The sequence below is a fragment of the Nostocoides japonicum T1-X7 genome (assembly GCF_001046855.1).
GTDB lineage: Bacteria > Actinomycetota > Actinomycetes > Actinomycetales > Dermatophilaceae > Nostocoides > Nostocoides japonicum.
On sequence record NZ_HF570958.1, the window covers coordinates 1,645,861 to 1,690,839 of the forward strand.

The following is a 44,979-nucleotide window of genomic DNA, read 5'->3' on the forward strand; positions in this document are numbered from 1 at the left end:
GTGGGGTGGTGCACAGGCCCCGATCGGGTGCCAGATGGCCAGGGGGGTGGAGTCAGGCGCGGGAGCGCACCTCGCGGACCCACGCCTCGACGTCGGCGGAGGCGCGCGGCATACCGGCCGACAGGTTGCGGAACCCGTCCTCGGTGACGAGGACGTCGTCCTCGATCCGCACGCCGATGCCGCGGAACCGCTCGGGAGCCTTGAGGTCGTCGGCCTTGAAGTAGAGCCCGGGCTCGACGGTCAGCACCATGCCGGGCGTGAGCTCGGCGTCCATGTACTCCTCGCGGGTCGCGAGCGCGCAGTCGTGGACGTCGAGACCGAGGTGGTGGGAGGTGCCGTGGACCATCCAGCGCCGGTGGTACTGGCCGTGATCGGTGTCGAGGGTGTCCTCGACGGAGACCCCCTCGGGCAGCAGCCCCCACGCATGGAGCCGCTCGGCGATGACCCGGATCGCCGCGGCGTGGACGTCGGAGAACCTGTTGCCGGGCTTGACGGCCGCCATGCCGGCCTCCTGCGCGGCATACACGGCGTCGTAGATCTCGCGCTGGGCGTCGGTGAACTCGCCGTCGACGGGGAGGGTGCGGGTGATGTCCGCGGTGAAGAGCGAGTCGACCTCGACGCCCGCGTCGAGGAGGACGAGCTCGCCCTCCTCGACGTCCCCGGTGTTGCGGATCCAGTGGAGGGTGTTCGCGTGGTCGCCGGCCGCGCAGATCGAGTCGTAGCCGACCCCGTTGCCCTGGTGGCGGGCGTGGAGACCGAAGACGCCTTCGATCCACCGCTCCCCGCGGCCCTTCTCCGCAGCGTCGGGCAGGGCGGCGATGACGGCCTCGAAGCCGGCCCTCGTCGCGTCGACGGCGGCCTGCAGCTGCTCGATCTCCCACTCGTCCTTGACCATCCGCAGATGCGAGAGGACGTGGGCCAGCTCGTCGTCGAGCGGCTCCAGGGTCTCTGCGTCGGCGCCGTTCTCGACACGGCTCGCGTCGAGCTGGGCGGTCAGCTCACGGTCCGCGTCGCGGACGAGGCGCACGGTCACCTCGCCGGCGTCCTTGGCGACGGCGTCGGCGAGCTCGTCGATGTGCCGCGCGATGACGCCGAGCTCGAGCTCGAGGTCCTCGATGGTCGGCCGGGCTCCCACCCAGAACTCGCCGTACCGCGAGTCCGTGAAGAACTCGTCGCTGTCCCGTCCGGCGAGTGGCCGGAAGTAGACGACGGCGTCGTGGCCCCCGCCCTCCTTCGGCTCGAGGACGAGGACGGCGTCGGGCTCCCGGTCGGCTCCGAGCCCCGTGAGGTGGGCGAAGGCCGAGTGCGGCCGGAACACGTAGTCGCAGTCGTTGCTGCGGACCTTCAGACCTCCGGCCGGGATGACGAGCCGGTCGCCCTCGTAGGCCGCGCTCACGGCGGCTCTGCGGGCGGCGGCATACGTCGCGGGCGGGCCGCCGAGGGGCCCAGTCCTCCCGGACGAACCGACGGAACGCCTCCGTCGTCGGCCGTTCGCGGATCTGGGACTTCTTCTGCTCTTCGCTCGTGCTCACCCCGCCATCGTGCCACGTGTACCGCGTCCCGCTCGACGGCGTCGCATACTGCCCGTATGCCGCACCCGTCGCCGTCGTCTCCCACCCTCGCCGAGCAGTTCCGCGGCCACTTCGCGGACAGCGGGACGCTCTACGAGGTGCTGCTCGATCGCCTCGCCGACGATCTCGACGCGGGCGGGCTGACGGCGACGATCTGCGCGGGCTGGGAGCGGGCGGCACCGACCGAGGTCGTCCAGCTGCGGCTGCTCGCGGCCATCTTCCGTGTCGTCCTGCGAGGCGACGCGCCGCAGCTGGTCCGCTTCTATCCCTGCCTCGGCGGGACCGCGCCGCCCCGGGACGCCTGGGAGACGTTCGAGCCGGTCGTCGCCGATCACGCCGGGGAGCTGCGGGCGGCCCTCGAGGTCGCACCGCAGACCAACGAGGTGGGGCGGTCCGCCCCCTTGGTCGTCGCCCTCTTCGAGGCCGTGCGCCGGACCGGCCTGCACCGCGTCCGCCTCCTCGAGCTCGGGGCCTCCGCGGGGCTGAACCTCAACGTCGACCGGTATCGCCTCGCCGGCCCCGGATGGGCGAGCGGGCCGGAGGACAGCGTCCTCGAGATCGACACCCGGTGCGCAGGCGTCCGGCCGTCGGCGATCGACGTCGTCGAGCGGCCCCCGAGGGTGCCCTGCGGCTCCGGTCGTTCGTCTGGCCCTGGCAGCTGGAGCGGCACGCGCGGCTCGCCGCGGCCCTCGACATCGTCGCGGAGCACCCGGTCGCCGTCGACCGCGCGAGCGCCTCGGCCTGGCTCGTCCCTCAGCTGGAGCGCCCCGCCGACCCAGGGGTCCTCACGGTCGTCTGGCACTCGGTGACCCGGCAGTACTGGCCGGTCGCCGAGATCGAGCGCGTCGATGCGATCGTCGAGGAGGCCCGCCCGCGCATGCCCCTGGCACACCTGTCGATGGAGGACTCGCCGACGCGTTCCGGCGGCCTGACCGACGTGGCCGTCGACGGGCCGGAGGTCCGGGTCGACGGCGACCTCGTCGCCCGCTGCCACTACCACGGCCCGCCCGTCGTCCTCCTCGGCCGCTGACCTGGACGCCCGGGCTCGAGCCGCTCACCGCCGGCCCGGTGGTCGCGACTCAGCTACCGCGCGTCGCCGTCGTGACGAGACCGATGACGGCCGCGCCCCACCAGGCCGTCTGCGAGACGACGACGGAGGCGATGACGCGCCGTCGGAGGGTGGGGGGCAGGTCCCCGAGGCCGAGCGGGTTCCCGACGAGCCGGAGTCGGCCGGCGAGACCTCGCACGGCGACGCCGTTGTTGACGACGATGAGGACGAAGGCGACCTTCGCGAGGGTCATCGGGCGCGACAGCTCGGGGGCCAGGAAGATGCCCGAGCCCGCCAGGAGGACGAGCCCCAGCCAGACGAGGGGGTCGGTCGCGTCGGCGAGACGGCGCACCTCCTCGAAGCGTCGGCGACGGGTGAGCCAGGCGAGTCCGTACCAGTCGAGGAGCAGGACCGGCCCGAACGCGAGGACCAGCCCCACGACGTGGAGCGAGCGGGCGACGGCGAACCCGGCCCCGGCGACGTGGACCTGCGTCGAGACGAGGAACGACCCGGCGATGAGCACCGTCGCGAGGACGTGCAGGTCCCACTGCGTCGAGGGGTGCTCGTGACGCCCAGCCCCCATCCCCAGCTCCTCCAGACTCACGTAACGGTGCCGCCCAAGATTTGCACGTATCTGCTCGACCCGTGGTCATGTCGTGACAGACTGCCCCGCGTGGGAAAGCATTCGGGGGGTCGTGACCTGCGCCTGATCTGGATCGCTGTCGCGGTGGTGGTCGTGCTGCTCGTCGGCGGTGGGGTCACGTATGCGATGACCCGCGACGACGGGCCGTCCACCCAGGCCGTGTCCGACCGGACGTCGGCCCCGTCGAGCTCGTCGTCGACGTCCTCGTCACCCTCGTCCTCCTCGACGGGCGGCGCCTCCGGGTCGTCCACCCCGGATGCGGCGTCGGCCGTCGCCGCGTGCGCCGAGGCGACGAGCGCCGGCGACACCCTGGCCAAGGCCGCGTCGGCCAGCGCGCGCGACTGGGGCATCCACACCCAGGCCGAGCTGGACAACGAGTCGGGGAAGCTCACGTATGCCGAGGCCGAGGCTCGGTGGGCCGACTCCAAGTCCCGGTCGCATGCTGACGTCGACGGGTTCAAGAGCGCCTATTCCACGTGGACGAGCAAGCGCGCCGCGTGCGACGGCATCGAGAAGACGACGGCCGACACCCCGTCGGCCGCAGCCGCCGCGAAGTGCGCGGACCGGGCTGCCGCGCAGGCCGAGGTCGCGTCGACGGGCAAGGTCGTCAACGACCAGTGGGCCGCCCACGTCGTCATGATGGCGGGCAAGGCCCACACCGACCACGCGGCCTACCGCAAGCGCTGGCTCGACATGGTGCACGACGCCGGGCCTGCCCTCGCGGCCTACCACGACGCCGCAGCCGCCTTGGACAGGGCGCCGAGCTGCACCGCCTCCTGACGAACCTCGCCGGCCACGCCCCCGTCGGGCCGCGACCGTCCCACGACTCCCGGCGGGCACGGCAGTCCTCAGACCCGCCCGTCGTCCCGACGCACTGACGAGCGGTCGCCGGCACAGCAGCGGACCCGAGAGGTCATAGCGCGGCGTCGGGGGCCCGGCGGCGCGCCTCGTCGGCGCTCACGTCGTCGGGCATCGTCTGACTACTCATCTCCGCCTCGACGCGACGGTGGTAGATGGAGATCTCCTCGGCGACCTTCGCCGCGTCCCAGCCGAGGATCGGGGCGATGAGGGCCGCGGCATGCGGCGCGGCCTCGATCCCGCGGTCTCGGGCCTCGATGGACACCCGGGTGCGCCGCGTGAGGACGTCGGTGAGGTGGAGGGCCGCCTCCTGGGCTGCGGCATACACGAACTCGACCTTGAGGTGACCCTCGCTGCCCGGCAGCTCCTCGCGGAGGGAGGGGTCGACGTTCATGAGCGCGATGAGCTCGACGACGAGGGAGCCGTACCGGTCGAGCAGCCGCACCATGGCGTCGGTGTCGATGCCGCAGGAGTCGGCGAGCAGCTCGGGCCGGGCGGCCATCCCCTCGAACCCGCGGGCGCCGGCGAGGGGGACGTCCTGGGTGCGGCACTCGGCGACGTCCTGCCCGAGGCCCTTCACCGCCAGGTCGACCGCGTCCTTGGCCATGACGCGGTAGGTCGTGTACTTGCCGCCGGCGACGACGACCATCCCCGGCGCCACCCGGGAGACGACGTGCTCGCGCGAGAGCTTGGTCGTCGAGCTCTCCTCGCCGGAGATGAGCGGCCGCAGACCGGCATACACGCCGTCGATGTCGTCACGGGTGAGCGGCGTGACGAGGACGGCGTTGACGGTGTCGAGGAGGTAGTCGATGTCCGCGCTCGTCGCCGCGGGATGGACCTTGTCGAGCGTCCAGTCGGTGTCCGTCGTCCCGATGATCCAGTGCTCGTCCCAGGGGATGATGAACAGGACGCTCTTCGCGGTGCGGAGGATGACGCCCGACGACGAGTCGATCCGGTCGCGGGGGACGACGAGGTGGATGCCCTTGGAGGCTCGGACCTTCAGCGACGGCTCGGTGCCGAGCATCGCCTCCAGCTCTCCGGTCCAGACCCCGGCCGCGCCGACGACCTCGCGGGCGCGGATCTCGAGGTCCTCGCCCGTCTCGCCGTCCCGCGCCCGGACGCCGACGACCGTGTCGCCGTCGCGCAGGAGGTCGAGGGCGGCCACGCGGTTGACGACGGTGGCGCCGAAACGCGTTGCGGTGCGCGCGAGCTCGAGGACGTAGCGAGCGTCGTCGACCTGGGCGTCGAAGTACTGGACGGCGCCGGTGAGCGCGGTCGGCTTGAGGCTCGGCATGATCGCCAGCGCCTTCTTCTTCGTGAGGTGGCGGTGGTGGGGCAGCCCTCCGGACTGTCCGACCCCGAACGCGAGGCCGTCGTAGAGCGCGATGCCCGACCCGACGTAGAAGCGCTCCCAGGCCGGCTTCGTCAGCGGGTACATGAACGAGACGGGCCGGACCAGGTGCGGGGCGATGGTGCGCAGGAGGAGACCCCGCTCCTGGAGCGCCTCGTGGACGAGTCCGAAGTCGAGCATCTCGAGGTAGCGCAGGCCGCCGTGGATGAGCTTGCTCGACCGGCTCGAGGTGCCGCTCGCGAAGTCCCGGGCCTCGATGAGCCCTGTCGACAGGCCCCGGGTCACGGCGTCGAGGGCGGCGCCACAGCCGACGACGCCGCCGCCGACGACGAGGACGTCGAGCTGCATCCCGGATCGGAGCCGGGCGAGGCCGGCGCGCCGGTTGGCGGGGGAGAGGGTCATCGGCTCCTGCCTTCCTCGGGTGGCTCCAGCTCGTCGTGCGGTGTCGCGTCGGCCGGCGCGCGTCCCGCGCGGATCCGGCGCGGGGTGGCCGCCGACCTCAGCCGACGTCCACCCAGCCCAGCGTGCGGTCGACGGCCTTGCGCCACCCGGCATACCCGTCCGCCCGCTGCTGCTCCGACCACGTGGGCTCCCAGCGCCGGTCCTCCTGCCAGTTGGCGACGAGGTCGTCGGTGCCGGACCAGAAGCCCGTGGCCAGACCAGCAGCGTATGCCGCGCCGAGGGCCGTCGTCTCGGCCACCCTCGGCCGCACGACCGTCGTCCCGAGGACGTCGGCCTGCAGCTGCATGCACAGGGTGTTCTGCGTCACGCCGCCGTCGACCTTGAGGAGGTCGAGCGCGACGCCGGAGTCGGCGACCATCGCCTCGATGACGTCGCGGGACTGGTAGCAGATCGCCTCGAGCGTGGCGCGGGCGAGGTGGGCGTTCGTGTTGTAGCGGCTCATGCCGACGATGGCACCCCGGGCGTCGCTGCGCCAGTAGGGCGCGAAGAGGCCGGAGAACGCCGGCACGAAGTACATCCCCCCGCTGTCCTCGACCTGGCCGGCGAGCGCCTCGATCTCGGACGCCCCCGAGATGACGCCGAGCTGGTCGCGCAGCCACTGGACGGCGCTGCCGGTCACCGCGATCGAGCCCTCGAGGGCATACACGGGGCGGGTGTCACCGAGCTGGTAGGCGACGGTCGTGAGGAGGCCGTGGCTGCTGCGGACGGGTTCGTGCCCGGTGTTGAGGAGGACGAAGTTGCCTGTGCCGTAGGTGTTCTTGGCCTGTCCGGGCTCGAAGCACACCTGGCCCACCATCGCGGCGTGCTGGTCGCCGAGGACGCCGGCCACGGGGATCTCGCCCTGCCGCCGGCCGAGCCGGTAGCAGCCGTACGCCTCCGGGTCGCTGCTCGGGTGGATCGTCGGCAGCATCGCGCGGGGGATGCCGAAGAAGCCGAGGAGCTCCTCGTCCCAGTCGAGGGTCGCGAGGTCCATGAGCATGGTGCGGCTCGCGTTCGTCACGTCGGTGACGTGGCGGCCGCCGTCGGGGCCGCCGGTGAGGTTCCACACGAGCCAGGTGTCGATCGTGCCGACGATCGCGTCGCCGTGCTCGGCCGCCTCCCGGAGCCCGTCGACGTGATCGAGGAGCCACTGGACCTTCCCGCCGGCGAAGTACGTGGCGGGCGGCAGTCCCGCCCTCGCCCGGATGACGTCGCCGCGGCCGTCCCGGTCGAGGGCTGCTGCGATGGCATCGGTCCGAGTGTCCTGCCAGACGATCGCGTTGGCATACGGACGGCCGGTATGCCGGTCCCAGGCGACGGTCGTCTCCCGCTGGTTCGTGATGCCGATGGCTCCGAGGTCGCTCGGTCGCAGGCCGGCCCGGGTCAGGGCGGAGCCGATGACGGTCTCGGTGCGCTCCCAGATCTCCAGCGGGTTGTGCTCGACCCAGCCGGCGCGCGGCAGGATCTGCTCGTGCTCGAGCTGGTGACGGGCCACCTCGGTGCCGTCGTGGTCGAACACCATGAAGCGCGTGCTCGTCGTCCCCTGGTCGACCGCTCCGATGAAGTCCGCCATGCGCGCGAGCCTAGTGTGGCCCGGCTCCTCCGCTCGGCCCCCTCCGCTCGGCCCCCTCCGCTCGGCCCCTCGGTCCGGACGGAGAACTTGCATCCGGACGGAGGAGTTGCTCCGTCACGACGCAAGTTCTCCGTCCGAGTGCGTCGCCGGGTGCCGTGTCACCGTGACCCTGTGGATAACGGGCGAGGCGAGCGGCGGTTTTCGGGCATCGTCGGGGCATGGAGGAACGGTTGATCGGGCTCGCCGAGGCGCGCGGGGGCACCTTCACGGCGGGGGATGCCGAGCGAGTGGGCATGCACGAGCACGATCTCGTCCGCCTGTGTCGAGTGGGCTCGATCGTGCGGATCCGGCGCGGCGCCTACGTCCTGGCGGAGTCCCTGCAGGACGTCTCGCCCGAGCGCGGCCTCGCCGTGCGGACGCGCGCCGTCATGGCGACCCGGCCGGACTCGGTCGCCTCGCATCAGGCGGCGTTGGCGATGCACGGGCTGCCCCTGTACGGCCTGCCCCTGCACGTCGTCGACGTCCTGGGGGACGTGAACCGCGTTCGTCTGGAGAGCCGGGTGCGGATGCATCCTCGCGTGCGGGTTCCCGAGACGGTGGAGGTGGACGGGATGGACTGTGTCCCCGTCGCGGTGGCGGTCGCCCAGGTCACGCTCCGGCACGGACTTCTCGCGGGTCTCGTGCCCGCGGACGCGGCGTTGCATCGGGGGATGTGCACGATGGAGACGATCGCCGGCGCATTGGGCGACCGAGCCCGCACGACGAAGGCCAAGGCGACGGCCAGGCAGCTGCTCGCGCATACCGACCCCGTATGCGAGTCACCGGGAGAGACCCGAACCCGCATCCTCCTGCGCGACCTCGACCTCGGGGAGGACGTGCGCAGCCAGGTGTCGCTCTACGACGGCGACGGCGACTTCGTCGCGCGGGTCGACTTCCTCGTCGGCGAGCGCGTCGTCGTCGAGTTCGACGGCCTCGTCAAGTACGCCGCGGGAGCCGGGCGTGAGGCCGTCATCGACGAGAAGCGCCGGGAGGACGCCATCCGCGCACTCGGCTACCTCGTCGTCCGGCTGACGTGGGCGGACCTCGAGCGTCCCGGACGGGTCGGTGCGCTCGTCCGTCGCGCACTCGTCGCCGCGTCGGCGCAGCGCCCCGTCGGCTGAGGGCGCGCCCGGGCGGCCGATGTGCGCGGACGGTCGGGCTGCGCGGGCGGCCCTCGGCGTGGACGGAGAAGTTGAGTTCGGACGGAGCAAGTCCTCCGTCATGACGCAACTTCTCCGTCCGGGTCATGGGCGTGGCCGGTCGGGGTCGGAGGCGGGGAGCCAGGAGCGGGGGGCGCGGGAGGAGGGGAGGGGATGGACGTGACCAGCGGAAAGGCATACTGAACGACGTGGCTCGCCCTCCTCGCATCCCACGTCCCAGCGGGCCGCGCCACGAGGGCCGGATCCGCTCCCAGACCCGGCGCGCCTTCCGGCCCAGCGGCCCCCCGACCGACGAGATCCCGCTGTGGACCTCGCCCGACGGCGTGAGCGTCGACGAGGCCCGCGCGGTCATCGACCTCGCCCTGCGGGCCGGCACCGCCATGCTCGCCCACGGGGGCGAGCGCCGCCGACGTCACGACGACGGTCATCAACCTCGCCCGCGCCTACGGCCTGCGCTCGGTGCACATCGACGTGACGTACACCTCCATCACCGTCAGCTACCACCGGGGGCCGAACGCCGACCCGATCACCGTCCTGCGGGTCGTCGGTATGCGGACCCAGGACTTCACGCGGCTCGAGCGGCTTCGGGCACTGGTCACCGACGTCTCCCGCACGACGATCCCGGTCGAGGAGGCGCGGGTCCGGTTCGACGCCGTCGTGACCGCGGCGCACCCGTACCGGCGCTGGCTCGTCACCACGGCGAGCGCCGTCCTCGCCGCCGCCGTCGCCGTCCTCATCGGTGGCGGCTGGCTCGTCACCCTCGTGAGCTTCGTGAGCGCCGTCGCCATCGACCGCTCGACGCACTTCCTCTACAAGCTCGGCATCGCGCCGTTCTTCGCCCAGGTCATCGCGGCGGCGATCCCGACGGCGACCGCGACCCTTCTCGTCGTCGCCGCGACGCGGGGCTCGGGCACGGCGGCGAGCATCGAGCCGTCCCTCGTCGTCGCGGCAGGCATCGTCCTGCTCCTCTCGGGCATGTCCGTCGTCGGCGCGGCCGAGGACGCGCTCGCCGGCTACTACGTGACGGCCGGGGCCCGGACCTTCGAGGTCGGCGTCCTCACCCTCGGCATCGTCATCGGGGTGAGCCTCGTCCTGTCCATCGGCAACCGGCTGGGGTACTACGTCGCGGTCACCTCGATGACGACTCTCGAGCCGAGTCGGGCCCTGCAGCTCGGCTGCTCGTTCGTCATCGCGGCGGCGTTCGCCGTGTCCGCGTATGCGGTGGGGCGGGCGGTCTTCATGAGCGCGGTCCTCGGCACGGTCGCCTGGTGGATGTATGCAGCCCTGACCGGAGCGACGCTCGGAGCCGCCACCTCGGCTGCCATCGCGGCCGCTGTCGTCGGCCTCCTCGCACAGGCCGCCTCGGGGCGCCTCAACATGTCCGCCATCGCGGTCACGACGGGCGGGATCGTCCCGCTGCTGCCCGGACGCGCCGTCTACCAGGGCATCTCCCAGATCGTCTCCGACCCAGAGACGGGCTTCGTCACGGGCATGACGACGCTCGCCGGGGCCGCCGGCATCGGGATGGGACTCGCCGCGGGAGTGTCGATCGGCTCCTACTTCGGCGGGCTCATCGGCGCCTGGCGGTTCGGGGGGACGCTGCCCCGCATCGCCGGCCAGCGGCGGAGGGATGGCGACGAGCCGCGAGCGTCCGACGCGCGCGCGGACGTCGACGGGTTCGCCGGCTCCTCCGACGACACCGGCGCACTGACCCCGGTCCGTCCACCCGGCGGGCCGACGTGAGCAAGGGCACCCCGCCCGTGGCATACCGACACCTCGTCCGTCGGGCACCATGGGCCAGGCGCCGTATGCCGTGAGGTGAGGAGAGAACGATGCAGTTCGGGCGGTCCTACGAGGAGTTCGAGATCGGTGCGACGTACCGGCACTGGCCGGGCAAGACGGTGACCGAGTACGACGACCATCTCTTCTGCCTCCTCACGATGAACCACCACCCGCTCCATCTCGACGAGCACTACGCGCAGGAGACGACCCAGTTCGGGAGAAACGTCGTCGTCGGCAACTACGTCTACTCGATCCTCCTCGGCATGTCGGTGCCCGACGTCAGCGGCAAGGCGATCGCCAACCTCGAGATCGAGTCGCTGCGCCACGTCGCGCCGACCTTCCACGGCGACACCCTCTACGGCGAGACGCGCGTGCTCGACAAGTGGGAGAGCACGAGCAAGGACGACCGCGGCGTCGTCCACGTGGAGACCATCGGGTACAAGCAGGACGGCACCGTCGTCTGCATCTTCCGCCGCAAGGTCATGGTGCCCAAGCAGTCCTACCTCGACGCGCGCGGCGGTGAACAGCCGGGTCGTCCCGTCCCGGTGCCCGACCGGAACTGGCCGGGGCCGGAGGGCGCCTCGGCCTGATCCGGTATGCCGTGAGCCGTCCGGGTCCGTCCGTGTTCGACTAGGGTGCGCGGATGCCTGCGCTGCAGCTCCTGCGGGCCGACCACCGCCCCGCGGTCCTGGCCTTCGAACGGGAGAACCGCGACTACTTCGCCGAGACGATCTCGGACCGGGGCGATGAGTACTTCGACCGGTTCGACGAGCTCTTCGACGAGCTGCTGGACCGGCAGGAGGCGGGTGAGGTCGCCAACCACCTGCTCTTCGACGAGGACGGCGTGGTCCTCGGCCGGTTCAACCTGTACCGCCTGCAGGACGGGACGGCCGAGGTCGGCTACCGGGTCGCGCAGCGGGTGGCCGGCCGCGGGGTCGCGACCGCGGCGGTGCGGGAGCTGTGTCGGCTCGCGGCGTCCCGGCACCACCTGCATACCCTGACGGCCGCGACGAGCGACGAGAACGCCGCGTCCCGGCGGGTGCTGCTCAAGGCCGGGTTCGTCCCGGTGGGGCGCGCCGACCCTGCCGACCTCGGTGGCCGGCACGGCGCCCGGTACCGCCTCGACCTCACCGCCCCGGCCACCGGGCGGTGACTCCCCGGTTGGGGCGGTGGTGCGGTGCTGTGAGGGCCACGATCCGGGCCGAGCGTCACGCTCGTCGGTGAGCGATCGGGACCGGGACATATCGGGCCATATCGTGGGTCACTAGGGTGGTCGGGTGCTCGTGGATCTGCATACCCACTCCACCGCGAGTGACGGCACCCTGTCGCCGGGCGAGGTGGTCCGGGCCGCCGCGGAAGCCGGACTGACGACGTTCGCGCTCACCGACCACGACACCTTCCGCGGCTGGGACGGTGCGGTCGACGCGGCTCGGGAGTACGGCGTCGGGCTCGTCCGCGGGATCGAGATCTCGTGCGTCGACGCCCGGATCAGCATCCACCTGCTCGGCTACCTGCCGGACCCGACGATGCCCGAGCTCGTCGCGGAGCTCGACCGGACGCGAACGAGCCGGACGACCCGGATGGAGCGGATGGTCGCGCTCATGGCGGCCGACGGCATACCGGTGACGATGGCCGACGTCATGGCCCAGACGGACGAGGAATCGTCGACGACCGTGGGGCGGCCGCACCTCGCCGATGCGCTCGTCGCGAAGGGCCTCGCCCCCGACCGGACGGCGGCCTTCGAGCGCTTCCTCGGGCGGGGGAGCCCCTACTACGTGCGCCACTACGCCCTCGACGCGGTGTATGCCGTGCGCCTCATCCGGGCGGCGGGCGGCGTGCCCGTCATGGCTCACCCGTTCGCCGAGTCCCGCGGGCGGGTCGTCGCCGACCCGGTCATCGAGCGGCTCGTCGCGGCGGGGCTGGCGGGTCTCGAGGCGGACCACCCCGACCACACCCCCGACCAGACTGCCCACGCTCGGGAGCTCGCGGAGCGGTTCGATCTCCTCGTGACCGGTTCGAGCGACTTCCACGGCGCGGGGAAGCCGAACCGCCTCGCCGAGCGCACCACCTCGCCCGACGTGCTCGAGGCGCTCCTCGCCCAGGCGACGAGCGGCCTCGAGGTCGTTGGGCCCGCCGCGCCCTGACCCTTCGCTCGTCCGTCTCCCGTCGTTTCCGCACGTGCCCCGGGCGCAGCCCCGCCCGCTCCCGCACGTGCCGAGTTGTTGTCCCCTACCGACGAGTAGGACGACATCTTCTCGGCACGTGCGAGGTGAAGCCGGGGAAGCGCGGCCTCGGGCGACGACCTGGGGACGTAGGTCAGCCGAGGGCCTCGAGGATCGCCGGGACGACCTCGTGCATGTCGCCGATGACGGCATACGTCGCCTTGGTGACCATCGGGGCGTCCGGGTCGGTGTTGATCGCGATGATCGTCCGCGACGACGAGCAGCCGGCCCAGTGCTGGATCGCCCCGCTGATCCCGCACGGGATGTAGACGTCCGGGCTGATCCGCGAACCGGTCTGGCCGACCTGCTCGTGGTGCGGCCGCCAGCCGAGCGAGGTGACGACCCGGGATACGCCGAGCGCGCCGCCGAGCCGGTCGGCGAGCGCGATGACCTCGTCGAACCCGTCGGGGCCGCCCGCACCGCGACCGGCGCCGACGACGACCTTCGCGCCGGTGAGGGCGGAGGTGTCGCCACCGTCCTTGCCCTCGACGCGCACGACCTGCGCGACGAGGTCCCGGTCGCCGAGGGTCGCCTCGATGGGCGTCACCGTGGCGGCGCCGGGGGCCGTGGCGGCCTCCGGCTCGACCGCGTGACCGGCGACGGTGAGGACCCGCAGGTCCCCCGAGAGCGACATCTCCTCCAGCGCCGCCCCGCCGACGACCTGCCGGACGACGTGGAGCGGGGACGGCGACGCGATGGAGACGACGTTCGCCGCCATCGGGACGCCGCGGCGCGCGGCGACATGGGCGAGCACCTCGTTGCCGCGGGGCGTGCCGGCGGCGAGGAGCAGGTCGTCACCGGACGCCGCGAGCGCGGCCTCGGTGATCGTCGCCCAGGCGGCCGCGGCATACCGCTCCGGCGCCGAGGGAGCGACGTGGACGACGGCGACGCCCTGCTCGGCGAGGTCTGCGACGACGTCGTCGGTCGCGTCCCCGAGCACGAGGGCGTGCAGCTCCCCGGCGCCCTCGACGCCGCGGGCGAAGGTGAGGGTCTCCCGGGAGACGAGGGCCGCGCGGCCCTTCTCCACCTCGACGATGACAAGGCTCATGACGGCACCACTCCGAGCTGCTTGAGGGTCTCGACGACGGCCGCGGCGGCGCCGGGCCCTTCCCCGAGGATGGTCACCTGTGTGGGCGGGGGAGGCGGCACGGTCAGCGCGACACGACCGCTCCCGACGGTGGGTGGCTTGGGCGAGACGGTCTCGACCGGCGCCTTCTTGGCCTTCATCCGGCCCATGACGCTCGGGTACCGCGGGTTCACGCCACCCTCGAGCACCGTGACGACGGCAGGAAGCGGGACCTCGTAGACCTCGGCGCCCTCGCCGCTGTCGCCGCGCAGCTCGGCCGTGTCGCCGTCGACGGTCACCGTCTGGATGCCCGTCACGACCGGCCGGTCGAGGAGGTATGCCAGCCGGATGCCGACCTGGAAGTCGCCGGTGTCCGCCGCGTCGTTGCCGAGGAGGACGAGGTCGTATGCCGTGCCGGCCTCCGCCCGCGCCCGGACGACGTCGGCGATCGCCTCGGCGATGTCGGCGGGACCGTACGCATCCGGCTCGGCCTCGATGAGGACGCCGTCCTTCGCGCCGACCGCGAGCGCGGACCGGAGCTGCTCGACGGAGTCCTCGGTGCCGAGGCTGAGGACGGTGACCTGGCCACCGGTCGCGTCGGCGACCTGGACGCCGATCTCGACGGCCGCCTCCTCGTGGTTGGAGGTCGTGTAGCCGCTGTAGCGGCCGTCGACGCCCATGCCGTCGGGCGTGAGCGTCACCTCACCGCTCGCGTCGGGGACGCGCTTGACGCAGACGAGGATGTTGCTCATCAGGCACCTCCGACGGTGACGGGCTCGGCCGGGGCCTCGACGCCACGGATCCTGGCGTTCTCCGGGTCGAACAGGGGCGTGGCGTCGTTGGCGGCGACCGTCACGGGGTAGAGCTCCTCCATGTACGACACGGCGAGCTCGTTGCCGACGACGGCCTCCTCCGGTGGGAGGAACGCCATGAGGACGTGCTTGCGCAGACTGGGCGCCGATCCCGCCGTCGTGACGTACGGCCGGTGTCCGTGGCCGTCGACGATCGGCGTGCCGTCGCGCTTGAGGATCGGCTCACCGCCGAGCATGTAGCGCTTCACGCCCGTCGAGGACGTGTGGTCGTCGACGGTGAGCGAGCACAGGACGGTCTTCGGCGGCTCGCCGGCCTGGGCGAGGAGGGCCTCCTTGCCGATGAAGTCGGCGTCCTTGAGCTTCTTGCGCTCCATGCCGGTCTCGGTGAGCGTGCGCTCGGTGTCGAGCTCGAAACCGTAGGCGCGGTAGCCCTTCTCGATGCGCCCGGTCGTCGCGTAGACGCCGATGCCCGCGGGGACGAGCCCGTGCGGCCGGCCGGCCTCGTAGACCCGGTCCCACAGGGCGGCGCCGAGCTCGATGGGGACGTAGAGCTCCCACCCGAACTCGCCGACGTAGGAGATCCGCGAGGCGAGGACCATGAGGTCGCCGATCTCGATCTCCCGGCACGTGCCGAAGCCGAAGGCCTCCTTGCTCACGTCGTCGCGGGTGATGGAGGAGAGGATCTCCTTCGCCTTCGGGCCCCAGAGGCCGATCGTCGTCCACGACGAGGTGAGGTCGACGACCGTGGCGCCCTCCGGCATCCGGTCGGCGAACCACTTCTTGTCCGCCATGCCGTGCGCACCGCCCGTGACGACCCGGAAGTGGTCGTGCCCGAGCCGCATGACGGTGAGGTCGGAGCGGAAGCCGCCGCGCTCGTCGAGGACGGGCGTGTAGATGACCCGTCCGACCCTGACGTCGGCCTGCGCGACGATGATGTGCTGCACCGCGTCGAGCGCCTTGGGTCCGACGACGTCGAAGATGGCGAAGGCCGTCAGGTCGATCATGGCCGCCGTCTCGCGCATCCGCAGGTGCTCGGCGTTGATGATCGGGCTCCACCAGCGCGAGTCCCACTCCGCCGCCCGGGGCATGAGCTGGTCCTCGTCGTATGCCGCGAGGAGGCTCTCGTTGGAGGCGTACCAGTGCGGGCGCTCCCAGCCGGCCGCCTCGTAGAAGACGGCGCCGAGGGCCTTCTGGGCGTCGTGCATCGGCGCGAGCCGCAGGTTGCGCGCGACCGTCCACTGCTCGCTCGGGTGGACGATGCCGTACGTCTTGTTGAACGCCTCGCTCGTGCGCTCCTTGACGAACGCACGGGTCCGCTGGAACGGGTAGAAGCGCGCGATGTCGGAGTGGCCGAGGTCGATGCCGGGGTTGCCGTGCGTCATCCACTCGGCGACCGCCTTGGCGGTGCCCGGGCCCTCCTTGATCCAGATGGCCGCGGCCGACCAGAGGCCCTTGACCTCGGGCGTCTCGCCGAGGATGGGGAAGCCGTCGGGGGTCAGGGAGAGAAGGCCGTTGATGGCATACCGGATCTCGGCCCGCTCGTCGCCGAGCAGCTCGGGCATGAGCTCGAGGGCCTGCTCGAGCTGCGGGTCGAAGTCGTCCTGGGTGAACGGCATCTCGGTGGGCGACAGCTTGGCCTGCTCGATGCTCGGGATGTCCTCGGGGTCCCAGAGGATGGGCCGGTGGGCGTAGGAGCCGACCTCCATGTCCGAGCCGACCTGGCGCTCGTAGCAGAAGGTGTCCATGTCGCGGACGATGGGGAAGGAGATCTCGCCGGGGCGCTCGGCGAGGGCCTCGCAGGGGCCGACCGAGATCATCTGGTGGACGGCGGGGGTGAGCGGGATGTGGGCCCCGGCCATCCGGGCGAGCTTGGGGCTCCACACGCCGCAGCAGATGACGACGGTGTCGGCCTCGATGGTGCCCTGTGTCGTCTCGACGGCCTTGATCGCCCCGTCGACGACCGTCATGCCGGTGACCTCGACGGTCGGGACGACGGTGAGGGCGCCCTTCTCCTGGGCGCGCTCGCGCATGATGGTGCCGGCGCGGAGCGAGTCGACGACGCCGACGCTCGGGGTCCAGAAGCCGCCGACGATGACGCTGGGGTCGAGGAAGGGAACCTTCTCGACGACCTCCTCCGGCGTCACGAGGGAGGCCTCGACACCCCACGCCTTGGCGCTGGTCATCCGGCGGCGCAGCTCCTCCATCCGCTCCTCGGTCCTTGCGACCTCGTAGCCGCCGGACTGGGTGAAGACGCCGAGCTCCTGGTACTGGCGGACCGAGTCCGCGGTGATGTCGAACATCTCGCGACTGTGGTCGACGGGGAAGATGAAGTTGCTCGCGTGACCCGTCGAGCCGCCCGGGTTGGGCAGCGGGCCCTTGTCGAGCTGGACGATGTCGGTCCAGCCGAGCTCGGCGAGGTGGTAACAGAGTGAGTTGCCGACGATGCCGGCGCCGATGACGACGACCTGGGCCTTCGCGGGGAGGGCGGCCATGCGCGAGTTCCTCTCAGTGGTGCGTATTGCGCAACGCGATGCACGATAAGCAACGCGTGGCCGCAGCCTACTCCTCCGGCCCGTCCGGCAAAACCCCCTTCCGCGCTTCTGAGACGGGTCTCGCGGCCTGCTGACCGAGCGCCAGCTTTATCGGGTGACCCGACAACACTGAGCTTCACCCGACAAGGGAACCCGGGTGAAGCTCAGTGTTCCGGGGTGACCCGATAAAGCGGCATGGGGACCGGCGAGGGGAGTGGGGTTGACGGGAGCGACAGGGTGGGTCTCAGGGGTAGGTGTTGGGCTCCTTCGTGTGGTCGACGTGGTGGTGCAGGTCCACGCCCTCGAGGTCGTGCTCCTGGAGGTGCCGGCGGAGCGGGGCGCGGAGGGTCGACTCGAACGTCTCCGCCCGCAGAGACTTCCACAGCGACAGGCACATGGCGAGCAGGACGAGGAGGAACGGCGTCGCGATGATGATGACGCCGATCTGCAGGGCCTCCAGCCCGTTCGCGAAGAGGAGGACCGTCGCGATGGCGCCGGTCGCGACGCCCCAGAAGATGACCATGAAGCGCACCGGTTCCTCGTGGCCCCGCTGGGACAGGATGCCCATGACGATCGAGGCCGAGTCGGCGCCGGTGACGAAGAAGATGGCGATGAGGAAGACGGCGAGCGCCACGGTGACCGTCGAGAGGGGGAAGTCGCGCAGCGTCGTGAAGAGCGTCGTCTCCAGACCTTCGGCCACGAGGGCCGCCATGTCCTTGCCCTGGCTCAGCTGGAGGTCGAAGGCGGCGCCACCGAGGATCGAGAACCACACGAAGCTGACGAGGCTCGGCACGGCGATGACGAAGACGACGAACTGGCGGATCGTGCGGCCCTTGGAGATGCGGGCGATGAACATGCCGACGAAGGGCGTCCACGAGACCCACCAGGCCCAGTAGAAGATCGTCCAGCCGCCCATCCACTCCGCGCCGCCGAAGACGCCGGTCCGGAAGCTCATCGCCGGCAGGTGCGTGAGGTAGCCGCCGATGGACTCGGTGAAGGTCGAGAGGATGAAGACGGTCGGGCCGACGACGAAGAGGAAGAGGACGAGCAGCCCGGCGGCGACGGCGTTGGCGTTCGACAGCCACTTGATGCCCTTGTCGATGCCGCTCACCGCGGAGACGACGAAGCACAGGGTGAGGAAGGCGATGACGAGCGCGGCCGCCGTCGTGCCGTACTTCGCGTGCCCGAACACGTTCGCGAGGCCCCCGGTGATCTGGAGCGCACCGAGCCCGAGCGAGGTCGCCGAGCCGAAGAGCGTCGCGAGGATCGCGAGGATGTCGACGGCCTTGCCGGTGCCCCCGTCGGCCCGCGACCCGATGAGGGGGCGCAGCGTCGCGCTGATCAGGTTGCCCGTGCCCTTGCGGTAGGCGAAGTAGGCGATCGTCAGGCCGATGACGGCATACATGGCCCACGGGTGCAGCCCCCAGTGGAACAAGGTGTACTCCATCGCGAGGTGCGCCGCGTCGGCCGACCCCGCCTCCGCCATGCCCATGGGCGGCGTGTTGAGGTGGGTGAGCGGCTCGGCGACGCCGTAGAACATCAGGCCGATTCCCATGCCCGTCGCGAACATCATCGACACCCACGAGAACGTCGAGAACTCGGGCACCGAGTCGTCCGGGCCGAGCTTGACGTTGCCGTAGCGCGAGAATGCGAGGACGAACGAGAACGCGACGAAGAAGGCGCTCGCGAGGACGAAGAGCCAGCCGAGGTTGCCGGTGATCCACGACAGGACCGCCCCGCCGTTCTTCGCGAACGACTCGCTCTGCAGCGAGCCGTAGAGGACGAACAGGGCGGCCAGCCCGGCGGCGACCCCGAAGACGAGCAGGTCGGTGACGGGATGCCGATGGCGCGGGGACTCGGCGTCGGGTGGTCGCGTGTCGGGTTCGGTGGTCGCTGACATGGTTCCCTCCTTCGTGGCGCCCTTGCTGAAGGGGCGCCGTGACCTGCGGATGATGCCGATGTGCCGGTATGCCGAGCCCCCCGGACGTCACAGAAGGTCACGTCCGGGGGACGCAGCCCACCGTCACGGTTACTTGATCCAGGCGTTGATCTTGTCCTGGTTGGCGTCGACCCACTTCTTCGCGGCGTCCTCGGGCTTCATGTTGTCGCCCGCGATGTACTTCGCGACGAGGTTCTGGTCGTCGTTGGTCCAGTTGAAGTTCTTCACGAGGCCGACGGCCGGTGATCCGGAGTTGGCGAACTTCACCGAGATGAGCTTGTTGAGCTTGTACTCCGGGTAGTCACAGGCGATCTTGGAGGCCACCGCGTCGCAGCCCTCGGTGTACTTGGGCAGTGAGACCTTCTTCAACGGCACCTCGGAGAGGAACCACTGCGGCTCGTAGAAGTAGCCGATGAGCCACGTCTTGTTCTTCTCGGCCTGCCGGAAGGCGGTGATGAGCGCGGTCTCGGACCCCGCATACACGACCTTGAAGTTCAGCTTGAGGTTGGTCACGAGAGCCTCGTCGTTCGTCACGTACGAGGGGTCGCCGTCGAGGAGCTGGCCCTTGCCGCCGGACTCGGACGTCTTGAAGTTGTTGGCGTACTTGTTGAGGTTCTGCCAGTTGAGGATGTCGGGGTGGGCCGTCGCGAGCCACGGCGGCACGTACCACCCGATGACGCCGATGTTGCCCGTCTGGCCGGCGTCCTCGACCGTCTTGGCCTGGGTGATGTACTTCTTGACGAGGTCCGGATGCCCCCAGTTCTCCAGGACCGTGTCGACCGTCCCGGCGTTCATGCCCTGCCAGGCGATCTCCTCCTTGACGTTCGTGTACTTCACGTCGCAGCCGAGCTTCGTCTTCGCGACGTACCCGACGACGTAGGCGTCCGCCTCGTAGCCCACCCATGGGTTCACCGCGATGTTGAAGGTGCCGCACTTGGCTCCCCCCGACGAGCTGCCGCCGCCGGCGGAGTTGATGTCTCCCCCGCCGCACCCGGCGAGGACGAGCCCAGCGGTCGCGCCGACCGCTACCAGGCCGATCCGGCGCCTTGTTGTCCGACTCATGTCGTCTCCTTCTCTCCGACGCCAGGGGCGGCGTTCGGTCGTCTTCGGATCCGCTGCCGTTCACTCCTGCCGGGCGGCGGCATACCTCATGATGCGGTCGAGCATGACGCCGATCGCGGTGATGGCTATGGCTGCTGCGAAACCTTTACCGAACAGGTTCTGCTGCGAGAAGCCGGCGACGACGAAGTATCCGAGGCTCCCGGCGCCGACGAGACCCCCGATGACGACGATCGACAGGACGTAGAGCAGTCCCTGGTTCGTCGCGAGGATGAGCCCGGGCCGGGCCATCGGGACCTGCACCTTGGTGATGGTCTGCCACGTCGTCGTGCCGACCGAGCGGGTCGCCTCCAGCGTCGTCTCGGACACGCCGCGGATGCCGTCGGCGACGAGCTTCGTCGCGACGGGGAAGGCGTAGAGGACGCCGGCGACGATGGCGGTGAACCGGCTCGCACCGAAGAGGGCGAGGGCGGGGACGAGGTAGACGAAGGAGGGGATCGTCTGGAAGGTGTCGAGGACCGGGCGGACGACGAGGTCCGCCCGCCCGCTGCGGCCCATCGCGACCCCGAGGACGATCGCGACGACCATGGTGAGGACGGTCGCGACGATCGTCATCGCGAGCGTCTGCATCGAGTCGTACCAGAGGCCGGTGCCGAGGATGATGGCGCCGCAGATGGCCGTCGCGGCGAGCGCCCGTCGGCCGCCGAGGGTCGCGGCGACGCTGAGCAGGACGGCCGCCATGAGCCACCACGGGACGTTGGAGAACAGCGACTGGAGCGGGTTGAGCAGGCCGTAGCTCACGACGTTCTTGACGAAGGAGGTGATGACGTCGAAGGTGTTGACGACCCAGTTCGTCGCGTCGTTGATCCATGAGGAGACGTCGCTGCCGATCGTCGCCTTGTCCGGCCACTGGGCGGCCCACAGGTAGAGGTGGGAGAGGTATGCGAGGACGAGTGCCACGACCGCGGTGCCGAGGAGGAGCAGCTGACGTGTCCGGGGGGCCAGGGTCGAGCCGGAGCCGCGGCGGGCCGCCCGCTCGGCCCGCTCGCTGGCCGCGGTCGTCGTCCGGTCGAGCATGATGGCCGCGAGGACGATCCCGGACCCGGCGACGAAGGCGTCGCCGACGTTGAGCGCCTGAAGGGCCTGGATGACGTCCTGGCCGAGGCCGGGTCCGTTGACGAGGGCGGTGACCGTCGCCATCGCGAGGGCGGCGAGCGTGCACTGGTTGATGCCGACGACGATGGTCCGGCGGGCCATCGGCAGCTGGACCCGGCGCAGCAACTGACCCTTGGTGACGCCGAGCGAGCGGGAGGCCTCCACGGTCGACTCGCTGACGCCGTGGATCGCGTGCTCGGTGATCCGGGCGACGGGCGGCAGGGCGTAGATGAGGGTGATGACGATGGCGCAGGCCGGGCCGATGCCGAAGAAGAGCGCGAGCGGAGCGAGGTAGGCGAACGACGGCATCGTCTGCATGATGTCGAGGATCGGCGTGAAGAATGCGCTGACCCGCTTGCGCCGAGCCATCCAGATGCCGAGCGGCAGGCCGATCGCGACCGACACGAGGACCGACAGCCCGGTGACGATGAGCAGGTCGATCCCGTCGGTCCAGATGTCGAGGACGTTGAACAGGAGGAGGGTGACGACGACGAGGATCGTCGACCGCCAACCGGCGACGGCGAAGGCGACCCAGCCGAGGATGGCCGTCACGCCGAGCCAGCCGATCTCCGGGGTCGGCCGCGCGCCCGGCGGCGTGGAGAGCATCTTCTGCAGCCAGGCGACGACGTCGTTGATGAACGTGACGATGTTGCCCAGGACGGTGTGGAAGAAGAAGTTGGTCTGCTGCCAGTCGCCGACCTTGTCGGAGACGTCGTTGAGCCAGTTCATGAAGCCGTTGAGCTCGGCGTACGGCAGGGAGAGGGTCATCTTCCCGCGGAGCAGCAACCAACCGAGCACCCAGACCGCGGCGATGATCGCCAGCTTGAGGGGGATCCGCCGGTTCTTGTACTCGACGATCGGCTGTTCCTCGAGCGTCGGGCCCGGTCCCTGATCGGGCGCGGGTGCGGCCGCGTCGGTCGCCGTCGCCGTCATGCCGACTCCTCCTCGGCGACGACGACGCGCAGGATGTCCTCGTCGTCGACGATCCCGACGGTCTGGCCGTTGTCGTCGACGACGCGGACCGGGCCCTGCGCGTCGAGCACCGCGCGGGCCGCCTCGCGGATGATCGTGCCCGACGGGAGCGTCCGGTCGGACACCTGCTCCCCGGGCACCTCCGGACGGCATACCCACTTCAGGGTCAGCACGTGCGACTTGGGCACCTCGCTGACGAAGTTGCGCACGTAGTCGTCGGCGGGCGCGCCGACGACCTGGTCCGGTGTGCCGATCTGGACGATCTCGCCGTCGCGCATGATGAGGATGCGGTCGCCGAGCTTGAGGGCCTCGGCGAGGTCGTGGGTGATGAAGACCATCGTCTTCCCGACCTCCTCGTGGAGGCGGACGACCTCGTTCTGCATGTCCCGCCGGATGAGCGGGTCGAGGGCCGAGAAGGGCTCGTCGAACATGAGGATGTCGGGGTTGCTCGCGAGGGCGCGCGCGAGGCCGACGCGCTGCTGCATACCGCCGGAGAGCTGGTCGGGGTAGTTGGTCTCGTACCCCGACAGGCCGACGAGGTCGACCATCTCCTGGGCTCGCGATCGCCGCGCGGCCTTGTCCTCGCCGCGGACCTCGAGGCCGAAGCCCACGTTGTCGATGACCTTGCGGTGGGGGAGCAGGCCGAAGTGCTGGAACACCATCGACACCTTCTTGCGGCGGATGTCGCGCAGCGCATCGTCGTTCATCGCGGTGATGTCCTCGCCGTCGAGCAGGACGGTGCCGGACGTCGGCTCGATGAGCCGGGTGATGAGCCGCACGAGCGTCGACTTGCCCGACCCCGAGAGGCCCATGACGACGAACACCTCGCCGGGCGCGACGTCGAAGGAGACGTCGCGCACGCCGATGACGTGCCCGCTCTTGGCCAACAGCTCCTTGCGGGAGAGCTCGAGGTCGGGCGTGCCGACGAGCTTCTCCGCCTTGGGGCCGAAGACCTTCCACAGCGACTGGACCTGCAGGGCGGGCTGGGTCATCTCTCAGACCTCCGAGTGGGCGGTTTTCCGGGTGGTCGGCGGCCACAGGGGGCTGCCTGCGCGCAGGTTGTACCAGGGCGCGTCCGAGGGGGGCAGGGGCGTGTTGCCCGCGATGAGGTCGGCGGACTTCTCGGCGAGCATGACGACCGGCGCGTAGATGTTGCCGTTCGTCACGTAGGGCATCGCCGAGGCGTCGACGACCCGGAGTCCTTCGACGCCGTGGACCCTCATCGACGTCGGGTCGAGGACCGACTCGTCGTCGAGGCCCATCCGCGCCGTGCAGCTCGGGTGGAGCGCCGTCTCGGCGTCCTTGGCGACCCAGTCGAGGATCTCCTCGTCGGTCTCGACGCTCGGTCCCGGCGAGATCTCCCCGGCGTTGAACGGCGTGAACGCGGGCTGGGTGAGGATGTTCCGCGCGACGCGGATCGCCTCGACCCACTCGCGCCGGTCCTGGTCGGTCGAGAGGTAGTTGAAGATCAGCGAGGGCTTGACGTGGACGTCGGCGCTCCGGATCGTCACGCTGCCGCGGGCGTCGGAGTACATCGGGCCGATGTGCACCTGGTAGCCGTGACCCTCGACCGGCGAGCTGCCGTCGTAGCGGATCGCGATCGGCAGGAAGTGGAACATCAGGTTGGGGTAGTCGACGTCGTCGTTGGAGCGGCAGAAGCCGCCGCCCTCGAAGTGGTTCGTCGCGCCGAGGCCCCTCTTGAAGAAGAGCCAGTTGGCCGCGAGCCCGGGACGGCGGTACCACGTGAGCCCGTCGGCGATGGAGACCGGGAGCTTGCTCGCATACTGGATGTAGACCTCGAGGTGGTCCTGGAGGTGCTGGCCGACGCCGCGCACGTCGGCGACGGTGCGGATCCCCAGCGGTTCCAACGTCTTCGCGTCGCCGATGCCGGATGCCTGGAGCAGCTGGGGGGAGTTGATCGCCCCGCCGCAGAGGATGACCTCGCCCGCCCGGACCGTGTGGTGCCGACCGAGGTGCTCGTACTCGACGCCGACGGCTCGCGTCCCCTCGACGACGATCCGTGTCGTCAGCGCGAGCGTGCGGACGTGGAGGTTCGGTCGGTCCATGACGGGATGGAGGTAGGCCCGCGCGGCGGACAGCCGGCGACCCTTGTGGACGTTGCGGTCGAAGGCGGCGAAGCCCTCCTGCCGGTAGCCGTTGACGTCGTCGGTCAGCGGGTAGCCGGCCTGCTGGGCGGCCTCGAAGAAGGCGCCGAAGAGCGGTCCGTTCGCCGGACCTCGCTCGAGGACGAGGGGCCCCGATCCTCCGCGCCACTCGTCCGCACCGGCGAGGCAGGTCTCCATCCGCTTGAAGTAGGGCAGGCAGTGGGCGTAGTCCCAGCTGTCCATCCCGGGGTCGGACGCCCAGCGCTCGTAGTCCATCGGGTTGCCGCGCTGGAAGATCATCCCGTTGATCGAGCTCGAGCCGCCGAGGACCTTGCCGCGGGCGTGGTAGACCCGCCGGCCGTTCATGAAGGGCTCCGGGTCGGACTCGTACTTCCAGTCGTAGAGCCGGTTCCCGATGGGGAACGGGAGAGCTGCCGGCATGTGGATGAGCGGGTCGAAGGAGAAGTCGCTCCGCCCCGCCTCGAGGACGAGGACCGAGGTCGCCGGATCCCCGGACAGCCGGTTCGCGAGGACGCACCCGGCGGACCCGCCGCCGACGATGACGATGTCGACCCGGTCGGGCACGTCCGCGCCGAGCTTGTGCCGGACGCGGGCAGCGGCCGAGAGCCCGCTCATGCGAACCATCCCTGCACGGTCGGTGCGATGTTGTGCCACACGTGCTTGGTCTCCTGGTACTCCTCCAGGCCGACAAGCCCGAGCTCGCGGCCGTTGCCGGACTGCTTGTAGCCGCCCCACTCGGCCTGCGGCACGTAGGGGTGGTAGTCGTTGATCCACACGGTGCCCATCCGCAGCCGGGCGGCGACGCGCTCCCCCTTGCCCGCCGTGGCGGTCCACACCGCGCCCGCGAGGCCGTAGACCGAGGAGTTGGCGATGGCCACCGCCTCGTCCTCCGTCGCGAACGTCTCGACGGTGAGCACCGGCCCGAACGACTCGTCCTGGACGACGGACATGTCCGCCCGGCACCGGTCGAGAACCGTTGGCAGGTAGTAGAAGCCGTTCTCGTATGCCCCGCCGTCCGGTCGCGCTCCGCCGCACCGCAGCCGCGCGCCCTCCTCGAGGCCCCGGGCGACGTAGGCCTCCACCTTGTCGCGGTGCGCCGCCGAGGTCAGGGGACCGGTCTGGGCCGACTCGTCGAAGGGCCCGCCGAGCCGGATCTGCCGAGCACGCTCGACGAGGTCGTCGACGAACTCCTGCGCGACCGACTCCTCGACGACGAGCCGGGCGCCGGCGCTGCATACCTGTCCGGAGTGGAGGAAGACGGCGGTCAGCGCCATGTCGAGGGCGACCTCGAGGTCCGCGTCGGCGAAGACGATGTTGGGGTTCTTGCCGCCGAGCTCGAGGGCGAGCCGCTTGACCGTGGGGGCGGCCGCCACCATGAGGTGGCGACCCGTCACGAGTCCGCCGGTGAAGGAGACGAGGTCGACGCGGGGGTCGCCGGACAGGGGTCCGCCGACGGCGCCGCCGGCTCCGAGGACGAGGTTCCCGACGCCGGACGGCAGGCCCGCCTCCTCGAGAAGGCGCATGAGGTGGATCGTCGTGCTCGGGCTGATCTCGCTCGGCTTGAGGACGAAGGTGTTGCCCGCGGCGAGGCACGGCGCGACCTTCCACGAGGCCTGCAGGAGCGGGTAGTTCCACGGCGTGATGAGCGAGCACACCCCGACCGGCTCCCGGACGACGGTGCTCACGACGTCCGCGCGGCCGGTGTCGACGACGCGGCCACCCTCGCCGCCGCTCATCGCGAACCCGGCGTAGTGGCGGAAGACGCTCGTCACGTCGTCGACGTCGAACTCGCTCTCGACGTAACGCTTTCCGGTGTCGAGGGACTCCGCGCGGGCGATGTCCGCCTTGTCGCGCTGGAGCAGGTCGGCGACCCGGGCGAGGAGCGCCCCGCGTTCGGCCATCGGGCTCCGCGGCCAGGGCCCCTCGTCGAAGGCACGGCGCGCGGCGGCGACGGCGGCGAGGCTGTCGGCCTCCGAGCCCTCGTCCACCTCGGCGACGACAGTGCCGTCGGCAGGACAGGTGATGGTGCGCCGGCCGCCCTCCTCGGCGGTGACCCACGAGCCGTCGATATACAGGTCAGGCACGAGACCTCCGGTTCCAGGCGTTGCTCATGGCGCAACTACTGCGTGTATGACGCAACACACAATGGCGCGATCCGTCGCTCGGGTCAAGGTGTTTCTCCTGGCGTCGTCAGCGTTTTTCTCCAGGACTGACGAGCCAGCCGAGGCGTCCCGAGATGTCGTGGCCGGCCGTGACGACCAGCGGCGCGATCCGTTCGACCTCCTCCTTGGTGAGCCGGAAGGTGGGTCCCGACACGCTGATCGAGGCGATGATCTCGTTGTGGGCGTTGCGGATCGGCGCGGCGATGGCGGTGAGCCCGACGTCGAGCTCGTCCGCCGCGACGGCGAAGCCGTCCTCGCGGGCGCAGGCCAGCTGCTCGTCGAGCAGAGCGCGATCGGTGACCGTCGCCTCGGTGTAGGCGACGAGATCCCCGAGGGTGCGCGTCAGCTCGGGCTCGGGCAGCTCGCTGACGAGGATCTTCCCGTTGCTCGTCGCGTGGAGGGGGATGTGCTGGCCCACCCAGTTGTAGGAGGTGTTGCGCGGCAACCCGCTGACCTGGTCGATGTAGTAGGCCGTCCCGCGGTCGAGGACCGTGACGTTGACGGTGTCGCCGGTCTCCGCGGCGAGCGCGCGGCATACCGGCCGGGCCTGCTCGACGAGGTCGAGGCGCGCGTTCGTCGCGCCGGCGAGCCGGAGGATGCCGGACCCGAGGCGGTACTGGCCCCGCTCCTCGACCTGCTCGACGAGGTGGCGCTGCTCGAGCGCGCCGACGAGCCGGCTCGCGGTGCTCTTGTGGACCCCGAGGTCCCGGGCGAGCGCCGTGACCCCGAGGGTCCCGTGCTGGGCGAGGAGCTCGAGGATCGTCACGGCGCGGTCGACCGACTGGACGGTGTTCCCCCTGTCGTCTGCGGCGTTGCGCATGGCGAGACAGTAGCCCATCCTCTTCCGGTGCGGCTATCCCTGCACTACCGTGCTCCTCGTTGCGCATACCGCGTCCGGTTGCGGATGGCGCGCCACGGTGTGCGAGATGGAGGCTCTGCCGTATGCCGCCTGCCCGCGGTCATGTCGTCCTCACCCTGTCCTGCCCCGACCGACCGGGCATCGTCGCCCGGGTCACCCGGCTGCTCTTCGAACAGGGGGCGAACATCGAGGAGAGCCAGCAGTTCGACGACCCCCGGGGCGGGTTGTTCTTCATGCGCATCGACGTCTCGGTCCCCGAGGGCGGCCCGGGTCTGGAGGAGCTGCGGGCCGCGTTCGAGCCGCTCGCGGCCGACCTCGGCATGTGGTGGGAGATGTGGGACGCGACGGCGCCCTACCGCACGCTCATCATGGTGAGCCGGTTCGGGCACTGCCTCAACGACCTGCTGTTCCGGTGGCGCAGCGGCTCGCTCAACATCGACATCCCGGCGGTCGTGTCCAACCATCCGGACTTCGAGCCGCTCGTCGCCTCCTACGGGATCCCCTTCCACCACATCCCGATCAGCGCCGACACCAAGCCGGAGGCCGAGGCCCGGCTGCGCGCCCTCGTCGACGACCTCGACATCGACCTCGTCGTCCTCGCGCGGTACATGCAGGTGCTGTCCGACGATCTGTCGCGGGACCTGTCGGGGCGGATCATCAACATTCACCACTCCTTCCTGCCGAGCTTCAAGGGGGCCAAGCCCTACCACCAGGCCTTCGCCCGTGGGGTGAAGCTCGTCGGTGCGACGGCCCACTACGTCACGGCCGACCTCGACGAGGGCCCGATCATCGAGCAGGACGTCGTGCGGGTCGACCACCGGATGACCGCCGAGGACCTCGTCCGCGCCGGCGAGGAGGTCGAGTCCCGGGTCCTCACCCGGGCCGTCCGCTGGCACGCCGAGAGCCGCGTCCTGCTCAACACCGACCGCACCGTCGTCTTCAGCTGACCCCTCGGGTCCGTCGTCCGTTGGCACGACGCGACGGCGCCAGCCCGAGCCCCATTCCGCACGTGCCGAGTTGATGTCGCCTACTCATCAGGAGGAGGACATCAACTCGGCACGTGCAGGAGGGTCCGTCGCACGTGCCGAGAAGATGTCGCTGCCGAGCCGGTTCGACGACATCAACTCGGCACGTGCGAAGGGGTCGGCACGTGCAGGAGCTGCGCCGAGGCGGGTGTGGGGTGAGCGAGGAGTGGTTCCTCAGTCGCCGAGCTCGGCGCGCCTCCGGACGACGTACTCCTCGAGCTCCAGGCGGATCGCCTCGTCGATCGGGGGCGGCTCGTAGGCCTCGATCTTCGCCGTGGCGATCTTGCCGGCCCGCGCGGCCGCGTCGAGCGCGCCGCCCCGCATCCACTTCTCGTAGTTGTCGGAGGAGGACAGGAACGGCCGGTAGAAGCAGGTGCGGAAGCGCTCCATCGTATGCATCGCCCCGAGGAAGTGCCCGCCGTGGCCGACCTCCTGGTGGGCGTCGAAGGCGATGGAGCCCTCGTCGATCTCCAGCGGCTTGAACTCGTGCTGGAGCATCTCGGTGATCTGGCAGTCGACGACGAACTTCTCGTAGGAGGCGACGAGTCCGCCGTCGAGCCAGCCGGCCGTGTGCATGACCCAGTTCGTGCCGGCGAGGAAGGTCGGCATGAGCGTCATGAGCGCCTCGTAGCCGGCCTGGGCGTCGGGCAGCTGGGAGGACGTGAGGCCGCCGCCGGTGCGGAACGGCAGCCCGAAGTGGCGGGCGATCTGCCCGGTGCACAGCAGCCCGATCCCGGACTCGGGCGTGCCGAACGTCGGCGACCCGCTCTGCATGTCGATGTTGGAGAGGAACGAGCCGAAGATGACCGGACAGCCGGGTCGGATGAGCTGGGCCAGCGCGATGCCGGAGAGGGCCTCGGCGATCTGCTGGACGAGGGCCGCCGGGATCGTCACCGGCGACATCGCGCCCATGAGGATGAACGGGGTGAGGACGACGGGCTGGCCGGCGGCGGCATACTCGAAGAGCGCGTCGAGCATCCGGTCGTCCCAGCGCAGCGGGCTGTTGCAGTTGATGAGGGAGATCGAGCACGGAGTCTCCTCGATCTTGTCGCGCCCGCCGAAGAGGATCGCCCCCATGGCGATCGTGTCCGCGGCGTTGACGCCGGAGACGACGTTGCCCATGTAGATCTTGTCGGTGAGCGTCTGGAGTGCATATGTCATGTCGAGGTGACGGCTGTCGAGCGGGGTGTCGTTCGGCTCGTTGACGACGCCCCCGGCGGAGTCGAGGACGTCGAAGCTCTGCGCCAGCTTGAGGAAGTTGCGGTAGTCCTCCATCGTGCCGTCTCGCCGCACGTCGCCCTGGCGGACGAACGGCGGACCGTAGACGGCGCCGAACACCATGGAGTCCCCGCCGATGTGGACCGACCGCTCGGGATTGCGCGCCTGGACGTCGAACTCGCGCGGCGCCTTGGCCACCTGTTCCAGGACGAACTCCGGGTCGAGGAAGACGGTGTGGTCCTCGACCTTCTGGCCGGCCGCGCGGAACATCTCGATCGCTCGGTCGCTCACGAACTCGACGCCGATCTCGCTGACGAGCCGGCGCCACGCGGCGTCGAGGGTGGCGAGCGCGTCCTGGGAGAGGATCTCGTAGCGGGGCATGACGTTCTGGAACATCGGGGGACTCCTTCGGCGCCGCTGGCGCCCGACTCGACGTGACACCGGTGAGGGACGAACTGCGACGTCATCGGCGGTATGCCTTGACGCCGGTCCCACTCGCATCCTAGCCTCATCATATGGAACAGCGGTTCCATAATCTGGCACTGGATGACGGAGCAGGATGTCCACCCACGGTACTCAGGCCGTCGACCGCGCGGCGCATCTCGCCGCGCTCGTCGTCAAGGCCGACGGTGCGCTGACGTTCTCCGACCTGTGCGCCGAGACCGGCTACGCGCGGAGCACCACGTCGCGCCTCCTCGCCGCGCTCGAGCGCTCCGGCCTGCTCGGCCGTGACACGACGGGTGCCTGGCTGCCCGGGCAGCTGTTCGCCCAGTACGCGGCCCGGCGCAGCGACGACGAGGAGCTGGCCCGGCTCGCCCAGCCGGTCATGGAGGAGCTCGGCGAGCTGACGGGCGAGACGGTCAACGTCGGCGTCGTCCACGGCGGCTCCGTCGTCCACATCGCCCAGGTCGCCTCGACCTACATCCTCGCGAGCCGCGACTGGGTCGGCGTCGAGGTCCCCGCCCATCTCTCGGCCCTCGGCAAGGTCCTGTTCGCCTACCACGTCCTCGAGCTGCCGGAGGGCCCGCTCGAGCGGCCGACGAAGGCCTCCCTCGGCTCGGTGCGCGCCCTGCGGGCCCAGCTGCCCGGCATTCGGGCGGCGGGGTATGCCACGACGGTCGACGAGCTCGAGGTGGGCCTCACCGGGATCGCCGCCCCCGTCGTCGTCGACGGCGAATGCATTGCCGCGCTTGGTCTCTCGGGCCCGACGGCCCGGCTCCAGGACCAGATGGGCGCGCTGGGCCACACGGTGACCCGGCACGCGACGACCCTGTCAACCCAGATCGGACGACACCGGAAGGACGGTGCAGCATGACGCCCGAGGAGATCCTCCAGGGGCTGTACGACGAGACGCTCAAGGGCAACGGCCCCCGCGTCCTCGAACTCACCCACCAGGCACTCGCCCTGGACATGACGCCGGGGAGCCTGCTCTTCGATGCGCTCATCCCCGCCCTGGAGGAGGTCGGCGCCCGGTTCGAGCGCGGCGACTACTTCGTGCCCGAGATGCTCATCGCCGGCCGGGCGATGGCCGGCTCGATGGAGATCCTCCGACCGCTCCTCGCGGACACGGGGGTCGAGACGATCGGCAAGTTCGTCATGGGCACTGTCAAGGGCGACGTCCACGACATCGGCAAGAACCTCGTCAACATCATGCTCGAGGGTGCCGGCTTCGAGGTCATCGACCTCGGCGTCCAGGTCGCGCCGGAGAAGTTCGTCGCGGCGATCGAGGAGCACGAGCCCGACATCGTCGGCTTCTCGGCGTTCCTCACGACGACGATGCCGATGTTCAAGGCGAACCTCAACGCGCTGGAGAAGGCCGGCCTGCGCGACAAGGTCATCGTCATGGTGGGGGGCGCCCCCGTCACCCAGGAGTACGCCGACGTCGTCGGCGCCGACGGGTATGCCGCGGACGCGTCCGCGACCGTCAAGCGGGCCAAGGCGCTCCTGAAGGAGCGTCGCTCGAAGGTTCCCGCATGAGCGGCGTGCCCGTCCGCGAGACGGTCCTCCGGTCGGCGACCAAGGAGGTCGTCATGGCGTCGAACCGGCCGTTCTGCATCATCGGCGAACGGATCAACCCCACGGGACGCAAGGTCTTCCAGGCCCAGCTGCGCGACGGCGACTACTCGGCCATCGAGAGGGACGTCAGGGCGCAGGTGGAGGGCGGCGCCGACGTCCTCGACGTCAACATGGGCGTGCCGCTCACCGACGAGCCGACCCTGCTCGTCACCGCGGTCCGGATGGTCCAGTCGCTCACCGACCTGCCGATCTGCATCGACTCCTCGGTCGTCGAGGCGCTCGAGGCCGGCCTCGAGGCCTACGAGGGCCGCGCGCTCGTCAACTCCGTGACGGCCGAGGACGAGCGGCTCGCCGCGGTCCTCCCGCTCGTCAAGAAGCACAACGCCGCGGTCATCGCCCTGCCCAACGACCACGACGAGATCCCCATGGAGGCCGACAAGCGCATCGAGCTCGTCGGGAAGATCGTGCGAGTCGCGACGGAGGAGTACGGCATCTCCATCGACGACATCGTCATCGACCCCCTCGCCATGCCCATCGGCGCGGACTCGACGGTGGGGCGCACGGCGCTGGAGACGATCCGTCGCGTGCACGACACCTGGGGCCTGAACCTCACCTGCGGCGCGTCCAACGTGAGCTTCGGTATGCCGAGCCGGCACGCGATCAACTCCTCCTGGCTGCCGCTGGCCATGGGTGCGGGAATGACGAGCGCCATCATGGACGCCCGCACGCCGCAGGTCGTCGACGCCGTGCGGGCCGCGGACCTCCTCCTCGGCAACGACGAGTGGGGCGGCGCCTGGATCTCGACGCACCGCAGGCGCCAGGCGGCGGCTGAGGCCGCGGCCGCGGCGGCTGCGAGCGCGACGACCCCCGAGGCGGCCGTCGCGACGTGAGCGTCTCCGACGACGTGAGCGTCTCCGACGAGGAACCCCGGCCCGACGTGAGCGAGCTGCGTCGAGAGGGGCTCATCGAGCGTCCTGGTGCGCCGGAGGTCGTCCACGACGGCACCGGCCGGGTCCTGCTGCGCTTCGCCCCGTCCGCCCGCGACGTGCGCGTCCCGCCGGGGGTCAGCGTCTTCGACGCGGCGAGCTGGAACGGCATCGCCATCGACTCCACGTGTGGCGGCCACGGGACGTGCCGCAAGTGCAAGGTGCAGCTCACGAGCGGCAGCGCGCCCGTCACGTCGCACGACCGGCGAACCTTCACCGAGTCCGAGATCGAGGACGGCTGGCGACTCGCGTGCCTCGTCAAGGCGACGACGGACCTCGCCGTCGACGTCCCGCCCCTCGTCACCCGGCCCAAGGCGGCGACGGTCGGCGTCGGGCGGCAGGTCATCCTGCGGCCCTCGGTCCAGAAGCGCTACCTCGAGCTCGAGGAGCCGACCCTGTCCGACCAGCGGACCGACCTGCAGCGCGTCCTCGACGCCATCGACGACCTCGAGCTGACGCCGGACCTCCATGTCCTGCGGCGGCTGCCGAAGGTGTTACGCGACAACGACTTCAAGGTGACGGCCGTCGTCATCGACGAGTCGCTCGTCGATGTCGAGGGAGGTGACACGACCACCCGCCGCTACGGCATCGCATACGACCTGGGGACGACCACCGTCGTCGCGACGCTCCTCGACCTCTCGACGGGCACGCCGGTCTCCGTCGCCTCGATGCTCAACAAGCAGCAGCCGTTCGGCGCCGACGTCATCACGCGGATCAGCGCGACGATGATGGACCCCGACACGCTGCCTCGGCTGCGGGACCTCGCCCAGGCCACCCTCGCCGAGCTGGCCGCCGACGTGTGCGCCGAGGGTGAGGTGGACTTGCACGAGGTCCTCGAGGTCGCCGTGGCCGGCAATGCGACGATGACGGCGCTGCTCCTCGGCGTCGACCCGGAGCCGCTCGGCGTCGCGCCGTTCATCCAGTCGACGGCGTCGTGGCCGACCGTGTCGGCGTCGGAGGTCGGGCTCGAGCTCCATCCGGCGGCACAGGTCGTCGTCTTCCCGGCCCTCGGCGCCTACGTCGGTGGCGACATCGTCGCCGGCATGCTCGCGTGCGGCATGGACCGGGACAAGCGGACCCGGCTGTTCATCGACGTCGGCACGAACTGCGAGATCGTCCTGTCCGACGGCGACACGATCGTGTCGACGGCCGCGCCCGCCGGCCCGGCCTTCGAGGGCGGCGCCATCCGGTGCGGGATGCGCGCCGCCGACGGCGCCATCGAGGTCGTCAAGCTCGTCGCCGAGCCGCAGGAGGACCAGGCCGCCGTCACCCTCGGCGTCATCGGCGACACCGAGCCGCGAGGCCTGTGCGGGTCCGGCCTCGTCGACGCCGTCGCCGAGCTGGCCCGCGTCGGGCTGCTCGACGACACAGGGCGGTTCGTCCCGGACGACGTTGCGGCAGAGCGCTTTCCGGCGCTCGCCGACCGGCTCGCCAAGATCGGGGAGGAGCGCGTCTTCGTCCTCCACCGGCATACCCCCGACGACGAGGTCGCGAGCACCGTCTACCTGTCGCAGCGGGACGTCCGCGAGCTGCAGTTCGCCAAGGGCGCGATCGCGACGGGGTGGGCGCTGCTGCTCGAGGAGCTCGGCCTGGAGGAGAGCGACGTCCAGCAGGTGCTCCTCGCCGGATCGTTCGGGTCCTACCTCTCGCCGGCGTCCGCGGTCCGCATCGGGCTCGTGCCCAAGCTGCCCGTGCTCCGGATCGTCAGCGCCGGCAACGTCGCGGGCGAGGGAGCGAAGATGGCGCTGCTGTCCTCGCGCGAGAGGGCCGGCGCCGAGGCCCTCCTGGAGGAGGTGCAGTATGTCGAGCTCAGCGACCGTGCCGACTTCAACGACCGCTTCGTCGAGAAGCTCGGCTTCCCAGGGTGATCCCGCGCGTCGCGCGGTCTCCCCAGGGGCCCACCTGGCTGACGATCCGGCGGTTCGCGCGGTCTCCCCAGGGGCCCACCTGGCTGACGACACGACCTCGCTTTGTCGGGTCACCCCGGAAGACCTCGCGTCACCCGACAAGGGAACCGGGGTCCGGTCACGTGTTCCAGGGTCACCCCGGAACCCTGCCGCACGCTCTATCGGATCACCCGACGAAGCGTGCGAGGCTGCCGAGGGCCCGGGCGAGGGCCCGGGCGAGGGCCGGAGCCGGGTCCCCCGCCGGGAGGGACGGGTGGCGGTCGTCGCCTGCGGCGCGATCGCCCAGCCGATGGCGCAGTCGGTCGCTCGGCACGGGTGGTCGGTCGACGTGCACCCGCTGCCGCCGCTGCTGCACAACCAGCCGCACCGGATCGCCTCCGAGGTCGAGCGCCTCGCCGGCTCCCTCGCCGAGCGGTACGACCGGGTCGTCGTCGGGTATGCCGACTGCGGCACCTACGGCGCGCTCGACGAGGTCTGCGAGCGCCTCGGGCTGGAGCGGCTCCCCGGCCTGCACTGCTACGACCTGTATGCCGGTGCCGACCGGATGGAGGAGCTCCTCGACGCGGAGCCCGGAACCTACCTGCTGACCGACTTCCTCGTCCGCTCCTTCGCCCGGACCGTCGAGCAGGAGCTCGGTCTCGACCGCTGGCCGGAGCTGCGCGACGAGTACTTCCGCCACTACACCCGCGTCGTGTGGCTCGCCCAGTCGACCGACGAGCTCGAGCTGCGGGAGCTGCGGACCCTCGCCCAGGCGGCGGCCGAGCGGATCGGCCTGCCCCTGGAGGTCCTGCATACCGGCTCGGTCGGCCTCGACGCCGCCCTCGGCGCCCTCGTGGACGGATGACACGACGCACCTGACACGACGCACCGTCGCCATCGGTGGGCAACGTCTCGACGAGTAAGGCTTACCTAACTAGAGTGGCGGCATGGGTGAGCAGCCGCACCTGGGCGAGGTCCAGGAGACGCTCCTGATTCCGTTGTACGGCCGGGCCCGGGACGCCCGACGCCGCGCCAGCGTGCTCCAGGACGCGCGGGCCGCGGAGCTCGTGGACGCGATCGACTACGACTTCACGAGGTTCCGTGGCCCCTCCCTCGGCGGCTCGGTGCTGCGTGCGGCCATCTTCGACGAGTACGTCCGAGACTTCCTGCGCGAGCATCCCGACGGCACGGTGGTCGACCTCGGATGCGGCCTGTCGACGCGCTTCGACCGGCTCGACAACGGCCGGGTGCGGTGGTTCGACCTCGACGTCGCCGACACGATGGCGTTGCGGCGCACGTTCTTCCAGGAGACCGATCGCTACACGATGATCACCGGGTCGCTCTTCGACCCCAGCTGGCACGCCGAGGTCACGGACGGCGCGCGGGCGGTGTTCCTGCTCAGCGAGGCGGTGCTCCTGTACTTCCCGGACACCGAGGTCCGCGCCGTCCTCCGCGAGATCGCCGAGGCCTTCCCGGGCACGGGGCTGGCTCTCGACACGGGAGGGCGGCTCATGATGAGGAGCCAGGATCGCAACCCGGTCTTCAAGCAGCTCCCCGCCCGGATGAGATGGATCTGCGACGACCCCTCGACGCTCGAAGGCCTCGGTCTGCGGCTCCGCGAGACCCGGACGCTGGCGACCCCCCAGCCGGGCGTCGCACACGGCTGGCCCGCGAGGTACCGGTACGGGCTCCGGCTGCTCCGCTGGACGCCGCCGGTGACGACCTACAAGCTCAACCTCTTCACGACGAGCGACGGCTGAGCATCCCCCGGAGGGAGCCGTCGTCAGCGGGTGAGGGCCTCGGTGATCGCCCGGATGTGCTCGGGGGAGGAGCCGCAGCAGGCACCGATGACGTCGACGCCGAGCTCCCGCAGCTCGCGCGCATGCTCGGCCATCCCGACCGGGTCCACGGTGTAGACGAACTCCCCGCCCCGCAGCTCGGGCAGGCCGGCGTTCGACTGGGCGATGACGAGGACGTCGTCGTGTCGCGCCGCGGTCAGCTGCTCGGCGATGACGCTCATGTCCTCCGGCCCCCGCCCGCAGTTGGCGCCCACCGCGTCGACGCCGGCGGCCGCGAGCTCGGCCACCGCCGTCGCGGGGTCGACGCCCATCATCGTCCGGCGGTTGGTGTCGAAGCTCATCGTCGCGATGACCGGGAGGTCGGGCACGACGTCGTGGGCGGCGGAGATGGCCGCCCGGGTCTCGCCGAGATCGCTCATCGTCTCGATGAGCACGACGTCGATGCCCCCGGCCGCGAGCCCGCGCAGCTGCTCGGCGAAGAGCGCCGAGGCATCGGCCTCGCTGAGGATCCCCAGGGGTTCGAGGAGCTCACCGGTCGGCCCGAGGTCGCCGGCGACGAGGGCGCCGTGGCGGTCCGCGACGCGGCGCGCGATCTGCGCTCCGGCCCGGTTGACCTCCTCGACCCGGTCGCCGAGCCCGTGCAGCTCGAGGCGCGGGCGGCTGCCGCCGAAGGTGTTCGTCGTGAGGAACCGGGCGCCGGCCGCGGCATACTCCTCGTGGAGCTCCTCGATCCCGGCGGGGTTCTCCAGGTTCCATGACTCGGCCGCCTCTCCGGCGGGCAGGCCACGATCCTGCAGCAGCCAGCCGTAGCCGCCGTCGAAGATGGCGGGGCGGCCGGCGAGCAGGGTCAACAGTCGGTTCTGCGGCATACGACCAGGGTATGCGGGGTGGTGCCGCCGACCGGTCACCATCCGGCGCGTGGACCATCGCGCCGCGGAGCGCCGTCCAGAGCGTCTCGTGGACCACCTTCGCGCGCCGGCACGATCCGGCGGCGGGAGCATGGAGGCGGAGGCTCTCATGGTCGTCATCCGCGAACCCCGCACCCGGCCGACCGGAGCGCTGCGTCCGGCGGTCCGCGGCGGCGGTCGGTGGCAGGCCTGGGGACTGGCCGCCGTCGAGCTCCTCGTCGCGTGGCAGGCGTTCAGCGGTGGACGAGGGCTGATGACCGACACGTGGGACATGCCACGGGAGCTCCTCGTGCGGACCCCCTTCGACGACTGGGTCGGACCGGGGTGGTGCCTCGTCCTGCTCATCGGGCTGCCGCATCTCGTCGCGGGATCGGTGACCGGCGCGGCGTCCCGGTGGCCGCGAGCCGAGCTCTGGAGCATCGTCGGCGGGCAGGTGGCCGGCGCGAGCCTCCTCGTGTGGATCGTCGTGCAGCTGGTGCTGCTACGTGTCTTCTTCTTCCTCCAGCCGGTCGCCGTCGCGCTCGGTCTCCTCGAGATCGCCCTCGCCCGCTCGTGGAGGCTCAGGCGCGCAGGAGCCTCTGCCGCCAGTTCTCGGTCGCCTCGACCTGGTTGAACGTGAAGAGATGGAGGCCCGCGATGCCGAGGGCGTCGTTCGCCGCGAGCGCGGCGACCCGGTGGACGAACGAGTCGGTCCCGAACCCCGGCGCCGCGATGCGGGCGAAGATGCTCTTCTGCTTCTTGAGGAACCGCATCGACTCGCCGACACCGATCTTCGTCGCCATGCCGAGCAGCTTGGTCCGCTCGACGGGTCCGGGGACCCCGACGTAGAGGGGAAGGGCGATGCCGCGACGGCGGATCCGCTCGACCCACGTCGCGAGGCGGGCGTCGTCGAACGTCATGTTCGAGATGATGTGGGTCGCATACGTCCGCTTGTCCCACATCGACTGGATCGTCACGTCGTCGTCGATGCTCGGGTGCGACTCGGGATACCCCGTGATGGCGACCTGCTCGAAGGGCCGGCCGAGGAAGTCGAGGTCACGGAGCAGGTCGAGCGACTGGACGTACTCCCCGGCCGGCTCCTTGGCGTCCCCGGCGGGGACGAACACCTTCGAGACGCCGGCCGCGGTGAGCCGTTCGACGATCTCCGACAGCTGCCCGCGACCACCGATCATCCGAGCCGCGAGGTGCGGCACCGCGTCGTAGCCCGCCGCGGCGAGGGTCGTCGCGAGCTCGATCGTCGTGTCGATCGGCTTCGCGGGCGAGGCCGTGACGGTCACCGTGAGGCCCGTCGGGATATGGGCTCGGATCTGCTCCTCGATGGACGGCGTCGGAAGAACCTCGTACCGCGGGTTGGACAGGAGCCGGTGGAGTTCCGTCGAGGGATAGGCGTTGCTCATCGTGCAACTCAATTCGTCATGCGCGACAGGGATGGCGCCAGCGTAGAGCCCGTCCACAGGCCGCGGCAAGGCATTGCGCGGATGTCGGTGGGGCGCCCTATCGTCGCCGTCCATGGGCGAGGTGAGTCGGGCCGGGCGGGTTGCCGGGGAGGGACGGCAGACCATGTTCTCCGGCATGCCCGAGCCGCTGTATGCCGCGAGCCCGAGCCGCCTGCTCGCGTGGTTGGACTGCCCCCGCCGATACCGGATGCAGTACCTCGACGTCCCGCGTCCCGTCCCGCGACCGCAGCGGGCCCACACCTCCCTCGGCATCGCGACGCACAACGCCCTGCGCGACTGGTGGGACCTGCCCGACGGACGCCGCACCCCGGCCGGTGGGGGACGACTCGTCGAGGACGCCTGGATCGACGTCGGCTTCCGCGATGCCGCGCAGTCGCGGACCTGGCGCGACCGCACCCGGCAGCACGTCACGGCATACCTCGAGCGGGTCGACCCGTGGCGCGTGCCGCGCGGCATCGAGCGGACCGTTGCCATGGTCACCGGTCCGCTCCGGCTCACCGGGCGCGTCGACCGCCTCGACGACCGCGACGGTGAGCTCGTCGTCGTCGACTACAAGACGAGCCGCCGACCGCCGACGGAGGAGGACGCCCGCACCTCGCTGCCGCTGGCCCTGTATGCCGCGTCGGTGTGGAAGATGTTCCGTCGCCCGACCTTCCGCGTGGAGTTGCACCACGTGCCGACCGGAGCCATCGTCGGCCACACCCACACGCCGGAGTCCATCGCGCGCAAGGTCGACGAGGCGCAGTCCATCGCCCGGGACGCCCGGGCCGCGGATGCGGAGTACGCGACGCAGGGCCGGGCGTCGGACCGGTTCCCTCCCCGTCCTTCTGCGCTGTGCGCGTGGTGCGACTTCCGTGCCCACTGCCCCGAGGGTCAGGCGACGGGACCGGAGAAGTCCGGGTGGGCGGCGCTCGAGGAGACGGCGCCGTAGCTACCTCGACGGGGGCGGGGGGGTCCGGTGGGTGGAGGTATGGGGTGACGGTGCGGTGGGGTCCCGATACCTCGACGGGCGGGGGCGTCGGGTGGGTGGAGGTATGGGGTGACGTTGGGCGCCGTAGCTACCTCGACCGGCGGGGGCGTCCGGTGGGTGGAGGTATCTGGTGACGGTGCGGTGGTGTCGAGATACCTCGACGGGCGGGGGCGCCGGGTGGGTGGAGGTATCTGGTGACGGTGCGGTGGTGTCGCTGTACCTCGACGGGCGGGGCGTCCGGTGGGTGGAGGTATGGGGTGACGTTGCGGTGGTGTCGCGATACCTCGACCGGCGGGGCGTCCGGTGGGTGGAGGTATCCGGTGACGGTGTCGGTGCTCAGTGGTTGGGTCGGGGTATGGACCAGCACATCAGCTTCGTCACCCTCGCCGTCGCCGACCTCGCGGCCAGCCGGCGGTTCTACCTCGATGGACTCGGCTGGGAGGCCGAGCTCGACGTCCCCGGCGAGGTCGTCATGATCCGGGTCGGGGAGCGGCTCATCCTCTCGCTGTGGGACCAGGAGTCCTTCGAGGCGGAAGTCGGTGAGCGCGTCGCGCGCGACGGCATACCGCCGATCACCCTCGCCCACAACGTGCCGCGTCGCGCGGATGTCGACGCGGTCCTCGCCACGGCCCGCGCTGCGGGGGCGACGGCGGGTGAGGCGCAGGAGCGCGACTGGGGCGGCTACACGGGGTACTTCGCCGACCCCGACGGCTTCCGCTGGGAGGTCGCGTGGAACCCCGGTCCGGTCGGGCTGCTCGTCGTCCCCGACACCGTCGTCGAGGAGGACTGAGTGACCGGCATACTGGGGGCTCAGCCCCGCACGACCTTGAAAGGCCCGCCGTGCCCCCACGCAAGAAGGCCTCGCGAGCCCGCATCGTCGCCGTCGCCAACCAGAAGGGCGGCGTCGCGAAGACGACCTCGGTCGCCTCCCTCGGCGCGGCCTTCGCCGAGCTCGGCCGGCGGGTGCTGCTCGTCGACCTCGACGCCCAGGCCTGCCTCACCTTCAGCCTGGGGATCGACCCGGACGCCGTCGACGCGAGCATCAACGAGGTCCTCCTCGGCCACGGCGACGTCACCGAGGCGGTCCTCGAATGCGACGACGGCGTCGATCTCGTGCCGAGCACCATCGACCTCGCGGGCGCCGAGGCCCAGCTCCTCCCACGACCGGGCCGCGAGTACGCCCTGCAGTCGGCTCTCGAGCCGGTCCTGGCCTCCTACGACGTCGTCCTCCTCGACTGCTCGCCCAGCCTCGGCGTTCTCACCCTCAACGCGCTGACCGCGAGCGACGGGCTCATCATCCCGATGCCGTGCGAGATGCTGAGCCACCGCGGCGTCGGCCAGCTCCTCGACACCGTCGCCGATGTCAAGCGCATCCTCAACAAGCGGCTGCGGATCCTCGGCATCCTGCCGACGATGTACGACGGCCGGAGCAACCACGCGCGCGAGGTCCTCGCCGACGTCGGCCAGCGCTACGACCTGCCCGTCCTGGAGCCCCCCATCCCCAAGACGGTCCGCTTCGCCGAGGCGCCGGGCGTCGGGCGCTCCATCCTCACGACGGCGCGGTCGAGCAAGGGGGCCATGGCCTACCGCGAGGTCGCCGAGAGCCTGCTGCCCCGCCTCTGACCGGCGACCTGGCCCCATCCGGCGGCCATCCGGCGGCCCCGCGACTTCGGGCCCGGAGGCCCCGCGACTTCGGGCCCGTCCGACCCGGGCCGCTCACGCCTCCGGGCAGCCCACCGGTCCTCGGTGGCCTCCCGGCTCCTCAGTCGGACAGGCCCGCTCCGGCGAGCATCGCGATCCCCATGAGGACGACGGCGATGAAGACGAGCGACAGCATCATCGACACGAGAACGACGACGAACCCCCACGAACCGAGCCGCATCCCCGCACGATAGCGCACGGCTCGGCCGACCATCCCGAGAGCGGGACCCCTGCGCGGTCACCGAGCACCCGGCATACGGTGGGGGTATGCCACGAACCACCCCCGCCCTCGCCGCCCCGGGCCCCAGCCAGCCCTTCCAGACCGTCGAGCTCGAGCGTCGCGACCTGCGCGACGACGACATCCTCATCGACATCGCGTATGTCGGGATCTGCCACAGCGACATCCACACCGTCCGCGACGAGTGGGGCGCCGCGCACTACCCGATGACGCCCGGCCACGAGATCGCCGGCGTCGTCGCGGCCGTCGGGCCCGGCGTCACCCGACACAAGGTCGGCGACCGGGTCGGCGTCGGCTGCATGGTCGACTCGTGCGGTGAGTGCGAGGAGTGCAAGGACGGTTTCGAGCAGTTCTGCACCAAGCCTGCCGTCTTCACGTACAACACCCCGGCCTACGACGGCTCGATCACCCAGGGCGGGTACGCCCGGCAGATCGTCGTGACGGAACGGTTCGCGCTGAAGATCCCCGATGCCCTCGGTCTCGACGTCGCCGCGCCGCTCTTGTGCGCCGGGATCACGACGTACTCGCCGCTGCGCCGCTGGGGTGCCGGACCGGGGACGAAGGTCGCCGTCGTCGGCGTCGGCGGACTCGGTCACATGGGCGTCAAGCTCGCCGCGGCGCTCGGGGCGACCGTCTCGACGATCTCGCGGACGATGGACAAGGCCGACGACGCCCGGGCCCTCGGCTCGACCGAGCACATCGCCTCCTCGGACGAGAGCGCGATGCGCGCCGCGCGCCGCTCGTTCGACATCATCCTCAACACGGTGAGCGCGGACCTCGACATGGAGGCCTACCTCGCGCTCCTCCGGCCGAACGGCGTCATGGTCAACGTGGGTCTTCCGACGAGCCGGTATGCCGTGCGCCCGGGCGTGCTCGTCGGGCGCAACAAGGTGCTCGCCGGCTCGAACATCGGCGGACTCGCCCAGACCCAGGAGATGCTCGACTTCTGTGCCGAGCACGGCATCGGCGCGACGATCGAGATGATCGGGGCCGACGAGGTCGACACGGCCTACGACAACGTCGTCGCGGGGAAGGTCCGCTATCGCTACGTCATCGACACGTCCACGATCGGCGGCTGACTGCGGGACCCCGGGTCACCGTTCCCGCCCGGACGCTGGTCGGGTCCGGTGGCGATCTGCCACCCGATCGTGGCCTGTGCACCACGTCAGGTGCCTGGCCCAGCCGCGTCCGGTGGCGTTCTGTCACCCGATCGGGGCCTGTGCACCACCTGACTGCCCCACGCAGCGGCGACCGCCGCCCGGCGGACGAGCGCTCAGCCGGGCGTGGTCCCCGTCGTGGTCGTGCTGCGGCGGACGGGCACCGACTCGACGCCGAAGACGATGCTGCGCTCCCGGTGGGGCAGCCGGTCCGAGGCGAGCACGAGGTCGGGGAACCGGCGCGCCAGTGCGGGGAACGCGGTCTGCAGCTCGAGGCGGGCCAGCTCGGCGCCGACGCAGCGGTGGAACCCGTGCCCGAACGCCAGGTGCGGCCCCACCGGACGCGTCGGGTCGAAGGCGTCCATCTGGGGCCCCCGTCGCGCGTCGCGGTCGGCAGCGGCGAGGTGGCAGATGACGACGTCTCCCTGCCGCACGCGCACTCCGCCGATCTCCAGGTCGCGGAGCGGGAAGCGGGGGAAGGCGATCTGGACGACGGTGAGGTAGCGGAGGAGCTCCTCGACGGTGACCCCGATGACGGAGGGGTCGGATCCGACTCTCGCGTAGTGCTCGGGGTGGTCGAGGAGGACGGCGGCACCGAGGGCCAGCATGCTCGCGCTCGTCTCGAGACCGCCGGTGAAGACCCCGTCGGCGAGACCGGCCAGCTCGACGTCGTCGATCTCGCCGCCGTGGTCGCGGACGAGCTGGCCGATGAGTCCATCGCCCGGGTCGGCCCGCTGGCGCTTGGTGAACTCCATGAGGAAGGCTCGCGAGTCCGACATCGCGCCGAAGGCCGACACCCCGCCGGCGGAGACGTCGAAGCGTGCCGCGCCGAGCTCCTGGAAGGTCGCCGCATCGTCGTCGGGCAGCCCCAGGAGCTCGCAGATGACCTGGAACGGCACGGGGAAGGCGAAGCTCGGCACGAGGTCGGCGATCCCGGTGGGCCCCTCGAGGTCGGCGGCGACGGCGTCGAGGCGTCGGTCGACGATGCGCACGATGTGCGGCCGGAGCCGTTCGAGCCGGCGCATCGTGAACTCCGGGGTGAGCAGCTTGCGCAGCCGGGTGTGCTCGGGCGGATCGGTGAAGCCGAGCCCTCCGATGTAGCCGCCCGGGGCGCCGCCGAGCCCCTTCGCGTCCCCTCCGACGAACGGCCGGATGTCGTTGCTGAACGCGCCGGTGTCGGCGAGCACCTGGCGGCACTCGGCCTCGCCGGTGACGACCCAGATCGTCATTCCGAGGAAGGAGGTGAGCCGGTGGACGGGCTCGCGGTCGCGGATCTCCGCGAGGCGGGGTGTGGGGGACACCCCCTCCCGGGCGAGCGGCCAGACGAGCGACTCGGGCACGGAGTCGAGCCGGGACAGGTCGATGCGGCGTTGTGCGCGCTTCATGACGATCCGGCGGGTGCGCCGGGAGAGCCTCTCGGTCAGGGTGGGCGCGCGGTGCTCCCTGTCCGCCGAGGTGACTGCGTGTCGCATCCGCACATTGTCGCCGAGGCGTCTGTATGCGGGGGTCACCCGCTCGGCTCGGCGTTTCGCGGTATGCCGAGCGCCGGCTCCCGGCATACCGTGACCACCGTGTCGGGGGCGACATCTGACTGGACGTTCCGGCGGCTGGACCGCGCGGACTTCCCCCTGCTCGGCCGCTGGCTCGCGACGCCCGCCATGGAGCGGTGGTGGCACCACGAGTGGACGCCGGAGGCGCTCGAGCGCGACTTCGGCCCCACTGCGGACGGACTGGAGCCGGCGGAGGACTTCGTCGCCGTCCGCGACGGCGCACCCGTGGGCATCGTCCAGCGGTACCTCCTGCGCGACTACCCGGAGTACCTCGCCGAGCTGCGGTCCGTCGTCGCGGTCCCCGACGGCGCCGCGAGCATCGACTACGGCCTCGGTGTGCCGTCGCTGCTCGGCCGGGGCGAGGGCCCGGCGATGATCGCGGCCTTCGTCGAGCGGACCTGGGCGGCGCTCCCCGAGGTCACGGAGCTCGTCGTCCCGGTCGTCGCGGCCAACGTCGCGTCGTGGCGCGCGCTGGAGAAGGCCGGGTTCGAGCGGGTCGCGAGCGGCCGTCTCGAACCCGACAACCCGGTCGACGACCCGCTGCACCACGTGCTGCGGCGTCATCGACCGTCCGGGTGAGGCGTGCGCCGTCCCCGGCTGCCGTCAGGACTGCTGGGGCGACCCGTTCGTGGGGCGACCGCCGCGCGTCCGGCGGCGGTTCCGGGCGCGGCGCGGACGGTCACCCTCGCGGCGGGCCGA

At 71.1% G+C, this 44,979-nt stretch carries 36 protein-coding genes and 2 pseudogenes; 20 read left to right on the top strand and 18 right to left on the bottom strand.

From position 1 onward, the window contains the following. Positions 1–52: 52 nt before the first annotated feature. Positions 53–1,532: pseudogene (locus tag BN12_RS07380) on the bottom strand (aminopeptidase P family protein). A 56-nt stretch (positions 1,533–1,588) separates the two neighbouring features. Here BN12_RS07380 and BN12_RS07385 point away from each other — a divergent pair. Continuing rightward, positions 1,589–2,601 (top strand): annotated as a pseudogene (locus tag BN12_RS07385) (DUF2332 domain-containing protein). Positions 2,602–2,650: 49 nt separating this feature from the next. Here BN12_RS07385 and BN12_RS07395 read toward each other — a convergent pair. Further along, complete coding sequence (locus tag BN12_RS07395; RefSeq protein ID WP_048551334.1) at positions 2,651–3,202, bottom strand: hypothetical protein; 552 nt, start codon at positions 3,200–3,202, stop codon at positions 2,651–2,653. Between the two features lie 90 nt (positions 3,203–3,292). Between BN12_RS07395 and BN12_RS07400 the strand changes: the two genes are divergently transcribed. Beyond that, a complete protein-coding gene (locus BN12_RS07400) occupies positions 3,293–4,042 on the top strand; it encodes a hypothetical protein (RefSeq protein WP_157635394.1) in 750 nt (249 codons plus the stop codon). A 133-nt stretch (positions 4,043–4,175) separates the two neighbouring features. Here the strand turns inward: BN12_RS07400 and BN12_RS07405 are convergent, their stop codons facing one another. Both BN12_RS07405 and glpK read right to left on the bottom strand, forming a co-directional pair. Next, the gene (locus BN12_RS07405; RefSeq protein WP_048551337.1) at positions 4,176–5,873 is read right to left on the bottom strand and encodes a glycerol-3-phosphate dehydrogenase/oxidase; all 1,698 of its coding nucleotides are present in this window, start codon (positions 5,871–5,873) and stop codon (positions 4,176–4,178) included. A gap of 97 nt (positions 5,874–5,970) precedes the next feature. Continuing rightward, entirely contained in the window at positions 5,971–7,485 is a 1,515-nt protein-coding gene (glpK, locus tag BN12_RS07410) for a glycerol kinase GlpK (RefSeq protein WP_048551341.1), read from the bottom strand. Positions 7,486–7,703: 218 nt separating this feature from the next. Between glpK and BN12_RS07415 the strand changes: the two genes are divergently transcribed. From BN12_RS07415 to BN12_RS07435, 5 genes are all read left to right on the top strand, one after another. Further along, complete coding sequence (locus tag BN12_RS07415; RefSeq protein WP_048551343.1) at positions 7,704–8,645, top strand: type IV toxin-antitoxin system AbiEi family antitoxin domain-containing protein; 942 nt, start codon at positions 7,704–7,706, stop codon at positions 8,643–8,645. Between the two features lie 489 nt (positions 8,646–9,134). After that, positions 9,135–10,427 carry a threonine/serine exporter family protein gene (locus BN12_RS07420; RefSeq protein ID WP_235432544.1) on the top strand — a complete coding sequence of 431 codons (1,293 nt, stop codon included), beginning with the start codon at positions 9,135–9,137 and terminating at the stop codon, positions 10,425–10,427. Between the two features lie 89 nt (positions 10,428–10,516). Then, entirely contained in the window at positions 10,517–11,056 is a 540-nt protein-coding gene (locus tag BN12_RS07425) for a MaoC family dehydratase (protein ID WP_048551344.1), read from the top strand. A 53-nt stretch (positions 11,057–11,109) separates the two neighbouring features. Next, positions 11,110–11,619, top strand: a complete 510-nt coding sequence (locus tag BN12_RS07430) for a GNAT family N-acetyltransferase (protein WP_048551346.1) — start codon at positions 11,110–11,112, stop codon at positions 11,617–11,619. Between the two features lie 124 nt (positions 11,620–11,743). Continuing rightward, on the top strand, positions 11,744–12,610 hold the full coding sequence (locus BN12_RS07435; RefSeq protein WP_048551348.1) for a PHP domain-containing protein: 867 nt from the start codon (positions 11,744–11,746) through the stop codon (positions 12,608–12,610). A 172-nt stretch (positions 12,611–12,782) separates the two neighbouring features. Here BN12_RS07435 and BN12_RS07440 read toward each other — a convergent pair whose 3' ends face one another. The 10 genes from BN12_RS07440 to BN12_RS07485 all read right to left on the bottom strand — a co-directional run bounded on the left by BN12_RS07440 (position 12,783) and on the right by BN12_RS07485 (position 27,330). Then, positions 12,783–13,736, bottom strand: coding sequence for an electron transfer flavoprotein subunit alpha/FixB family protein (locus BN12_RS07440; protein ID WP_048551351.1), 954 nt, complete (start codon positions 13,734–13,736; stop codon positions 12,783–12,785). Beyond that, positions 13,733–14,506, bottom strand: coding sequence for an electron transfer flavoprotein subunit beta/FixA family protein (locus BN12_RS07445; protein WP_048551353.1), 774 nt, complete (start codon positions 14,504–14,506; stop codon positions 13,733–13,735). The genes BN12_RS07440 and BN12_RS07445 overlap by 4 nt, the downstream gene beginning before the upstream one ends. Further along, entirely contained in the window at positions 14,506–17,058 is a 2,553-nt protein-coding gene (locus tag BN12_RS07450) for a GcvT family protein (protein WP_048551355.1), read from the bottom strand. Before BN12_RS07450 ends, BN12_RS07445 begins: the two co-directional genes overlap by 1 nt. 283 nt (positions 17,059–17,341) lie before the next feature. Further along, positions 17,342–18,997, bottom strand: a complete 1,656-nt coding sequence (locus tag BN12_RS07455; protein ID WP_048551357.1) for a BCCT family transporter — start codon at positions 18,995–18,997, stop codon at positions 17,342–17,344. A 129-nt stretch (positions 18,998–19,126) separates the two neighbouring features. Beyond that, on the bottom strand, positions 19,127–20,098 hold the full coding sequence (locus tag BN12_RS07460) for an ABC transporter substrate-binding protein (protein WP_048551359.1): 972 nt from the start codon (positions 20,096–20,098) through the stop codon (positions 19,127–19,129). Positions 20,099–20,158: 60 nt separating this feature from the next. Continuing rightward, positions 20,159–22,183, bottom strand: a complete 2,025-nt coding sequence (locus tag BN12_RS07465) for an ABC transporter permease (RefSeq protein WP_083454484.1) — start codon at positions 22,181–22,183, stop codon at positions 20,159–20,161. Continuing rightward, the gene (locus BN12_RS07470; RefSeq protein ID WP_048551361.1) at positions 22,180–23,214 is read right to left on the bottom strand and encodes a quaternary amine ABC transporter ATP-binding protein; all 1,035 of its coding nucleotides are present in this window, start codon (positions 23,212–23,214) and stop codon (positions 22,180–22,182) included. The genes BN12_RS07465 and BN12_RS07470 overlap by 4 nt, the downstream gene beginning before the upstream one ends. Positions 23,215–23,217: 3 nt before the next feature. Next, entirely contained in the window at positions 23,218–24,963 is a 1,746-nt protein-coding gene (gene betA / locus BN12_RS07475; protein ID WP_083454485.1) for a choline dehydrogenase, read from the bottom strand. Then, the gene (locus tag BN12_RS07480) at positions 24,960–26,432 is read right to left on the bottom strand and encodes an aldehyde dehydrogenase family protein (protein WP_048551362.1); all 1,473 of its coding nucleotides are present in this window, start codon (positions 26,430–26,432) and stop codon (positions 24,960–24,962) included. Before BN12_RS07480 ends, betA begins: the two co-directional genes overlap by 4 nt. A gap of 106 nt (positions 26,433–26,538) precedes the next feature. After that, on the bottom strand, positions 26,539–27,330 hold the full coding sequence (locus BN12_RS07485; protein WP_048556097.1) for an IclR family transcriptional regulator: 792 nt from the start codon (positions 27,328–27,330) through the stop codon (positions 26,539–26,541). Between the two features lie 122 nt (positions 27,331–27,452). Here BN12_RS07485 and purU point away from each other — a divergent pair, with 122 nt between their 5' ends. Next, positions 27,453–28,316, top strand: coding sequence for a formyltetrahydrofolate deformylase (gene purU, locus BN12_RS07490; RefSeq protein ID WP_048551364.1), 864 nt, complete (start codon positions 27,453–27,455; stop codon positions 28,314–28,316). A gap of 252 nt (positions 28,317–28,568) precedes the next feature. On the opposite strand, the gene BN12_RS07495 is transcribed toward purU, so the two are convergent. Further along, complete coding sequence (locus tag BN12_RS07495; protein WP_162233065.1) at positions 28,569–30,113, bottom strand: trimethylamine methyltransferase family protein; 1,545 nt, start codon at positions 30,111–30,113, stop codon at positions 28,569–28,571. Positions 30,114–30,171: 58 nt separating this feature from the next. On the opposite strand from BN12_RS07495, the gene BN12_RS07500 reads away from it, so the two are divergent. The 6 genes from BN12_RS07500 to BN12_RS07525 all read left to right on the top strand — a co-directional run bounded on the left by BN12_RS07500 (position 30,172) and on the right by BN12_RS07525 (position 36,260). After that, positions 30,172–30,927, top strand: a complete 756-nt coding sequence (locus BN12_RS07500) for an IclR family transcriptional regulator (RefSeq protein ID WP_048551368.1) — start codon at positions 30,172–30,174, stop codon at positions 30,925–30,927. Next, positions 30,924–31,589 (top strand): cobalamin B12-binding domain-containing protein, encoded by a 666-nt coding sequence (locus BN12_RS07505; protein WP_048551370.1) that lies wholly within the window; start codon positions 30,924–30,926, stop codon positions 31,587–31,589. The genes BN12_RS07500 and BN12_RS07505 overlap by 4 nt, the downstream gene beginning before the upstream one ends. Continuing rightward, positions 31,586–32,518 carry a methyltetrahydrofolate--corrinoid methyltransferase gene (locus BN12_RS07510; protein ID WP_048551371.1) on the top strand — a complete coding sequence of 311 codons (933 nt, stop codon included), beginning with the start codon at positions 31,586–31,588 and terminating at the stop codon, positions 32,516–32,518. Before BN12_RS07505 ends, BN12_RS07510 begins: the two co-directional genes overlap by 4 nt. Next, the gene (locus BN12_RS07515) at positions 32,515–34,482 is read left to right on the top strand and encodes an ASKHA domain-containing protein (RefSeq protein WP_083454486.1); all 1,968 of its coding nucleotides are present in this window, start codon (positions 32,515–32,517) and stop codon (positions 34,480–34,482) included. The genes BN12_RS07510 and BN12_RS07515 overlap by 4 nt, the downstream gene beginning before the upstream one ends. Positions 34,483–34,774: 292 nt before the next feature. Further along, complete coding sequence (locus BN12_RS07520; RefSeq protein WP_235432330.1) at positions 34,775–35,365, top strand: DUF1638 domain-containing protein; 591 nt, start codon at positions 34,775–34,777, stop codon at positions 35,363–35,365. An 82-nt stretch (positions 35,366–35,447) separates the two neighbouring features. After that, positions 35,448–36,260 (top strand): class I SAM-dependent methyltransferase, encoded by an 813-nt coding sequence (locus BN12_RS07525; RefSeq protein WP_048551374.1) that lies wholly within the window; start codon positions 35,448–35,450, stop codon positions 36,258–36,260. A 23-nt stretch (positions 36,261–36,283) separates the two neighbouring features. Here BN12_RS07525 and BN12_RS07530 read toward each other — a convergent pair whose 3' ends face one another. Next, positions 36,284–37,168 carry a homocysteine S-methyltransferase family protein gene (locus tag BN12_RS07530; RefSeq protein WP_048551377.1) on the bottom strand — a complete coding sequence of 295 codons (885 nt, stop codon included), beginning with the start codon at positions 37,166–37,168 and terminating at the stop codon, positions 36,284–36,286. Between the two features lie 49 nt (positions 37,169–37,217). On the opposite strand from BN12_RS07530, the gene BN12_RS07535 reads away from it, so the two are divergent. After that, complete coding sequence (locus BN12_RS07535) at positions 37,218–37,820, top strand: hypothetical protein (RefSeq protein WP_200901168.1); 603 nt, start codon at positions 37,218–37,220, stop codon at positions 37,818–37,820. Here the strand turns inward: BN12_RS07535 and BN12_RS07540 are convergent. Beyond that, complete coding sequence (locus BN12_RS07540; protein WP_048551379.1) at positions 37,768–38,604, bottom strand: methylenetetrahydrofolate reductase; 837 nt, start codon at positions 38,602–38,604, stop codon at positions 37,768–37,770. The two genes, BN12_RS07535 and BN12_RS07540, sit on opposite strands and share 53 nt — an antisense overlap. A gap of 112 nt (positions 38,605–38,716) precedes the next feature. Between BN12_RS07540 and BN12_RS07545 the strand changes: the two genes are divergently transcribed. The 4 genes from BN12_RS07545 to BN12_RS07560 all read left to right on the top strand — a co-directional run bounded on the left by BN12_RS07545 (position 38,717) and on the right by BN12_RS07560 (position 42,652). Continuing rightward, positions 38,717–39,595, top strand: a complete 879-nt coding sequence (locus BN12_RS07545; RefSeq protein ID WP_157635397.1) for a RecB family exonuclease — start codon at positions 38,717–38,719, stop codon at positions 39,593–39,595. Between the two features lie 394 nt (positions 39,596–39,989). After that, the gene (locus BN12_RS07550) at positions 39,990–40,424 is read left to right on the top strand and encodes a VOC family protein (RefSeq protein WP_048556102.1); all 435 of its coding nucleotides are present in this window, start codon (positions 39,990–39,992) and stop codon (positions 40,422–40,424) included. Between the two features lie 50 nt (positions 40,425–40,474). Next, positions 40,475–41,257: a ParA family protein gene (locus BN12_RS07555; protein WP_048551382.1), complete on the top strand. Its 783-nt coding sequence runs from the start codon at positions 40,475–40,477 to the stop codon at positions 41,255–41,257. Positions 41,258–41,602: 345 nt separating this feature from the next. Further along, positions 41,603–42,652 (top strand): NAD(P)-dependent alcohol dehydrogenase, encoded by a 1,050-nt coding sequence (locus tag BN12_RS07560; protein ID WP_048551384.1) that lies wholly within the window; start codon positions 41,603–41,605, stop codon positions 42,650–42,652. A 194-nt stretch (positions 42,653–42,846) separates the two neighbouring features. On the opposite strand, the gene BN12_RS07565 is transcribed toward BN12_RS07560, so the two are convergent. Further along, on the bottom strand, positions 42,847–44,202 hold the full coding sequence (locus BN12_RS07565; protein ID WP_083454487.1) for a cytochrome P450: 1,356 nt from the start codon (positions 44,200–44,202) through the stop codon (positions 42,847–42,849). Between BN12_RS07565 and BN12_RS07570 the strand changes: the two genes are divergently transcribed. Next, complete coding sequence (locus BN12_RS07570; protein WP_200901169.1) at positions 44,194–44,859, top strand: GNAT family N-acetyltransferase; 666 nt, start codon at positions 44,194–44,196, stop codon at positions 44,857–44,859. The genes BN12_RS07565 and BN12_RS07570 overlap by 9 nt on opposite strands. Positions 44,860–44,979 lie beyond the last annotated feature (120 nt).

Excerpts from the sequence above, each read along its gene's own strand:
- BN12_RS07525 (WP_048551374.1), top strand. The coding sequence starts at position 35,448 with ATGGGTGAGCAGCCGCACCTGGGCGAGGTCCAGGAGACGCTCCTGATT.
- BN12_RS07540 (WP_048551379.1), bottom strand. The coding sequence starts at position 38,604 with ATGAGCAACGCCTATCCCTCGACGGAACTCCACCGGCTCCTGTCCAAC.
- BN12_RS07460 (WP_048551359.1), bottom strand. The coding sequence starts at position 20,098 with ATGAGTCGGACAACAAGGCGCCGGATCGGCCTGGTAGCGGTCGGCGCG.
- BN12_RS07450 (WP_048551355.1), bottom strand. The coding sequence starts at position 17,058 with ATGGCCGCCCTCCCCGCGAAGGCCCAGGTCGTCGTCATCGGCGCCGGC.
- BN12_RS07405 (WP_048551337.1), bottom strand. The coding sequence starts at position 5,873 with ATGACCCTCTCCCCCGCCAACCGGCGCGCCGGCCTCGCCCGGCTCCGA.
- BN12_RS07395 (WP_048551334.1), bottom strand. The coding sequence starts at position 3,202 with ATGGGGGCTGGGCGTCACGAGCACCCCTCGACGCAGTGGGACCTGCAC.
- BN12_RS07425 (WP_048551344.1), top strand. The coding sequence starts at position 10,517 with ATGCAGTTCGGGCGGTCCTACGAGGAGTTCGAGATCGGTGCGACGTAC.
- BN12_RS07545 (WP_157635397.1), top strand. The coding sequence starts at position 38,717 with ATGGGCGAGGTGAGTCGGGCCGGGCGGGTTGCCGGGGAGGGACGGCAG.
- BN12_RS07445 (WP_048551353.1), bottom strand. The coding sequence starts at position 14,506 with ATGAGCAACATCCTCGTCTGCGTCAAGCGCGTCCCCGACGCGAGCGGT.
- BN12_RS07530 (WP_048551377.1), bottom strand. The coding sequence starts at position 37,168 with ATGCCGCAGAACCGACTGTTGACCCTGCTCGCCGGCCGCCCCGCCATC.
- BN12_RS07430 (WP_048551346.1), top strand. The coding sequence starts at position 11,110 with ATGCCTGCGCTGCAGCTCCTGCGGGCCGACCACCGCCCCGCGGTCCTG.
- BN12_RS07415 (WP_048551343.1), top strand. The coding sequence starts at position 7,704 with ATGGAGGAACGGTTGATCGGGCTCGCCGAGGCGCGCGGGGGCACCTTC.
- BN12_RS07495 (WP_162233065.1), bottom strand. The coding sequence starts at position 30,113 with ATGCGAGTGGGACCGGCGTCAAGGCATACCGCCGATGACGTCGCAGTT.
- BN12_RS07465 (WP_083454484.1), bottom strand. The coding sequence starts at position 22,183 with ATGACGGCGACGGCGACCGACGCGGCCGCACCCGCGCCCGATCAGGGA.
- BN12_RS07500 (WP_048551368.1), top strand. The coding sequence starts at position 30,172 with ATGTCCACCCACGGTACTCAGGCCGTCGACCGCGCGGCGCATCTCGCC.
- BN12_RS07485 (WP_048556097.1), bottom strand. The coding sequence starts at position 27,330 with ATGCGCAACGCCGCAGACGACAGGGGGAACACCGTCCAGTCGGTCGAC.
- BN12_RS07550 (WP_048556102.1), top strand. The coding sequence starts at position 39,990 with ATGGACCAGCACATCAGCTTCGTCACCCTCGCCGTCGCCGACCTCGCG.
- BN12_RS07560 (WP_048551384.1), top strand. The coding sequence starts at position 41,603 with ATGCCACGAACCACCCCCGCCCTCGCCGCCCCGGGCCCCAGCCAGCCC.
- BN12_RS07440 (WP_048551351.1), bottom strand. The coding sequence starts at position 13,736 with ATGAGCCTTGTCATCGTCGAGGTGGAGAAGGGCCGCGCGGCCCTCGTC.
- glpK (WP_048551341.1), bottom strand. The coding sequence starts at position 7,485 with ATGGCGGACTTCATCGGAGCGGTCGACCAGGGGACGACGAGCACGCGC.
- BN12_RS07505 (WP_048551370.1), top strand. The coding sequence starts at position 30,924 with ATGACGCCCGAGGAGATCCTCCAGGGGCTGTACGACGAGACGCTCAAG.
- betA (WP_083454485.1), bottom strand. The coding sequence starts at position 24,963 with ATGAGCGGGCTCTCGGCCGCTGCCCGCGTCCGGCACAAGCTCGGCGCG.
- BN12_RS07455 (WP_048551357.1), bottom strand. The coding sequence starts at position 18,997 with ATGTCAGCGACCACCGAACCCGACACGCGACCACCCGACGCCGAGTCC.
- BN12_RS07565 (WP_083454487.1), bottom strand. The coding sequence starts at position 44,202 with ATGCGACACGCAGTCACCTCGGCGGACAGGGAGCACCGCGCGCCCACC.
- purU (WP_048551364.1), top strand. The coding sequence starts at position 27,453 with ATGCCGCCTGCCCGCGGTCATGTCGTCCTCACCCTGTCCTGCCCCGAC.
- BN12_RS07510 (WP_048551371.1), top strand. The coding sequence starts at position 31,586 with ATGAGCGGCGTGCCCGTCCGCGAGACGGTCCTCCGGTCGGCGACCAAG.
- BN12_RS07470 (WP_048551361.1), bottom strand. The coding sequence starts at position 23,214 with ATGACCCAGCCCGCCCTGCAGGTCCAGTCGCTGTGGAAGGTCTTCGGC.